Source organism: Rhodococcus sp. WB9, from assembly GCF_007558985.1.
GTDB classification, from domain to species: domain Bacteria; phylum Actinomycetota; class Actinomycetes; order Mycobacteriales; family Mycobacteriaceae; genus Rhodococcus_F; species Rhodococcus_F opacus.
Window position 1 is genome coordinate 1,406,873 of sequence record NZ_CP041769.1, and the last position, 55,621, is coordinate 1,462,493.

57 protein-coding genes and 2 pseudogenes (2 of these 59 cut by a window edge) are annotated in these 55,621 nt (G+C 68.4%); 39 read left to right on the top strand and 20 right to left on the bottom strand.

Translation table 11 applies throughout. From position 1 onward, the window contains the following. Nucleotides 1–915 carry the 3' portion of an FAD-dependent oxidoreductase gene (locus FND50_RS06700; RefSeq protein ID WP_144285216.1) on the top strand. The gene continues 435 nt to the left of window position 1, outside the view, so 915 of the gene's 1,350 nt are visible here — the last part of the coding sequence; its start codon lies beyond the left edge, outside the window; its stop codon occupies nt 913–915. 10 nt (nt 916–925) lie between these two features. Next, on the top strand, nt 926–2,179 hold the full coding sequence (gene purD, locus FND50_RS06705; RefSeq protein WP_005566389.1) for a phosphoribosylamine--glycine ligase: 1,254 nt from the start codon (nt 926–928) through the stop codon (nt 2,177–2,179). Between the two features lie 71 nt (nt 2,180–2,250). Here the strand turns inward: purD and FND50_RS06710 are convergent, their stop codons facing one another. Next, nucleotides 2,251–3,003 carry a 3-hydroxybutyrate dehydrogenase gene (locus FND50_RS06710; protein WP_144285217.1) on the bottom strand — a complete coding sequence of 251 codons (753 nt, stop codon included), beginning with the start codon at nt 3,001–3,003 and terminating at the stop codon, nt 2,251–2,253. After that, nucleotides 3,000–4,388 carry an MFS transporter gene (locus tag FND50_RS06715; RefSeq protein WP_144285218.1) on the bottom strand — a complete coding sequence of 463 codons (1,389 nt, stop codon included), beginning with the start codon at nt 4,386–4,388 and terminating at the stop codon, nt 3,000–3,002. The genes FND50_RS06710 and FND50_RS06715 overlap by 4 nt, the downstream gene beginning before the upstream one ends. 131 nt (nt 4,389–4,519) lie before the next feature. Between FND50_RS06715 and FND50_RS06720 the strand changes: the two genes are divergently transcribed. From FND50_RS06720 to FND50_RS06760, 9 genes are all read left to right on the top strand, one after another. Next, nucleotides 4,520–5,428: a LysR family transcriptional regulator gene (locus tag FND50_RS06720; RefSeq protein ID WP_144285219.1), complete on the top strand. Its 909-nt coding sequence runs from the start codon at nt 4,520–4,522 to the stop codon at nt 5,426–5,428. 23 nt (nt 5,429–5,451) lie between these two features. After that, on the top strand, nt 5,452–6,618 hold the full coding sequence (locus tag FND50_RS06725; protein ID WP_144285220.1) for a pyridoxal phosphate-dependent aminotransferase: 1,167 nt from the start codon (nt 5,452–5,454) through the stop codon (nt 6,616–6,618). 100 nt (nt 6,619–6,718) lie between these two features. Beyond that, a complete protein-coding gene (locus FND50_RS06730) occupies nt 6,719–7,006 on the top strand; it encodes a PLDc N-terminal domain-containing protein (protein ID WP_144285221.1) in 288 nt (95 codons plus the stop codon). A 56-nt stretch (nt 7,007–7,062) separates the two neighbouring features. Next, a complete protein-coding gene (locus tag FND50_RS06735; RefSeq protein ID WP_144285222.1) occupies nt 7,063–7,476 on the top strand; it encodes a DUF1707 domain-containing protein in 414 nt (137 codons plus the stop codon). 107 nt (nt 7,477–7,583) lie between these two features. Continuing rightward, nucleotides 7,584–8,180, top strand: coding sequence for a PepSY domain-containing protein (locus FND50_RS06740; protein WP_144285223.1), 597 nt, complete (start codon nt 7,584–7,586; stop codon nt 8,178–8,180). Between the two features lie 91 nt (nt 8,181–8,271). After that, nucleotides 8,272–8,949, top strand: a complete 678-nt coding sequence (locus tag FND50_RS06745; protein WP_144285224.1) for a DUF998 domain-containing protein — start codon at nt 8,272–8,274, stop codon at nt 8,947–8,949. 496 nt (nt 8,950–9,445) lie between these two features. Next, a complete protein-coding gene (locus FND50_RS06750; RefSeq protein ID WP_009477853.1) occupies nt 9,446–10,075 on the top strand; it encodes a TetR/AcrR family transcriptional regulator in 630 nt (209 codons plus the stop codon). Nucleotides 10,076–10,097: 22 nt separating this feature from the next. Continuing rightward, complete coding sequence (gene purB / locus FND50_RS06755; RefSeq protein ID WP_144285225.1) at nt 10,098–11,519, top strand: adenylosuccinate lyase; 1,422 nt, start codon at nt 10,098–10,100, stop codon at nt 11,517–11,519. A 77-nt stretch (nt 11,520–11,596) separates the two neighbouring features. After that, nucleotides 11,597–12,010 (top strand): HIT family protein, encoded by a 414-nt coding sequence (locus FND50_RS06760; protein WP_144285226.1) that lies wholly within the window; start codon nt 11,597–11,599, stop codon nt 12,008–12,010. A 33-nt stretch (nt 12,011–12,043) separates the two neighbouring features. Here FND50_RS06760 and FND50_RS06765 read toward each other — a convergent pair whose 3' ends face one another. Next, complete coding sequence (locus tag FND50_RS06765) at nt 12,044–12,808, bottom strand: NRDE family protein (protein ID WP_144285227.1); 765 nt, start codon at nt 12,806–12,808, stop codon at nt 12,044–12,046. A 98-nt stretch (nt 12,809–12,906) separates the two neighbouring features. Between FND50_RS06765 and FND50_RS06770 the strand changes: the two genes are divergently transcribed. From FND50_RS06770 to FND50_RS06780, 3 genes are read left to right on the top strand one after another with little or no spacing between them, the layout of a single operon-like run. Next, nucleotides 12,907–13,386 (top strand): MarR family winged helix-turn-helix transcriptional regulator, encoded by a 480-nt coding sequence (locus tag FND50_RS06770; protein WP_144285228.1) that lies wholly within the window; start codon nt 12,907–12,909, stop codon nt 13,384–13,386. Continuing rightward, nucleotides 13,383–14,228: an ABC transporter ATP-binding protein gene (locus FND50_RS06775; RefSeq protein WP_144285229.1), complete on the top strand. Its 846-nt coding sequence runs from the start codon at nt 13,383–13,385 to the stop codon at nt 14,226–14,228. Before FND50_RS06770 ends, FND50_RS06775 begins: the two co-directional genes overlap by 4 nt. Next, nucleotides 14,188–15,006: an ABC transporter permease gene (locus FND50_RS06780; RefSeq protein WP_144285230.1), complete on the top strand. Its 819-nt coding sequence runs from the start codon at nt 14,188–14,190 to the stop codon at nt 15,004–15,006. The genes FND50_RS06775 and FND50_RS06780 overlap by 41 nt, the downstream gene beginning before the upstream one ends. A gap of 10 nt (nt 15,007–15,016) precedes the next feature. On the opposite strand, the gene FND50_RS06785 is transcribed toward FND50_RS06780, so the two are convergent. Genes FND50_RS06785 through FND50_RS06795 form a run of 3 tightly spaced genes read right to left on the bottom strand, consistent with a single transcriptional unit; the run spans nt 15,017 to nt 18,615 of the window. Then, nucleotides 15,017–16,669, bottom strand: coding sequence for a (2,3-dihydroxybenzoyl)adenylate synthase (locus FND50_RS06785; RefSeq protein ID WP_144285231.1), 1,653 nt, complete (start codon nt 16,667–16,669; stop codon nt 15,017–15,019). A 36-nt stretch (nt 16,670–16,705) separates the two neighbouring features. Further along, complete coding sequence (locus tag FND50_RS06790) at nt 16,706–17,476, bottom strand: SDR family oxidoreductase (protein WP_144285232.1); 771 nt, start codon at nt 17,474–17,476, stop codon at nt 16,706–16,708. Beyond that, a complete protein-coding gene (locus tag FND50_RS06795; protein WP_144285233.1) occupies nt 17,473–18,615 on the bottom strand; it encodes an isochorismate synthase MenF in 1,143 nt (380 codons plus the stop codon). The genes FND50_RS06790 and FND50_RS06795 overlap by 4 nt, the downstream gene beginning before the upstream one ends. 260 nt (nt 18,616–18,875) lie before the next feature. On the opposite strand from FND50_RS06795, the gene FND50_RS06800 reads away from it, so the two are divergent. The 4 genes from FND50_RS06800 to FND50_RS06815 all read left to right on the top strand — a co-directional run bounded on the left by FND50_RS06800 (nt 18,876) and on the right by FND50_RS06815 (nt 23,152). Then, nucleotides 18,876–19,826 (top strand): Lrp/AsnC family transcriptional regulator, encoded by a 951-nt coding sequence (locus FND50_RS06800; protein ID WP_144285234.1) that lies wholly within the window; start codon nt 18,876–18,878, stop codon nt 19,824–19,826. 151 nt (nt 19,827–19,977) lie between these two features. Next, entirely contained in the window at nt 19,978–20,253 is a 276-nt protein-coding gene (locus FND50_RS06805; RefSeq protein ID WP_005566410.1) for a hypothetical protein, read from the top strand. After that, a complete protein-coding gene (locus tag FND50_RS06810; RefSeq protein WP_144285235.1) occupies nt 20,250–21,722 on the top strand; it encodes a sodium:solute symporter in 1,473 nt (490 codons plus the stop codon). The genes FND50_RS06805 and FND50_RS06810 overlap by 4 nt, the downstream gene beginning before the upstream one ends. After that, nucleotides 21,719–23,152: an amidase family protein gene (locus tag FND50_RS06815; protein ID WP_144285236.1), complete on the top strand. Its 1,434-nt coding sequence runs from the start codon at nt 21,719–21,721 to the stop codon at nt 23,150–23,152. The genes FND50_RS06810 and FND50_RS06815 overlap by 4 nt, the downstream gene beginning before the upstream one ends. Here FND50_RS06815 and FND50_RS06820 read toward each other — a convergent pair. Continuing rightward, nucleotides 23,142–23,966: pseudogene (locus tag FND50_RS06820) on the bottom strand (pyruvate kinase); the annotation flags it as partial. The gene FND50_RS06815 and the pseudogene FND50_RS06820 overlap by 11 nt on opposite strands. 8 nt (nt 23,967–23,974) lie before the next feature. On the opposite strand from FND50_RS06820, the gene FND50_RS06825 reads away from it, so the two are divergent. From FND50_RS06825 to FND50_RS06840, 4 genes and pseudogenes are all read left to right on the top strand, one after another. Then, the gene (locus FND50_RS06825; protein ID WP_260850926.1) at nt 23,975–24,181 is read left to right on the top strand and encodes a hypothetical protein; all 207 of its coding nucleotides are present in this window, start codon (nt 23,975–23,977) and stop codon (nt 24,179–24,181) included. Between the two features lie 73 nt (nt 24,182–24,254). Then, nucleotides 24,255–24,461: pseudogene (locus tag FND50_RS06830) on the top strand (LysR family transcriptional regulator); the annotation flags it as partial. 207 nt (nt 24,462–24,668) lie between these two features. Further along, entirely contained in the window at nt 24,669–24,995 is a 327-nt protein-coding gene (locus FND50_RS06835) for an amphi-Trp domain-containing protein (RefSeq protein WP_005254847.1), read from the top strand. 150 nt (nt 24,996–25,145) lie between these two features. Then, nucleotides 25,146–26,558 carry a DUF2252 domain-containing protein gene (locus FND50_RS06840; RefSeq protein WP_144285237.1) on the top strand — a complete coding sequence of 471 codons (1,413 nt, stop codon included), beginning with the start codon at nt 25,146–25,148 and terminating at the stop codon, nt 26,556–26,558. A 63-nt stretch (nt 26,559–26,621) separates the two neighbouring features. Here the strand turns inward: FND50_RS06840 and FND50_RS06845 are convergent, their stop codons facing one another. Genes FND50_RS06845 through FND50_RS06860 form a run of 4 tightly spaced genes read right to left on the bottom strand, consistent with a single transcriptional unit; the run spans nt 26,622 to nt 30,528 of the window. Further along, a complete protein-coding gene (locus FND50_RS06845) occupies nt 26,622–27,221 on the bottom strand; it encodes a hypothetical protein (protein WP_144285238.1) in 600 nt (199 codons plus the stop codon). A 22-nt stretch (nt 27,222–27,243) separates the two neighbouring features. After that, nucleotides 27,244–27,993, bottom strand: a complete 750-nt coding sequence (locus FND50_RS06850; protein ID WP_144285239.1) for a hypothetical protein — start codon at nt 27,991–27,993, stop codon at nt 27,244–27,246. Between the two features lie 40 nt (nt 27,994–28,033). Continuing rightward, nucleotides 28,034–29,074 (bottom strand): D-2-hydroxyacid dehydrogenase, encoded by a 1,041-nt coding sequence (locus FND50_RS06855; RefSeq protein WP_144285240.1) that lies wholly within the window; start codon nt 29,072–29,074, stop codon nt 28,034–28,036. Beyond that, a complete protein-coding gene (locus FND50_RS06860; RefSeq protein ID WP_144285241.1) occupies nt 29,071–30,528 on the bottom strand; it encodes an MDR family MFS transporter in 1,458 nt (485 codons plus the stop codon). Before FND50_RS06860 ends, FND50_RS06855 begins: the two co-directional genes overlap by 4 nt. Between FND50_RS06860 and FND50_RS36680 the strand changes: the two genes are divergently transcribed. The 3 genes from FND50_RS36680 to FND50_RS06875 are packed head-to-tail and all read left to right on the top strand — an operon-like array spanning nt 30,515 to nt 33,858. Beyond that, nucleotides 30,515–30,829, top strand: a complete 315-nt coding sequence (locus FND50_RS36680; protein WP_260850928.1) for a hypothetical protein — start codon at nt 30,515–30,517, stop codon at nt 30,827–30,829. The genes FND50_RS06860 and FND50_RS36680 overlap by 14 nt on opposite strands. An 11-nt stretch (nt 30,830–30,840) precedes the next feature. After that, nucleotides 30,841–31,725 carry a phosphoribosylaminoimidazolesuccinocarboxamide synthase gene (locus tag FND50_RS06870; RefSeq protein WP_007301033.1) on the top strand — a complete coding sequence of 295 codons (885 nt, stop codon included), beginning with the start codon at nt 30,841–30,843 and terminating at the stop codon, nt 31,723–31,725. A gap of 3 nt (nt 31,726–31,728) precedes the next feature. Continuing rightward, nucleotides 31,729–33,858 (top strand): S9 family peptidase, encoded by a 2,130-nt coding sequence (locus FND50_RS06875; protein ID WP_064080080.1) that lies wholly within the window; start codon nt 31,729–31,731, stop codon nt 33,856–33,858. A 103-nt stretch (nt 33,859–33,961) separates the two neighbouring features. Here FND50_RS06875 and FND50_RS06880 read toward each other — a convergent pair whose 3' ends face one another. The 4 genes from FND50_RS06880 to FND50_RS06895 all read right to left on the bottom strand — a co-directional run bounded on the left by FND50_RS06880 (nt 33,962) and on the right by FND50_RS06895 (nt 37,189). Beyond that, the gene (locus FND50_RS06880; RefSeq protein ID WP_005244417.1) at nt 33,962–34,141 is read right to left on the bottom strand and encodes a hypothetical protein; all 180 of its coding nucleotides are present in this window, start codon (nt 34,139–34,141) and stop codon (nt 33,962–33,964) included. A gap of 162 nt (nt 34,142–34,303) precedes the next feature. Beyond that, complete coding sequence (locus FND50_RS06885) at nt 34,304–34,855, bottom strand: LppP/LprE family lipoprotein (protein ID WP_144285242.1); 552 nt, start codon at nt 34,853–34,855, stop codon at nt 34,304–34,306. Nucleotides 34,856–34,937: 82 nt separating this feature from the next. After that, complete coding sequence (locus tag FND50_RS06890; protein WP_005254836.1) at nt 34,938–35,627, bottom strand: response regulator; 690 nt, start codon at nt 35,625–35,627, stop codon at nt 34,938–34,940. Further along, on the bottom strand, nt 35,624–37,189 hold the full coding sequence (locus FND50_RS06895; RefSeq protein ID WP_144285243.1) for a sensor histidine kinase: 1,566 nt from the start codon (nt 37,187–37,189) through the stop codon (nt 35,624–35,626). Before FND50_RS06895 ends, FND50_RS06890 begins: the two co-directional genes overlap by 4 nt. A 160-nt stretch (nt 37,190–37,349) precedes the next feature. On the opposite strand from FND50_RS06895, the gene FND50_RS06900 reads away from it, so the two are divergent. From FND50_RS06900 to FND50_RS06910, 3 genes are all read left to right on the top strand, one after another. Then, on the top strand, nt 37,350–38,735 hold the full coding sequence (locus FND50_RS06900; protein ID WP_005254834.1) for a C4-dicarboxylate transporter DctA: 1,386 nt from the start codon (nt 37,350–37,352) through the stop codon (nt 38,733–38,735). A gap of 87 nt (nt 38,736–38,822) precedes the next feature. Then, complete coding sequence (locus tag FND50_RS06905) at nt 38,823–39,317, top strand: glutathione peroxidase (RefSeq protein ID WP_005254833.1); 495 nt, start codon at nt 38,823–38,825, stop codon at nt 39,315–39,317. Nucleotides 39,318–39,412: 95 nt separating this feature from the next. Further along, nucleotides 39,413–40,117, top strand: coding sequence for a DUF2334 domain-containing protein (locus FND50_RS06910; protein WP_005254832.1), 705 nt, complete (start codon nt 39,413–39,415; stop codon nt 40,115–40,117). A 50-nt stretch (nt 40,118–40,167) separates the two neighbouring features. On the opposite strand, the gene FND50_RS06915 is transcribed toward FND50_RS06910, so the two are convergent. Then, on the bottom strand, nt 40,168–40,815 hold the full coding sequence (locus FND50_RS06915) for an MBL fold metallo-hydrolase (protein WP_005244410.1): 648 nt from the start codon (nt 40,813–40,815) through the stop codon (nt 40,168–40,170). Nucleotides 40,816–40,946: 131 nt separating this feature from the next. Between FND50_RS06915 and purS the strand changes: the two genes are divergently transcribed. Then, complete coding sequence (gene purS, locus FND50_RS06920; protein ID WP_005244409.1) at nt 40,947–41,186, top strand: phosphoribosylformylglycinamidine synthase subunit PurS; 240 nt, start codon at nt 40,947–40,949, stop codon at nt 41,184–41,186. Continuing rightward, a complete protein-coding gene (purQ, locus tag FND50_RS06925; RefSeq protein WP_005254831.1) occupies nt 41,183–41,860 on the top strand; it encodes a phosphoribosylformylglycinamidine synthase subunit PurQ in 678 nt (225 codons plus the stop codon). Before purS ends, purQ begins: the two co-directional genes overlap by 4 nt. Before the next feature lie 44 nt (nt 41,861–41,904). On the opposite strand, the gene FND50_RS06930 is transcribed toward purQ, so the two are convergent. Beyond that, nucleotides 41,905–42,198, bottom strand: a complete 294-nt coding sequence (locus FND50_RS06930) for a WhiB family transcriptional regulator (RefSeq protein WP_054245733.1) — start codon at nt 42,196–42,198, stop codon at nt 41,905–41,907. A gap of 58 nt (nt 42,199–42,256) precedes the next feature. Beyond that, entirely contained in the window at nt 42,257–42,904 is a 648-nt protein-coding gene (locus FND50_RS06935) for a HemK2/MTQ2 family protein methyltransferase (RefSeq protein WP_144285244.1), read from the bottom strand. 196 nt (nt 42,905–43,100) lie between these two features. Between FND50_RS06935 and malQ the strand changes: the two genes are divergently transcribed. Then, nucleotides 43,101–45,206 (top strand): 4-alpha-glucanotransferase, encoded by a 2,106-nt coding sequence (gene malQ / locus FND50_RS06940; RefSeq protein WP_144285245.1) that lies wholly within the window; start codon nt 43,101–43,103, stop codon nt 45,204–45,206. Nucleotides 45,207–45,215: 9 nt separating this feature from the next. Here the strand turns inward: malQ and FND50_RS06945 are convergent, their stop codons facing one another. Beyond that, complete coding sequence (locus FND50_RS06945; RefSeq protein ID WP_144285246.1) at nt 45,216–45,806, bottom strand: TetR/AcrR family transcriptional regulator; 591 nt, start codon at nt 45,804–45,806, stop codon at nt 45,216–45,218. A 92-nt stretch (nt 45,807–45,898) separates the two neighbouring features. On the opposite strand from FND50_RS06945, the gene FND50_RS06950 reads away from it, so the two are divergent. The 7 genes from FND50_RS06950 to FND50_RS06980 all read left to right on the top strand — a co-directional run bounded on the left by FND50_RS06950 (nt 45,899) and on the right by FND50_RS06980 (nt 54,077). Beyond that, on the top strand, nt 45,899–47,104 hold the full coding sequence (locus FND50_RS06950) for a macrolide family glycosyltransferase (RefSeq protein WP_144285247.1): 1,206 nt from the start codon (nt 45,899–45,901) through the stop codon (nt 47,102–47,104). 40 nt (nt 47,105–47,144) lie between these two features. Then, nucleotides 47,145–47,498: a VOC family protein gene (locus tag FND50_RS06955; protein ID WP_005244396.1), complete on the top strand. Its 354-nt coding sequence runs from the start codon at nt 47,145–47,147 to the stop codon at nt 47,496–47,498. Nucleotides 47,499–47,523: 25 nt separating this feature from the next. Then, entirely contained in the window at nt 47,524–48,807 is a 1,284-nt protein-coding gene (locus tag FND50_RS06960) for a M18 family aminopeptidase (RefSeq protein ID WP_005254824.1), read from the top strand. A 143-nt stretch (nt 48,808–48,950) separates the two neighbouring features. Next, nucleotides 48,951–51,272, top strand: coding sequence for a phosphoribosylformylglycinamidine synthase subunit PurL (purL, locus tag FND50_RS06965; RefSeq protein ID WP_144285248.1), 2,322 nt, complete (start codon nt 48,951–48,953; stop codon nt 51,270–51,272). A gap of 3 nt (nt 51,273–51,275) precedes the next feature. Next, complete coding sequence (locus FND50_RS06970; RefSeq protein ID WP_144285249.1) at nt 51,276–53,045, top strand: alpha/beta-hydrolase family protein; 1,770 nt, start codon at nt 51,276–51,278, stop codon at nt 53,043–53,045. Further along, entirely contained in the window at nt 53,042–53,686 is a 645-nt protein-coding gene (locus FND50_RS06975; RefSeq protein ID WP_005561131.1) for a CPBP family intramembrane glutamic endopeptidase, read from the top strand. The genes FND50_RS06970 and FND50_RS06975 overlap by 4 nt, the downstream gene beginning before the upstream one ends. A 4-nt stretch (nt 53,687–53,690) precedes the next feature. Continuing rightward, a complete protein-coding gene (locus FND50_RS06980; RefSeq protein ID WP_144285250.1) occupies nt 53,691–54,077 on the top strand; it encodes a sterol carrier family protein in 387 nt (128 codons plus the stop codon). On the opposite strand, the gene FND50_RS06985 is transcribed toward FND50_RS06980, so the two are convergent. Next, nucleotides 54,078–55,397 carry a class I SAM-dependent methyltransferase gene (locus FND50_RS06985; RefSeq protein ID WP_144285251.1) on the bottom strand — a complete coding sequence of 440 codons (1,320 nt, stop codon included), beginning with the start codon at nt 55,395–55,397 and terminating at the stop codon, nt 54,078–54,080. Between the two features lie 173 nt (nt 55,398–55,570). On the opposite strand from FND50_RS06985, the gene purF reads away from it, so the two are divergent. Continuing rightward, nucleotides 55,571–55,621 carry the start of an amidophosphoribosyltransferase gene (gene purF / locus FND50_RS06990; protein WP_144285252.1) on the top strand. The gene runs 1,533 nt beyond the window's last position, so only the first 51 of its 1,584 coding nucleotides appear in the window; its start codon is at nt 55,571–55,573; its stop codon lies off the right edge, out of view.

Below are 55,621 nucleotides of genomic sequence, written 5' to 3' on the forward strand. Positions count from 1 at the left end.
GCGCATGTGCGGCTCTCGGACGGTACGGAATGTGAAATACGATCCGGAGCAACCGTTCTCGCGACCGGTGGATTTCAGGCGAATACCGCACTGGCCGCCGCGCACATCCACCCCGCGGCATCCGAGATGCAACTGCGCTCCAATCCCGTCAGCGCGGGTGACGGACTACGCCTGGCCGAATCCGTCGGCGCAGCGACCGGAACGCATCGGTCCGGCTTCTACGGCCACCTCGTACCGGCCGGTGTGCGCTTTCGCGACCCGTCCGATTTCGTGGCGCTGTCGCTCTACTACAGCGAGCATGCGCTGCTGTTCAATCTCGACAACCGCCGGTTCACGGACGAGACGGTCGGGGACCATCTGACGACGATGGACCTGCTCGAACAGCCCGAGTCGCGAGGATTGCTCGTCGCCGACGCGCGGGTCTACCGCGACTGGATCACCGGCAGCTACGTGGAAGGCGCCGCCTCGCTCGACAAGTTCGACCTCGCGCAGCGCCGGGGCGGGCGGTGTGGCATCGCCGAGAACCTGGACGAGTTCGCCTACCTTCCCGAAGAGTGGGGCTACGACGGCGCCGCGATCGCGAATCAGATCCGCTCTCTCGATGCGGTCGGCACGGACGGGCAGCCTCCGCGGAGGTTCGACTCGTCCCCGCTCGACGAGGGTCCGTACTACCTCGTCGAGGCATGCCCGGCGCTGACCTTCCCGTTCCACGGCATCCGAATCGACGAGCACGGCCGAGTCCTCGATTCGGCGGGTGGCACGATCAGCGGCCTGTTCGCCGCCGGATCGGACACCGGCGGGCTCTACAACCGCGCGTACACGGGCGGCATCGCGCCTGCTCTGGTGTTCGGCCTGGCCGCGGCGGACCACGCCACACGGGGGCGTGCCCACATCACGTCCGGCGAGGGCCCGTAGGCTGACACCCGTGCGCGTACTCGTTATCGGCTCCGGAGCCCGTGAACATGCCCTCCTTCTCGCTCTTGCTCGCGATCCAGGGGTCAGTGCCCTGATGTGCGCGCCCGGCAACGCCGGGATCGGCAAGATCGCCGAGCAGCACCCCGTCGACATCGCGTCCGGGGAGGCCGTGGCGGCCCTCGCGAAGAAGCTCGACGCCGACCTCGTCGTGGTCGGCCCCGAGGTCCCGCTGGTGCTGGGTGTCGCGGACGCCGTCCGCGCGGCAGGCATCGCCTGCTTCGGACCGTCGGCAGACGCCGCGCGCATCGAGGGTTCCAAGGCGTTCGCCAAGGACGTCATGGCCGCCGCCGGTGTGAAGACCGCGCACAGCGAGATCGTCGACTCGCCCGCCAAGCTGGACGAGGCACTCGACCGCTTCGGTCCCAACTGGGTGGTCAAGGATGACGGCCTCGCGGCAGGCAAGGGCGTCGTGGTCACCACGGATCGTGACGCGGCCCGCGATCACGCGGCCGAACTGCTCGAGAACGGTCACCCCGTTCTCCTCGAATCCTTCCTCGACGGTCCCGAGGTGTCGCTGTTCTGCGTCGTCGACGGCGAGACCGTCGTGCCGCTGCTGCCGGCCCAGGACCACAAGCGCGTCGGCGACGGCGACACCGGACCCAACACCGGCGGCATGGGCGCGTACACGCCGCTGCCGTGGCTGCCCGAGCAGACGGTGACCCAGATCGTCGACGACGTCGTGAAGCCGGTCGCGGCCGAGCTCGTCGCCCGGGGCAGCGCGTTCAGTGGCCTGCTGTATGCCGGGCTGGCGATCGGCAAGGACGGCCCCGCCGTGGTCGAGTTCAACTGCCGCTTCGGCGACCCCGAGACGCAGGCGGTCCTCGCCCTGCTGAAGAGCCCGCTCGGCGAACTGCTGAACGCCGCGGCCACCGGAACGCTCGATCAGGTCGCGCCGCTCGAATGGCAGGACGGCTCGGCGGTGACCGTCGTGGTCGCGGCCGAGCACTACCCGGCGACCCCGCGCACCGGCGACGTGATCACCGGCGCCGACGGTGACGGCGTCCTGCACGCAGGCACCAAGCTCGTCGACGACCAGGTGGTCTCCGCCGGCGGGCGCGTGCTCAGCGTGGTCGGAGTCGGGGCCGACCTCGACGCGGCGCGCGCGGATGCGTACTCCAAGATCTCCGCGATCAAGCTGCCGGGAAGCCACTTCCGCAAGGACATCGGACTGGCCGCGGTCGAGGGACGTATCGCCCTTCCCTAGGTCGGAGCGCTCCAACGACTGCGAGGCGTGCACCCCCGGAACATTCGGGGGTGCACGCCTTTTTCGTCACGTCACCGGGCGGTCCATCCTCCGTCGATCGTGTAGGAGGCGCCGGTGACCATGCCTGCGTCGGCGGACGCGAGCCACGCGACGAGGGACGCCACCTCCGACGGTTCCACCAGTCGCTTGATCGCGCTCTCGGTGAGCATCACCTTCTCGATCACGTCGGCCTCGCTGATGCCGTGGACCTGTGCCTGATCCGCGATCTGCTTCTGCACCAACGGTGTCAGCACGTAACCGGGGTTGACGCAGTTGCTGGTCACGCCGTGCGGGCCGCCCTCGAGCGCCGTCACCTTCGACAGTCCCTCGAGTCCGTGCTTGGCGGTGACGTACGCGGACTTGAACGCCGATGCGCGGAGCCCGTGCACGGACGAGACGTTGATAATGCGCCCAAATCCCGTGGAGTACATGTGCGGCAAGGCGGCACGGATCAGCAGGAACGGTGCCTCGACCATCAGCGTCTGGATGCGCCGGAAGTCCTCGGGGCGGAATTCCTCGATGGGACTGATGGTTTGGATACCGGCGTTGTTGACGAGGATGTCGGTCTCCAGCCGCAGCTCGGTGAGCGGATCGGTGTCGAGGAGGTCGACGTGCCACGCGGTTCCGTCGATTTCGTCGGCGAGGCTCTTGGCGGCCACGTCGTCGAGGTCGGCGACCGTGACGTGGGCTCCGCGTGCGGCGAGCGTCCGGGCGCAGGCCGCCCCGATCCCGCTGGCGCCTCCGGTGACGAGCGCGGTGCGTCCGGCCAGGTTCTGCTCGGTCATGCGGGGACCCCGTCCTTCGCGCCGGCAGCCTTCTCGTCCGCCAGGATCTGGGCGTCCGCCGCGTCGATCGATTCGAGCGAGATGCCCTTGGTCTCCCGGGCGACGATCACGGCGACGACGGTGACGAGGCACGCGATCGCCAGGTAGATCGCAATCGGAACGGACGAGTCGTACTTGCTGAGCAGGCTGGCCGCGATGATCGGCGCCAGCGAACCGGCCACGATCGACGTCACCTGGTAGCCGAGGGAGACACCCGAGTACCGCATGCGCGTCGGGAACATCTCGGCCATGATCGCCGGCTGGCCGGCGTACATGAAGGCGTGGAAGACCAGGCCGATGATGATCGCTCCGAGGATGACGGCGTTGTGCCCGCTGTTCATCATCGGGAACGCGAAGAAGCCCCACGTGCCCGCGGTCACCGCGCCGATCATGTAGACGGGACGCCGGCCGATGGTGTCCGAGAGCCGCCCGACCAGCGGGATCACCGCGAAGTGCACGGCATGCGCGATCAGCATCCACCACAGGATCTGCGCGGTGTCCGTGTGGACCACGACCTTGAGGTAGGTGATCGAGAACGTGACCACCAGGTAGTACATGACGTTCTCACCGAAACGCAGGCCCATCGCCGTCAGCACGCCGCGGGGGTAGCGCTTGAGCACCTCGAAGACGCTGAACGACGTCTCCTTGATGTGCTCCGCTTCCTTCTGCGCCTGGATGAAGATCGGAGCGTCCGTGACCTTCGTGCGGATGTAGTAGCCGACGAGGACGATCACGGCCGACAGCCAGAACGCCACGCGCCAGCCCCAGCTGAGGAACGCCGCATCGGACAGCGTCGTCGTCAGGATCAGCAGGACGACGGTCGCGACGAGGTTTCCGGCAGGCACGCCGGCCTGCGGCCACGACGACCAGAAGCCGCGGGAGCGGTTCGGGCTGTGCTCGGCCACCAGCAGCACCGCACCACCCCACTCGCCGCCGACGGCGAATCCCTGGATGAAGCGGAGGGTGACGAGCAGGGCCGGGGCCCAGTACCCGATCTGGTTGTAGGTGGGCAGGCAGCCCATCAGGAACGTGGCGGCGCCGACGAGGAGGAGGCTGAACTGGAGCAGTTGCTTGCGGCCGAACTTGTCGCCGAAGTGACCGAAGACGATGCCGCCGAGGGGCCGGGCGACGAAGCCGACGGCGTACGTCACAAACGCCGCGATGATCGCGTCGAGTTCGTTGCCGCCGGCGGCGAAGAAGACCTTGCTGAACACGAGCGTCGCCGCGGTCCCGTAGAGGAAGAACTCGTACCATTCGACGACGGTGCCGGCCATGGACGCGCCGACCACCTTCTTCAGCCCCGACGGCGGGGCTTCCTTCGCGTGCGCTGTCTCGTCGACGCTCATCTGTCGCTCCTCGTTACACTCCGTACCCCGTTGTGACTGGGGACACACTTCGTTGGTCCTGCCGAGTATTGATGCATATTTGTGCGCACACAATGACGCAACCTGCAGTCGGCATGTGCAAATATGCAGAAATGACCTCCGGAACAGCCCTGCCCAGCGCCGACGACCTGCTCGTACTGCTGGCAGTGGGGCGAACCGGCCGCTTCAACACCGCCGCCGACGATCTGGGTGTCAACCACACAACCATCTCGCGCCGGATCGCGAGTCTGGAGAAAAGCCTCGGCGGCCGGGTCCTCGTGAAGGCCGCGGGCGGGTGGGAACTCACCGACCTCGGGCGGCAGGCGCTGACCGCGGCCGAGCGTGTGGAGGCCGCCGTCCACGGACTCGTCGCCGAACCCGGCCGCGCCGACCACCTGCAGGGCGTGGTCCGGGTGTCGGCGACCGACGGGTTCAGCGCCTACATCGCGGCACCCGCCGGCGCACTGATCCGAAGCAGGCACCCCGAGGTGTCCGTGGAGATCGTCGCGATCACCCGCCGGGCCTCACAGCATCGCTCGGGCCTCGACATCGAGATCGTCGTGGGCAAGCCGCAGGTGCACCGGGCGGAGGCGCTGTGGCTGGCCGACTACACCCTCGGCCTGTACGGCGCGAAGTCGTACCTGTCCGAACACGGCACCCCGAGGCAGGTGGGAGATCTGGCCGATCATTCACTCGTCTACTTCATCGACTCGATGCTGCAGGTCGACGAACTCGACCTCGCGCGCCGCCTTACCGTGTCCATGCGCGAATCGGTGACGTCGACCAACGTGTTCGTGCACGTCGAGGCCACCCGGGCGTCGGCGGGCATCGGATTGCTGCCGTGCTTCATGGCCGACCGCCACGACGACCTCGTGCGGGTGCTGCCCGGGCAGGTCGAGGCCACGCTGGCGTACTGGCTCGTCGCGCGACCCGAGTCGTTGCGCCGACCGGAGGTCGCGGCGGTGGTGGGGGCGATCCGGGAGACGGTGGAGTCGCAGCGGGACGCGTTGGCGGGGCAATGAGCGCGTCACGCTAGCGTCAAGGGGTGCGTCCAGAATCCCAGCGGTCCAACATCCAGACCTTCCACGTGATGGACGTGTGGAAGGCCGCCACCGAACGTCAGCGCACCCACGGTGACGTGCTGACGCTCGCGGCGGGACAGCCGTCCACTCCTGCGCCGCAGCCGGTGCTCCGCGCGACGCGGGAAGTGCTCGACGGACACCTGCTCGGCTACACCGAGACGTTCGGCATTCTGCCGCTGCGGGAGGCGATCGCCGGATACCACTCCGCCAAGTCCGGTATCGACGTCGACGCCGAGGACGTCGTCGTGACCACCGGATCCTCGGGCGCGTTCACGCTGCTGTTCCTCGCCGCGTTCGATGTTCGCGACACCGTCGTGGTGGCCCGCCCCGGCTACCCGGCCTACCGGAACACGCTCGCCGCGCTCGGCTGCAACGTCATCGAGATCGACTGCGGAGCAGACACCCGGTTCCAGCCGACGGTCGCGATGCTCGACGCCCTGCCCGAGCCGCCGGCCGGACTGATCGTCGCCAGCCCCGCCAACCCCACCGGCACCGTCATCGACCCCGGCGAACTGGCCGCCCTCGCCCGCTGGTGCGACGACCACGGGACGCTGCTGATCTCCGACGAGATCTACCACGGCATCGGATACGGCGAGCAGGCGATGACGAGCTCGTGGGAGACGTCGCGCGAATCCGTCGTCGTCGGATCGGTGTCCAAGTACTTCTCGATGACGGGCTGGCGGCTGGGTTGGATGCTGGTCCCCGAGGGGCTGCGCCGGCCGCTGCAGCGGCTCGCGTCGAACATGACGGTGTGCCCGCCGGCCATCTCCCAGTACGCGGCGATCGCCGCGTTCACCGAGGAGTCGAGGGCCGAGCTCGACGGCCACGTCCAGCGCTACGCCGTCAACCGGGAGCTGCTGCTCACCGGGCTTCCGGAACTGGGCATCACCGACCTGGCGCCCGCCGACGGCGCGTTCTACGTGTACGCCGACATCGGGCACCTGCTCGGCGGATCCCACGGCGGCACGTCGACGGAATGGTGCTCGCGACTGCTGCAGGACACCGGTCTGGCGCTGGCCCCGGGCATCGATTTCGACACCGTCCACGGCGACCGGACGGTCCGGCTGTCGTTCGCCGGATCCACCGCCGAGGTCCGGGAATCGCTGGTGCGACTGGGTCGCTGGCTGTAGCCGGAGTTTCCCGGCCACGCCTCTTGCGGCGCCGCCGCAGCAGTTGTTCGATGGACTTGGGCGCACTGCGTGTTCGGTGTGCCAGGCAAGGAGAACGGCGATGCTGTACATCGCGTTGTTCGCATTCATGTTGTGGGTCCTGTGCTTCGCCGACGCCATCACCACCGACGACGACCAGTTCCGGAACCTCTCGAAGGAGGGCTGGCTGGTGATCGTGCTGCTGCTTCCGCTCGTCGGCTCGGTGTTGTGGCTCGTCGTCGGACGGCCGCCGAAGGACCCGGGCGATCGGCTGCCCGCCGACCCCGAGGAAGCCGAGTTCGTGCGGCGGTGCCGGGAACGGGCAGAGGAGCAGCGCCGGGAAGGTTTCCACGGGCACGACCAGGAGTAGAAGGCCTACACTGTGGCTAGGATTACACTGTTACACACCGGCCCTGAGGCGACGACATGAGCGACATCAGTCATCCACAGCCACCCGTTCCCGGCGGAGTCCGCATCGGGACCGTGGAACGGGAGCACGCCGCGGCGGCACTCGCCGAACATTTCGCAGCCGGACGGCTCGAGACCGACGAGTTCGACGCGAGGGTCCGCCAGGCGTACCTCGCCAAGACCGCCGCCGACCTCACGCCGCTTTTCGCGGACCTCCCGGACGAAGAGCGCTTCGCGCCCGAACCCGATCGCGTGCGCCGCGATCCGGGACGGGAGGCCGCGGCGCTGCGGACGCTGGTGTTCGTGGTGGCCGTGCTCGCCGCGATCCTGTGGGTCGCCCTGGTCCGCGTCCCCCCGCTCGTCTTCCTGCCCATCGTCTGGCTCGTGCTGGCCCGTCGCGGTTTCGGCAGGCGGTCGTGCCGGGCGTGGTGACGCTCTGACCCGGACCGGCGAGAACTGCTGAAAACTACCGCAAGGTCGGTTGTCGCTCCCGTACTCTGACAGGCAGGTCCACGCCGTCGAGCGATCGAGGAGCCACGATGACCACCAGAATTGTGCGATGTGCGAGCCTGATCCCGGCTTTCGCGGTCTCCGCGCTGCTGCTGGGTGGCTGCGGTTCCGACAGTAGTGACACCTCGTCGTCATCTGCCAGTGCCACGGCGTCGGCCACGGCCACGACGGCGGCGCCGACAACCACGGGCACGGCGGTGGCGTCGGCGGTCACCAAGCAGCAGGCTGAGCAGATCGCTGTCGCGGCAGTCCCGGGCGGCACCGTCTCGAACTCCGAGGAACAGCAACGGGATGGAAAGTCGGTGTGGCATGTCCACATCCGCGACACACGGGGCTACGACTACGACGTCGACGTCGATGCGGCGACCGGCGCGGTGGTCCCCGAGAGCAGGGACGGGGAGACCACAGCTGCACCCGCACCCGCTCCTCCCGCCGGCGGAGCGGTGACCCAGCAGCAGGCTGAGCAGATCGCTGTCGCGACAGTCCCGGGCGGAACGGTCGCGAACGCCGAGGAGCAACAACGGGACGGTAAGACGGTGTGGCACATCCATATCCGCGACGCCAAGGGCTGGGACTACGACGTGAACGTCGACGCGTCGACCGGAGCCGTCGTTCCCGACAACTGACCGCAGTGGGTAGAACGACCCATGTTCCGCCCGGGCGGGATGGGTGAATCTGCCGATGCCCGGGCGATGACCTGGCTTTAGCGTCGAAGGCATGGTCACCACGTCAGTTCTCGTTCCGCGCTCCGACTTCCAGCGGTGGGCCGCCCGTGCGGGCGCAGCGGGACCGCTGCTGTTCACCGCGGGGTTCGTCGCCCAGGAGGTATTCCTCCGGGACGACTACAGCCCGATCGCCGACCCGATCAGCGCTCTCGAGGCGGACCCGAGTGGGTGGATTCAGCAGCTGAACTTCCTGGCGTTCGCCACGCTACTGTTGATCTTCGCGGCCGGACTGCACCGCGGCATCGCGGCGACGCGCTTCGGCTGGGCGGGACCGGCCCTGCTCGGCATGGCAGCGGTGGGGCTGACCCTAGCCGCCGTGTTCCCGTTGCGTGAGGATCAGGCCGGGGTGGCCTACGACCCGGGCCATCATGTGATCTCGGGGGTCACGTTCTTCTCCTGCAGTGCCCTGGCCCTGGTGGTGCTGTCGCGCCGGTTCGCCGCCGATCCGCGGTGGCGTGGCCTGGCGCGGTACACCGCGGTCGCCGGGGTGCTCGGATTGGGATGCTTCGTGATGCTGGGCCGGTTCGCGATGCCGGAAGGTGCCCCACTGCACGACGTCGCCGGACTTCTCCAGCGATTCACGCTTCTCGCCGTGACGTTCCCGGCCCTGGTGACGATCGCTCTGCGGCTCCATGCGGTAGCCGGATCGAGCAGGGCTCAGACCGTCTGAGCCATCTGGAACTCGTCGCTCTCCGGGCCACGACAGGAACGGGTCGGAGTGCATGGTGCCGCGCTGGGCGAGGACCAGGACGTCGCGGTCGCGGTTCAGCCCGAGCGGTGCGACCTGGGTGGCGCTCGCGAGCGCGGGCCCGCCCGAACCCCCCGTCTGGTAGACGAGCGCGGCGGTCCTCCGGCACGGTCAGGGTGCCGCAGCTGAAGCCGGGTCCGAGATCCAGTTGCGGCACCCCGGGGACGTTTGGGGACGGGCACGCCGCGGCGGTGTACGTGGCCGCGGACGAGGGGTCCGGATCCGGTGCGGAGCCACCCCGGGATCCGCACGCCGACACCAGGCCCATCGGCGCGATCACCGCGCATCCCAGGGCCGGCATCCGCACCGACACCCGCATGGTCCCGACGCTACGCGGGCGGCCTCCGCAGCCCACATACTTCGCGGTCTGTCGTCCAATTTGCCCTGGTGCGGCGCCCGCGGCTGGCAGGATGAATTGGTGTCATCTGCGGCAACTCCGAAGGGCGAACGGCGCCGACAGGCGCTGGTCGAGGCTGCCGCCGATCTGTTGCTCGAGGGCGGATTCGACGCGGTCCGGCACCGCTCGGTGGCCACCCGGGCCGACCTTCCGCTCGCGTCGACCACCTACTATTTCGAGTCGCTGGACGACCTGATCGCGAAGGCCGTCGAATGCAACGGCAACCGCGATCTCGCGGTCATGCGCAGCCGCGTCGACGACGTCACCCACCGGCGCCGCGGCCGCGAATCCACCGTCGACCTCCTCCTCGACCTACTCGTCGGACCGGCACTGATCAGTGAGGACTGCCGCGAGAGGCTGATCTCCCGATACGAGCGGTTCACGGCCTGCGCGCGTCGCCCCGAACTGCGCGAGGTGCAGTTGCGGTTGCGCGCGCAACTCGACGACATACTCACCGAGGCCCTGCGACGCTCCGACCGCGACGTCCGGCAGGAGCAACTCCGGCGGCTCGTCGCCGTCGTCGACGGAGCCCTGGTGACCGCGCTCGGCGAACACGACCCCGACCTGCGAGCCCTCGCCCGGGCCATGCTGCTCGACGTCGTCGACGTCGTCGCGCCCGCCCTGGACCGGCCGGACCACGTCGAGCTGTAGCACCGCCGTAAACTGAGGACTCGTGAGCCGCATCCCGAACGTCCTTGCCAACCGTTATGCCAGCCCCGAACTCGTCGAGTTGTGGTCGCCCGAGCACAAGATCGTCCTCGAGCGTCAGCTGTGGCTCGCCGTGCTGCGTGCCCAGGCGGAACTCGGGATCGACGTGCCGGCCGAGGCGCTCGCCGACTACGAGCGGGTGCTGGAGCAGGTCGACCTCGACTCCATCGCCGACCGCGAGCGCGTCACCCGTCACGACGTGAAGGCGCGCATCGAGGAGTTCAACGCCCTCGCCGGACACGAGCAGGTGCACAAGGGCCTCACCAGCCGCGACCTCACCGAGAACGTCGAGCAGCTGCAGATCCTGCGGTCGCTCGAACACGTGCACGCGCATGGTGTCGCCGTCGCGGCCCGGCTGGCCGAGCGCGCCGCCGAGTACGGCAGCCTCGTCATGGCGGGCCGGTCGCACAACGTCGCGGCGCAGGCCACCACGCTGGGCAAGCGGTTCGCGTCCGCCGCCGACGAACTCCTCGTCGCACTCACCCGGCTGCGCGAGCTGATCGACCGCTACCCGCTGCGCGGCATCAAGGGCCCGATGGGCACCGCGCAGGACATGCTCGACCTCCTCGACGGCGACGCGTCGAAGCTGGAGGCGCTCGAGCAGAAGGTTGCCGAGCACCTCGGCTTCTCCCACGTGTTCACGAGCGTCGGCCAGGTCTACCCGCGCTCGCTCGACCACGACGTGCTGTCCGCGCTGGTGCAGGTGGCGGCCGGGCCGTCGTCGTTCGCGCACACCATCCGCCTGATGGCCGGACACGAGCTGGTCACCGAGGGCTTTCAGCCCGGCCAGGTCGGATCGTCGGCGATGCCGCACAAGATGAACACCCGTTCCTGCGAGCGCGTCAACGGACTGCAGGTCGTGCTGCGCGGCTACGCGTCGATGGCCGCCGAGTTGGCGGGCGCGCAGTGGAACGAGGGTGACGTGTTCTGCTCGGTGGTGCGCCGCGTCGCACTGCCGGACGCCTTCTTCGCGATCGACGGACTGATCGAGACGTTCCTGACGGTGCTTGCCGAATTCGGCGCCTACCCCGCCGTCATCGAGAAGGAACTCACCCGGTACCTGCCGTTCCTCGCCACCACCAAGGTCCTGATGGCCCTGGTGCGCGCGGGAGTGGGCCGGGAGACGGCGCACGAGGTGATCAAGGAACACGCCGTCGCCGTCGCCCTCGCGATGCGCGAGGAGGGCAAGGAACCCGACCTCCTCGACCGACTCGCCGCCGACGACCGGCTGCCGCTCGACCGCGCCGCGCTCGACGAGGCCCTCGCCGACAAGAAGGCGTTCATCGGTGCCGCCGAGTCGCAGGTCGCGACGGTCGTGGCGCAGGTGCAGAAGCTCGTCGACGCCCACCCCGAGGCGGCCGCGTACCAGCCGTCCCCGATCCTGTAGGCGGCTCCGCCGCCCGTGCGCCATTCTGGTAGCGGGGACTACCAAAAAGGCGCACAAGCACCGGAGGTGCACACGCCGTGAACTGCATTTTCTGCGAGATCGTGTCGGGCCGATCCGACGCCAGCGTCGTGTACGAGGACGACGACGTGATGGCCTTCCTGGACATCCGGCCGTGGACGTCCGGGCACCTGCTGGTGGTCCCGCGACGGCACGCGAGCGGGCTCGCGGACCTCGACCCCGGGGACGGGGCGGCGGTGTTCGCGGCCGGACAGCGGATCGCGACTGCGCTGCGGCACGGTCCGATGCGGGCGCAGGGCGTGAACCTGTTTCTCGCCGACGGGATCGCCGCCGGGCAGGAGGTGTTCCACGTCCACCTGCACGTGGTTCCCCGCACCGCGGGTGACGGTTTCGGGTTGCGCGGAATGCCGAAGTCGCCGAGCCGGATCGCGCTCGATCAGACGGCGGGCGTCATCCGTTCCTCCCTCACCTGACGTGAGTGGCAAAGCGTGCGGGAGCACACTTTGTCACTCACGTGCGGGGTAGCGGACCTCGCCGGTGCGGCCGTTCTCGTCGAACCGTCGTTCGGTGATGTCGAAGGTGCCGTCCGGCCGGACCCGCAGCAGTGTCGACGCCCGCGTCCCGTAGTCGCCGTAGTGAATGAACCGGGACGACAGGGCGCGTTCGAGTTCGGGTTCGATGCCCGTGTCGGGCAGCGCCTCCCACGGTGCGGGGTCGCTGTCGGCGAGCACGTCGAAGTATGCCCCCGGATCCGCATAGGGGTTGCCGTCGTCGGCGTCTAACGCGGCGGCGAACGCCTGCTTGCCGCCGGTCACCTTCGGCCAGGGCGTGTCGAGTTCGGCGTTGGAGAGGCCGTGGACGCCGGGTTCCACCCGCTGCCGCCTGCCGTGGGGCCGGTTGGTGGCCCACCACAGTTCCGTGGGGTCGCCGACGAGCAGGTTGAAACTGCCGTACTCGGCGCCGGTCGCGGCCACCTGTTCGGCGTAGTCGGCGGGTGACAGTCGGCCGCGGAGGTAGTCGACGGGCAGGGCGCCGCGGGACCGTGCACCGGTCGAGGGGGCGCCGTTGCGGACGTTGGTGACGGCCGCGAATCGCAGGGAGTCGGCAATTCCCATCCAGGTGCCGCCTGCGAGCAGATCGCGGCCCGCGAGGAACCCGTCGTCCCACCTGCTCAGCGGTTCGGTGGGGCGGGCGTAGAACTCGTCGCGGTTGGCCGCGACGACGAGGGGGAGATCGGGGCGGGTATGCCAGGCGAACAGGACCAGGCACATGCAGACGTCTCCTCGTCACCTCGATCATCCGAATCGCTTTTGCATGCCCGAGCGTAGCCGCCCTCGTAATACCTCTGAAACAGAGCTATATTGAATCCATGGCACAGAACGAGTCGCCTGCCGAACAGCTCTTCGCCGCAATCGGATTGCTGCGCCGGCACACGCGCCGTCGGGTCGGGCGGCCGTGGCCGGAGACCCCGTTGACGGGGTCACAGGTGGAGTTGGTCCGTCTGCTCCGCCGCAGGCCCGGCACGTCCGTCGCGGAAGCCGCGGCGGCCCTGGGCCTCGCGGCGAACACCGTCTCCACCCTCGTGCGGCAACTGACCGACGCCGGGCTGGTCGAACGGGTGCGGGACGAGTCCGACCGCCGCGTCGCCCGCCTGGCGCTCACCGACGACGCTCGGGCCCAGGTCGAGCGTTGGCGCGACCGCCGCAACATCGAGGTCGCCGCCGCATTCGACGGGCTGAGTGCCGAGGACAGGAAGGCCATCGAATCCGCCGTACCCGCCATCACCCGCCTCGCCGGAGCGCTCCGCCCGGACCAGGCCGGGCCGAGCGATCAGGAGGTCGTCAGATGATGTTTCGCAGGGCGCAGACCGCCGCACGACAGCGGCCGGCACGCGACGCGCTGGAACTCCTCCACGTGACCTACTCATTCGGGGACTACACCGCGGTGAAGGACCTGAGCCTCGTGATCGAGGCGGGGGAGTGCTTCGGCCTTCTCGGCCCCAACGGGGCGGGGAAGACCACCACGATCCGACTGCTCAACACGCTGCTTCCGCTGCAGGACGGCGACGTGAGCATCTTCGGGTACGACGCGCGCACCCAGGCGATGGCCGTTCGACGGCTGCTCGGGTATGTGCCGCAACAGTTGTCGATCGAAGGCGCGCTCACCGCCCGTGAGAACGTGTCCTGGTTCGCCCGCCTCTACGACGTGCCCCGGTCCGAACGCCGGCGCCGGGTGGACGAGGTGCTGGAGATGGTCGACCTCGCCGACGTCGCCGACCGGGTGGCGTCGAGTTTCTCGGGCGGCATCGTCCGGCGACTCGAACTCGCGCAGGCGTTGGTCAACCGGCCGTCGTTGCTGGTGCTCGACGAACCGACGGTCGGGCTCGATCCGGTGGCGCGGGATTCGGTGTGGGCCCGCGTCACCGAGATGCAGAAGCAGTACGGGATGACGGTCCTGCTCACCACCCACTACATGGAAGAGGCCGAGGCACTGTGTGATCGGGTCGCGTTGATGCACCGCGGCGAACTGCGGGCGGTCGGTTCCCCGTCGGGGCTCGTCGCCGAACTGGGGCCCGACGCGACGCTCGACGACGTCTTCCGCCACTTCACCGGCGACAGTCTCACCGCCGACGAGAAGGGAGGGCTCCGGGATGTCCGTAGCGCCCGCCGCACTGCCCGCCGTCTGGGCTGAACCGCCGACCCGGGGTGTGCTCCGGTTGTTGTCGCGGATCGTCACGTTCTGTCTGGTCGAGCTGCAGAAACTCCGCCACGACCGCACCGAGTTGGTGACCCGGGCGATCCAGCCGATCCTGTGGCTGGTCATCTTCGGGGAGACGTTCAGCCGCATCCGCGCGATCCCGACCGGCGACGTCCCCTACCTGGACTACCTGGCACCGGGCATCATCGCCCAGTCGGCGCTCTTCGTCGCGATCTTCTACGGCATCCAGATCATCTGGGAACGCGACGCCGGGGTCCTGACCAAGCTGCTCGTGACACCCACGCCGCGGGCGGCTCTCGTGACGGGCAAGGCGTTCGCGGCCGGCGTCCGCGCGGTCACCCAGACCGTGGTCGTCGTGGTCGTGGCTGCGCTGCTCGGGGTCGGGATGACGTGGAATCCGGTTCGTCTTCTGGGTGTCGTCGCGGTCGTGGTGCTGGGAGCGGCGTTCTTCTCGTGCCTGTCGGTGGCCATCGCCGGGGTGGTGCTCAAACGTGACCGGCTGATGGGGATCGGCCAGGCGATCACGATGCCGCTGTTCTTCGCGTCGAACGCGCTGTACCCGGTGGAACTCATGCCGGGGTGGGTCCAGGCGATCAGCCACGTGAACCCCCTGAGTTACGAGGTGTCCGCACTCAGGGGGCTGCTGATCGGCCAGCCCACGAACTACTGGCTGGACTTCGGGGTGCTCGTGGCAGCCGCGGTGCTCGGGATCGCCGTCGCGTCCGCGCTGTTGGGGCGACTGTCCCGATAGCCGGGTCGGGTCACGAAGTCACGAACGTCTTCTCCAGTGCCCGCCGCAGATCGGACTTGCTGATCTTGCCGACCCCGGTGACCGGGAACTCGTCGACGAACACCACCTTGTCCGGCACCTTGTAGTCGGCGAGTCCGCGGTCGCGGACGAACTTCTTGAGTTCGACGGCCTTCGGTTGCCCACCTTGCACCACGACGAACGCGCAACTCCGTTCGCCGAGATACGGGTCGGGCATCGACACCACCGCGACATCGGCGACGGCGGGGTGTGCGAGCAGATGGTTCTCGACCTCTTCCGCGGCCACCTTCTCGCCGCCGCGGTTGATCTGATCCTTCGCGCGGCCCTCGACGACGAGGTAGCCGTCGTCCGTGAGCCGGACGATGTCGCCGGTGCGGTAGAAGCCGTCCTCGGTGAAGGCCGTCGAATTGTGTTCGGGAGCCCGGTAATACCCGCGAATGGTGTACGGACCGCGGGTGAGCAGATGACCGGACGTGCCGTTCGGGACGGGTTCGCCCCGGTCGTCGACGACCCGGATCTCGTCGTCGGGGCTGATCGGTCTGCCCTGGGTGGTGACGATCGTGTCTTCCGGGTCGTCGAGCCGGGTGTAGTTGACGAGTCCCTCCGCCATCCCGAAGACCTGCTGCAGCGTGCACCCGAGTTCGGGACGGACCCGCTTCGCGGCCTCGGCGCTGAACTTGGCACCGCCCACCTGCAGCACCTCGAGGCTCGAGAGGTCGCGTTCGGTGCGACCACTGGCGGCGAGCCACGCCAACGCGAGCGGCGGCACCAGAGACGCAATCGTGACGCCCTCCTTCTCGATGAGCGCGAACGCGGTGTCGGGGCTCGGATCCGGTGCGAGCACCACGCGACCGCCGGCGTGCAGCACGCCGAGGATGCCCGGTGAGCTCATCGGAAAATTGTGCGCCGCAGGCAGAACGACGAGCATGCGGGTGCTCTCGTCGACGCCGCAGATGCGGTCCGACTCGCGCACCGAGTACAGGTAGTCGGTGTGGGTGCGCGGGATCAGCTTCGACACCCCGGTGGTTCCGCCCGAGAGCTGCAGGAACGCCACGGATTCCGGACCCACCGCCGGCCCGTCCGAGATCGGTTCCGCCGCCCGCAGTTCGTCGAGTGATGTGAACTCCTCCGCGTCCCCGGCCACGATGATCCTGGGCGGATTCTCGGCCGAGGCCACCACGTCGCGGGCAAGTGTGCGGTAGTCGAATCCGGCGTGCGTATCGGTGACGACGTAGGCCGCGGCGTCGGTGAAGCTGCAGAAGTAGGAGATCTCCTGGACGCGGTGCGCGGGCAGCGCGAACACCGGCAGTGCGCCGAGCCGGAAGACCGCGAAGATCACCTCGACGTACTCGACGATGTTCGGCAACTGCACCACGACCCGGTCGCCGGGCTGCACCCCCGACGACTGCAGCCCGGCGGCGAGCCGGTTGGCGCGGTCGGACAGTTCCCGGTAGGTGAGGGCGCGGTCCGCCCCGGACGCGTCCGGTCCGGTCACGGCGATCGCGTCCCCGAATTGCTCGGCGCGGGCGCCCAGGAACTGCTGGAACGTCTCGTCCGTCCAGTATCCGGCGTCACGGTAGCGTGCGGCGAGGTCGGCGGGGTAGCCGACGGTGGTCTCCAGGGGAGCGCGAACGCTCGTGGTCATCGAAAGTCCTTTCACGGGCATGGCTGTCCGGGGTCGTCAGGCTCGGAGGGTAGCGCCGCCGTCGACGTAGAGCGCCTGCATGGTGATGTGACGCGCCCGATCCGACAGGAGGAACTCGACGGCGTCGGCGATGTCGGCGGCGTCGGCGATGCGGCCCAGCGGGATACCGACCTTGAACGAGCCCAGGTCTCCGTCGATCGCTCCGCGTGCTCCGGCGTCGTCGGCGGGATCCGACCACAGCGACCGCTGCATCGCGGTGTCCGTCGAGCCGGGGGCGACGATGTTGGCGCGGATCCCGTATTCGGCGAGTTCGAGGCCGAGTACCCGGACGATCATCGAGACGGCGGCCTTGGACGCGCCGTACGCGCCCATTCCGGTGCGGGGGACGCCCGCGGCGTTGGAACCGACCACGACGATGGAACCGGCTGCACGCTCGCGCATTCCGGTGCCGACCGCTCGCAGCACGTTGACGAGGCCGGTGACGTTGACGTCGAACACGCGCTGCCAGCTCTCGGGGTCGGCGTCGAGCACCGATCCGGTCTCGAGGACACCCGCCACGTGCGCGAGCGCGGTGATCGGTCCGTGCTCGTCCTCGATCCGGCGGACGGTGTCGGTGACGGCGGCGGTGTCGCGGATGTCGGTGACGGCGGTGCCGAGCGGCGGAGCGTCGAGCAGTGCCGCGGTGGCGGCGAGGCCGTCGGCATCACGATCGAGCAGCACCAGGCGGTGGCCGGACCGCGACAGCGTGACGGCCGTGGCCCGTCCGATGCCCCGGGCCGCCCCGACGACCAGTGTCGTGCCGCTCATCGGGGGAGTCCCAGTGCGGTGAGGACGGTGCCCAGTTTGGTTGTGGTCTCGGCGAGTTCGTCGTCCGGTGCGGAGGCGGCGACGATGCCGCCGCCGGCGTACGCCGTGACGGTGGTGCGGTCGGCGTCGATCTGCGCGCACCGGATGGTAACCATCCATTCGCCGTCACCGTCGGCGTCGGCCCAGCCCACGGCGCCGGCGTAGAAGCCGCGGTCGCCCTCGAGTTCGCCGATCAGCGCACGCGCGGCGTCGGTGGGGGTGCCGCACACGGCCGGGGTCGGGTGCGCGGCGACGGCGAGGTCCAGTGCGGTCACCGAGCGGTCCCGCAGTCGTCCCGACACGGGTGTGCCGAGATGCCACAGTTGCGGTGTGCTGGTGAGTGTGGGCCGGTCGGGGATGTCGAGCTCGGTGCAGAACGGTTCGAGGCTCGCGCGCAGAGCCTCGACGACGAGGGCGTGTTCGCGCAGATTCTTCTCCGACGACGCGAGGTTCTCCGCGGTCAGCCGGTCGATCTCGGGATCGGTGTGCCGGGGAGCGGATCCGGCGAGCGGATGGCAGGTCACGGTGTCGCCGCGGCGACGGATGAGCACCTCGGGACTCGAGCCGACGAGGTGCCGTCCCGACCAGCCGGTGCCCGCGGCGCTCAGATCGACGCTGAAGCCGTTGCCGCCGAGGTCGTTCGCGACGAGTTGCGCGAATAGTGCGTGCGGATGCAGCGGTTCGTCGGCGTGCAGGACGACCGATCGGGCGAGCACCACCTTGTGCAGTGCGGCCTCGGGCTCTCGCAGCAGGTGAATGGCGGCGGTGACCCGGGCGACGTGCTCGTCCTCCGAGGGAATCGACTCGCCGGCGCGTATGTGTGGAAGGGCCTGCCGACGAGGGGACCAGCTTCGCGGGTGATGGCGCAGCGTCTGTGGTGCGATCAGCGCGGCGGGATGTGACGGGTCGAAGGCGAGCGCGCCGACCACCGACGTCGCGGTGCCGCTCCGCAGGGCCGCAGCGGCGTCGCGGGCGGAGTCGTAACCGGTGCGGATGCCGTCGGCGATCACGGTGCCGTGCGGGCGGGAGAGAACGAACGGCGCGCCCGGCGGGAGGTCCACCGAAGTCTCTGCGGACTCGGCAACGGCCGTCGACTGCATATGCGATCACCTTTCGTAGCGGACAACTGCGGTGCGCGTGGCGATGCGCACCGTTACGTTCAGAACATATACGGTTAGCCTAACCTTTGGTGGTTCAGCGTGTCCGCCTGCGGTTCTGGTGCGAGGCGTATTCCGTTGCAGACCAGCAGTTTCGAGTCACGATGCGCGGGCCCGATATCACCTGCGAACAGGTCTGGATTCTCGCCACCATCGACTGGCCTAACATCGCATGCACACGTTATGGAGGGCAGGCGGCTTCAATGACCGAACGCAGGTTCTCGCTCGATCAGCGGATCGTCGCCGCCCTCCAGGTCGATGGGCGATGTTCCTGGAGCCGAATTGCCCAGGCGCTCGGCGAACCCGAGCGGAACGTGACCCGGCACGGCATCGCGCTCCTCGAGTCCGGGCGGGTGGCGGTCACCGCCGTCGCGAACAGCGGCGGCACCGCGATCGTGCGCCTCCAGTGCTCCCCGGGAACGGTGCGGTTGGCGGCGAGCGCCCTCGCTCAGCGCAGCGACTGCATCTTCGTGTACATCCTCACCGGCACCGCCGACTGTGTGGCCGAAATTCACGTGTCCCGGGATCGCCTCCCGAAGCTCGTCATGGACGAACTGCCCGCGACGATGGGCGTCGTCCGAAGCTGGACCGACCCGGTGCTGCGGTACTTCCGCACGGTCCGCGAATGGGAGGCCGGGGTGCTGACCCCCGCCGAGAAGGACGCGATCGGCGGGGTGTCGCCTCCGGCGACCTTCCTCACGGATCTGGAACGCGGCACCCGGGATCCCGTCGACCGGACGATCATCCGCGAGCTGATGCAGAACGGGCGGGTGGGCACCACGGCGCTCGCCCGGACCGCGGGTGTCTCCGAGGCGACGGCCCGGCGACGTGTCCAGGCGCTGCTCACCGAGGGTGCGATCAGCCTCCGGGTGGTGGTGGATCCGGCCCTGTTCGGGCTGCGTGCCGAGGCGATGCTGTTCATCAAGACCCAGCGCAACCGGATCGAACCGCTCGTGCGGAGGATGCTCGAGATGCCGTACGTGCGGTACGCCGCCGGCACGGCGGGCGAGTACCAGGTGGTCGCGAACATCGCCGCGCCGGACGAGTCGGTGCTCTACGACTACATCACGACCGCGCCGTGGGTGGCGGACGCGGCGGCCCTGGAAACCAACATGGTGGTACAGGCGGTCAAACGCAGCGGACGGACAATGTGACGGATTTCGACATCGGACGTCCCCTCCGGCGCGCCTGATTGCGATCTCCGACAGGCTGGTGGCCGATTTCGCCGAACCTCGTACAGCGGTTGAGTGCTGTGATCCGCACCACGCATGCTTCCTCTACTCCCCGGATGGAAGAAGGAACAGCATGCAACGAGACGCCATTCTCGGGGCGATCGAGGATTCGCCGCAGCGCCGCTGGCTGCTGCTCGTCCCGGTCGCCCCGGTGCTCGCACTCGTCACCGCCGTGTGGCTGCCGTTTGTGAACACGGCCGATCTGTGGCTGGGGATGCCCCGGCTGCTGGTCTGGTGCTCGGCCTGGGTGCTCCTGCTGCTGCCCGCGCTGGCGGCGGTGGAGTTCGGCCTCGTCCGGCCGCACGAGGAGCGGAGCGACGACCTCCAGCTCGAGGAGGCGACGCTATGACGAACTCAGCTCTGTGGATCACGCTGGCCGGCATGATCGGATTGGCCGTGATCGCGGTCGGTGGACGCCGGAAACGCGCTCAGAACCTGAGCGAGTGGACGGTCGGCAAACGGAACTTCGGTGTGGTCACCAGTTTCTTCCTGCAGGCCGGTGAATCGTTCACCACGTTCACGTTCCTCGGTGTCGCCGGTATCGCGTTCACCGCGGGCATCGGCGCCACCTACGCCATCCCGTACATCCCGCTCGGCTACGTGGCCCTGTATTTCATCGGACCGCGAATCTGGAAACTCAGCAAGGACCGCGGATACATCACCCAGGCCGACTTCTTCGCGGACCGGTACGGCAGCCCGCTCCTCGGCCGGCTGGTCGCCCTGTGCGGCATCATCTTCCTGCTGCCGTACCTGCAGTTGCAGATCACCGGCCTAGGCCTGATCGTCCGACTCGTCACGGGCAGCGCGAGTTCGGGCACTTTGAGCATGATCGTCGCGACCGTCCTCGTCGTCGGGTTCGTGCTGTGGGCCGGCATTCACGGCCTCGCGCGCACCGCCTATGTCAAAGACGTCCTGATCCTGCTCGCCGTCGTGGTGCTGTCCATCGTGATCCCGTTGCACTTCGCCGGTGGCATCGGCGACGTGTTCGGCCAGATCGCCCAGACCCACAGCGAGATGCTGACCGTGAACCCCGGTGACTACGACAAGGTCTGGTGGACCACGAGCCTGCTGATCTCCGCGATCGGCTGCGGGTTCCTCACCACCCCGCACCTCTGGCCGCCGCTCCTGGCCGCAAAAAACGGTCGAGTGATCCGCTCCAACAACACTTTTCTGCCGATGTACCAGGTGGTCATGATTCTTCCGATCATGCTGGGCTTCGTCGGGATCCTCGCACTGAATCCCAATACCAGCAGTAACGCCGTCCTGCTCACGCTGGCCGGGGGAGCGCTGCCGAACTGGGCGCTCGGACTGATCGCGATCGCCGCCGCCTCCGCCGCGATGCTGCCTGCCGGCGCCATCTGCATCGGCATCTCGACGCTGGCGTCGCACAACCTGGTGAAGATCGAAAGCGAGCGCACGAAGCTCCGGTTCAACCACCTGGTCGTGATCGCCGCTGCCACCATGGCCCTCGTGCTCGGCCTGACGCGCCCCGATCTGCTGGCCAACCTGTTGCTGCTCACCTTCGGTGGTCTCAGCCAGCTCGCCCCCGGTCTGGCGCTGGCCCTGCCCGAGAAGCCGTTGCTCGCCAAGCAATCCGTGTTCGCCGGTCTCGTCGTGGGAATGCTCACCGTCATCGTGATGACCGTCTTCGAACTGAACCTCGCCAACATCGACGCCGGCATCTGCGGCCTGGTCCTCAACCTCGCGGTGATCGCCGTCGTGGAGGCCGTCGTCCGCGCCACCCGTCCCCGCACCCCGGCCCCCGCGTCGTCGGAAGACCTTCCCGCCACCACCCCGATCCTGGAGACCTCGAAATGACCATCGACCACTACTCGACCGCGCGAGAGATGCTCGCCGCACTCCGTCGCAAGGACATCTCGGCCCGCGAGCTGCTCGACCTGCACACGGACCGGATCGCGCGGGTGAATCCGACGGTCAACGCGCTCATCAGCCTCGACCTGGACCGCGCGCACTCCACCGCTGCCGCCGCCGACGCACAGACGGCCGCCGGAACCCCGGTGGGGCCGCTGCACGGACTGCCGTTCGCATTCAAGGACACTCACGACGTCGCCGGTTTCCCCACCGTCGCCGGCTCGCCGCTCCTCGTCGACAACGTGCCCGAGACCAGTGAGCTGATCGCCGAACGCGTCATCGCGGCCGGCGCCGTCACGATCGGCAAGTCCAACGTCCCCGAATTCGCCGCCGGCTCGCACACGTTCAACCCCGTCTTCGGGACCACCACCAACCCGTACGACCCCACCAAGAGTGCGGGTGGCTCGAGCGGCGGCGCCGCGTCCGCGCTCGGTGCGGGACTCGTCGCGCTCGCCGACGGCAGCGACATGGGCGGTTCGCTGCGCAACCCGGCGTCGTTCTGCAACGTCGTCGGATTGCGCCCCACTCCGGGCCGTGTGCCGTGCTGGCCGAACAGCGCGCCCTGGGACGCACTCGTGACGCAGGGACCGATGGCCCGGAACGTCGACGACCTGGAACTGCTGCTGTCGGTGATCTCCGGACCCGACGCGCGCATCCGCAGTTCGCTCAGCGCCGATGCCCTCGCGCCGCGTCTCGGTGTCGCCGGCCTGCAGGGTCTGCGCGTCGCGGTGTCCGCGGATCTGAACGGCATCTTCCCCGTGGATGCGCCGGTCCGCGAGATCCACGACCGGCAGTCCTCGATCTTCGCCGCCGTGGGTGCGGTGGTGGCCGAGGACGCACCGTCGATTCCCGACGCCGAGTGGGTGTTCCGCACCCTGCGGGCGTGGCGGTTCAAGATCGACCTCGGTGACCGCGCCGACGCCACCCCCGAACTGCTGAAGCCGTCGCTGCTCGACAACATCCGGCAGGCAGACCGGCTCTCCGCCGACGACGTCGCGAAAGCCATGGTGGCGCAGGCGGAGATCCAGCATCGCGCCGTCGAATTCTTCACCCACCACGACATCCTGGTGATGCCCGTGTCGCAGGTGCTCCCGTTCGACGCCGAACTCGAGTACCCGGCAGCGGTCGATGGCCGTCGCTGCGACGACTACCTCGACTGGATGACGTCGGCGTTGACCGTGACGGTGCTGGGTTGCCCCGCGATCTCCGTTCCCGCCGGATTCAGCGCCGACGGTCTGCCGGTCGGCGTGCAGATCGTCGCGGCCCCGGGCAACGACCTGTTCCTGCTCGACGTGGCACGGGCCTACGAGAAGCTCAACTCCGTCGGAGCCACACGCCCGCACCTTCTCGAGAGGGCGGCAGCGTCTACTTCGTGAAGTCGTCCTCGCCGACCCGGTGGACGTGGATGAGGTTGGTGGATCCGACAGTGTGCGGGGGTGAGCCGGCGACGATGACGACGAGGTCGCCGCGCCGGTAGGCGCCCAGTCGGAGGAGGGCGGTGTCGACCTGCCGGATCATCTCGTCGGTCGATTCGACCGGGTCGACGAGGAAGGTTTCGGTGCCCCAGGTGAGGGCGAGTTCGTTGCGCACCTGGGGTACCGGGGTGAATGCCAGCAGGGGCAGCGGGGTGTGGAGCCGGGCGAGTCGTCACACGGTGTCCCCGGACTGGGTGAACGCGACCAGCGCTGCGGCGCCCAGGCGTTCGCCGATGTCGCGGGCGGCGAACGAGAGAACCCCGCCGTGGGTGCGGGGAGTGTGGGTTACCGCGTCGGCGCCGTCGAGGACCGCGTTGGCCACATCCGATGCCTCGGCTCGGGTGGGCCGGGAATTGTCGATCATCGACTCGGGCATCTGGGTGGCGACGATCACCGGTCGGGCATTCTCCCGGGCGATCTGCACGATCCGTTTCTGCACCAGCGACACCTGCTCGAGGGTGACCTCCACCCCGACGTCGCCGCGCGCGACCATGACCGCGTCGAAGGCCCGCACGATCGCCTCGATGTCGTCGACGGCTTCGGGTTTTTCGATCTTCGCGATCACCGGGACCCGGCGGCCGATCCGGTCCATCACCTCGTGGACGCGGTCGATGTCGGTGGGGGCGCGCACGAAGGACAGGGCGATCAGGTCGACCCCGAGGCGTAGGGCGAATTCGAGGTCGTCGATGTCCTTGTCGGACAGCGCGGGGACGGACCGACGTCGTGGTCGCGTTCGTCCCGGAGAACACCACCGTCGCCGCGAATCCGGCCTACGCGAATCTCGGTGCCATCGGGCGTGGAACCGCGGTCGCGCTGTCGGACACGAAGATCATCTCGGGACTCAGCCAGACCAGCGTTCTCGCGACACCGTGGGTTCTGGACAAGCTGACACCTCAGCTGAGCGAGGCCGCGAAGATAGCGGGTGCCTGAACTCCCGCCCGGGACGTTCTCCCATCCGACTGCGCCGAGGTAGATGGCGTCGAATGCCTTCAGGGTGTCGAGGCCGTCGTCGTGGGCGCCGTCGGCCCGGCAGTCCGGCGCCACCGTGCACCGCATCGTCCCCGAGTCCTACTTGCGCATCGCCGCCGTCTGCCGGCGAACCCATCTCACGCCACCCGCGCGGACGCTCATGGACGAGGCACGAAAGTACGCGGAACGCACACCGGCCGCCTGGGATGCCGCCGCAGCGGAGAGCCCGCACAACTCCTGAACGACAGTCGTACCCCTACTCCGTGATGGATCGAGGATCGAGACACTCCGCCGTTTTTCGATCGCCCCGGCGGATGCTTGTGCAATTGCCGATCCGGGGACGGAGCCCCGTATTTCGGCCACCGGATGGTTTGTTCTCGGTTCGATCCGGCAACCGGTCGCGCGGCAGTTACGGTGATGAGACACTGCCCCGAGGTCAGGAGTCGCCGTGCCCAAGCTGGAGATCAAGAGGAAGTCCGAGCTCTCCCGGAAAGAGGTGTCCGACCGGCTCATCGCGCTCGGACAGGCCCTCGCGAGTGGCTCCGAGGTGGAGCTGGGCTCGGGTGGCGACTCGATCGAAATCGTCGTCGCCGACCGGGTCCGGTGGGAGCTCGAGATAGAGGTCGACGGCGACGAGACCGAGATCGAAATCGAAATCAGTTGGCGGGACGATCCGTCCGAAGAGTCGACCGCCGACGCGGAACCGGAAACGGCGAGTCCGCCACCGGTCAAGACCGCGCGTCGTGGGCGGCCCCGCAAGAGCACCGCCAAGTGATCCGCACGTAGCGCGTCTGAATCGTCACCCGGCGGATCTGCGCTGCATTCGGACTCCACTGCCGAAACGCTGTGCTGCCAATACCCTCCGACCGGAGGAAAATTGGCGGTAACCAGGCCATATCGCGTCACTCGAGGAAGGCAGACAACCATGTCCGCGGAACACGACGAACCGGTGGCGCATCCGAGCCGGACCGAGCGCGCACAACGAGGGGCGGACGCCCGCCGAGACACCCCTCCGGCTGCGCTCGCGGAACACCGTGTAGCCGATCGGCGCGACCCTGTGGGCCTCCTCGAGAAGCAGGCGACGGAGAGAGTCGCGGAACTCGTTCCGATCCGGTACGGGCGCATGGCGGCGACGGCCTTCGCCTTCTACCGCGGCGGCGCCGCGATCATGGCCGACGATCTGTCCCACTCGCCTACCACGGGCCTGCGCACGCAGCTCTGCGGCGACGCGCACCTGAGTAACTTCGGAATCTTCGCCACCCCGGAACGTCGGCTGGCATTCGACATCAACGACTTCGACGAGACACATCCCGGTCCTTTCGAATGGGACGTCAAACGCCTGGTCGCGAGCCTCGCGATCGCGGCGCAGGAGAACGGCTTCAGCAGCAGAAAGACCAGGAAGATCACCCGCGCCTGCGCCGCCGAATACCGCGAAACCATGACCGGGCAGGCGCAACTGGGAAACCTGGGCGTCTGGTACTCCCACATCGAGCCCACAGCGGAACTCGTGGGGCTTCGAGACGAGCTGGACAAGTCGCAGAGGAAACGCGCCCGCACAGCTCTGGAGAAGGCGCGCCGCCGGGACAGCGTCCAAGCGCTCTCCAAGCTGACCGCCGTCGTCGACGGGGAGAGGCGGATCATCAGCAACCCGCCTCTGTTGGTGCCGGTCGAGGAGTTGTACGCGGGCGAAGATCTCGAATCGTTGTACCGGGACCTACGGCATCGTCTGGACGTGTATGTGCAGTCTCTGCGGTGGGACCATCGCGTCCTCTACGACCAGTTCCGGATAGTGCAGATTGCCCGCAAGGTGGTCGGGGTCGGCAGTGTGGGCACCCGCACCTGGATCATTCTGATGCTGGGCGCTGACGAAGACGATCCGCTGTTTCTGCAGGTGAAGGAGGCGGGTCCGTCCGTGCTGGCGAGTTACGTCGACGGCCCGTCCTTCGCTGCCGAGGGCGAGCGAGTGGTCAGCGGACAGCGGCTGATGCAGGCCGCGAGCGACATCTTCCTGGGCTGGGAACGTGGCGCGGGCCCCGACGGCGTCGAGCGGGACTTCTACGTGCGCCAACTGCGGGACGGCAAGGGTTCGGCGGTGGTCGAATCCCAGACACCCACCGTCATGATGCTGTACGGGCGATTGTGCGCACGGGTCCTCGCCTATGCGCACGCGCGGGCAGGCGACCGGATCGCGATCGCCGCCTACCTCGGGGACGACACCGAATTCGATCATGCGATAGCGGAATTCGCCGGAACGTACGCCGAGCAGAACACCCGAGACCATGCTGCCCTCCTCGAGGCCATCACGGGGGCCCGCATCGTCGCGGCTACCGGATTCTGAACAGCGACCTCCCGGGGCCGTCCGGTCGTACGCCCGCCCACAGGACCGGTGGACCGGCACGGTTCAGAAGATCTGGACGAAGCGGTACCAGTCGGATTCGATGTGCTGATATCCGATCTCACCGTCACGCTCGGGTGGGCCGATCTTGTCGGTGCCGCCCGGCAGATGAGCGACTCCGACAAGATTGACCAGGCCGCCTTCGAGGTAGAAGTGGCACCCGGTGTCGAGCGGCTCGACGCGCCAGGTGTCGTACAGGCCGATCCGCTGGTCCTCGGACGACGGTGTGCACGCCTGCGCGTATGCGGTCAGTTCGCCCACCGACAGCCGCCACCCGAGGTCGGAAGGCACACCGAAGAATACGAGGGTCGCGGTCAGAGCCACCATGGCCGGCGCAAGGCAGATGCGGCGATCCCACCGGTACCGCCCCAGCTGCACGCCGGCGAGGATCAACCACACTGCACCGAGAATGAGCAGGGCGAAACCGGCCAGCACGACGTACGGGAAGACCGGGTCGATCGGAATCGTGATCACCAGCGTCGCAGCGCAGGCGAACGCGACGAGGGCGGTGAGGACGATTCCGGTCGCCGACCGCCACCACCGCGGCGTGTCCGTCCGGCGGCGCGCAGTGCGTTGCCTCGACTGTGCGTCGCGGCCGTCCGTCATCTGCCCCGGCTCGCCGTCGTGCTCAGTCCCGCGCGGGCGGTGGACCGCCGAAGCCGCGGAGGTCACGGGCGGTGGTGCCGGGTTCGAAAGTGCTGCCGCCGGGCCCGAATCGTCCGATCACGGTGTGCCGGCTGTTCCAGAGCACCCCGCGGGTGGGGAGGGCCCACCAGCTGGAGAACGCGGACGCGTCGTCCTCGTCGTCCACGGATGGGTCGTGCGCCGAAGCGATGTGCGCGGCGTAGGCGCGCAGCGCGACCGCGAAGGCGTTGGGTTCGCGGCCGGCGTCGAGGAAATGCGCTCGGTCGCCGCACTGCGGGCAGTGCCACGACGCGCGGTCGCATCCGCCGGCGAGGCCGACGGCCGGTTCGTCTCCGGGCGGACCGGCGGTGCGATACGCGTCGAACGGGTCGGGCTGCTCGATCCGATCGGGCGCCTGCCGTGCCGCTGCAACCATGTCCCGCCAGGCGGCGTGCACGTCGAAACCCCCGAGCATCAGCACCTCTTCGGGCATCGGGCCGATGAACGGGGAACCCGCGCACAGCACCCGGCTGTGGTCGTGGGCGTGACTGTACTTCGGGTCGAGAGCCCGGGCGTGCCGCATCTGCTGCACGCGCTCGGTGATCGCGAGCCCGTGCCATTCGCGTCCGCAGTGCGGGCACGGGTCCTGGTTCACGTTCGTGTCGTGCCCGGATGGGTGGTCGTGGTTCGCGAGTTGGTCGTGTACGAGCCGGTCGATCCGGTCGATCCGGTCGACGAGGTCACGGTCGGTCATGGTGGATACCTACGGTAGCGGCTGCGGCAGCTCTGTGCGGTCAGTATCCCGCGTCGAAGTCGAACTCGTTGATCAGCGTGCCGTCACCCGACAGGTAGCGTCCGAGGTTCTCGACGAACAGATCGACGATCTTCGCGTTCTCGGACGGCACGTTGGCGGCGCTGTGCGGGCTGAGGATGACGTTGTCGGCCGTCCACAACGGCGAAGCGTCTCGGAGGGGTTCGGTGGCGGTGACGTCCAGGACCGCCCCGCCCAGCCGTCCCGTCGACAGTGCTTCTGCGAGAGCGTCTTCGTCGATGATCGGTCCCCGTCCGAGATTGACGACCAGTGCGCCGTCGGGGAGGGCGGCGAGTTCCCGGCGTCCGATCAGTCCGCGAGTGTCGTCGGTGAGGGCGCAGGAGATCACGAGGATGTCCGCGGCGGGCAGGTGCTCGGCGATCCGGTCCGTGGTGGTCATGCTGTCGAAAGGGGCGCCTGCAGGGCGCGGGGTGCGGGCCACCCCGCTTGCGGTGACGGAGAAGCACCGGAGGAGTTCCGCTGTGCGCGAGCCGATCTTGCCGGCGCCGACGATCAGCGCGTGGCGTCCCGCGAGCTCGGTCGTTTCCTGTTTGCGCCAGGTCCGGGTCTGCCGGTCGGCGATCAGCCGGGGGAGGCCGCGTGCGAAATGCAGAATGCCTGCGAGCGCGAACTCCGCCAGCGGTTCGGCGTGGACTCCCGCGGCGGTCGTCACCGTCAGCGGAGCGCGCGACAGCCCGAATTTCTCGATCAGTTGCCCGGCGCCCGCGGACGTCGCCTGAATCCATCGCAGATTCGGCGACTGTTCGAGGGTGCGTTCGGGGTGCCGCCAGTCGAAGTCGAACATCACGTCGGCGGTCCGCAACATCGACGACCACCGGTCGTGCTCGACGGCCGTCAGATCACGCGGCACCCCGACGTGATCGCTGTGCCATCGAGGCCGGGGGAGCAGGTCGGGTGCGTACGACACCCGTACCCGAGGGTCGCTGTCAGCGATCCTGTCGACCAGGTCCTGCTCGAGATACGACGCGACGAGCACGTCGACGCACGGGTCGGGCACGGTCACTCCTTCACCGCCGGCGGTTCGGACGTCGGTGCGCTCGGCTCGACCTCCGGCGCGGATGCAGACTTCGGCATCGCCGCCGCGGCGACGACGAGTACGACGGCCGCGCCGAGGGCGGCGACGAACACCAGCTGCAGGGCGCCGGCCAGGTCGGCGGGGGCGGGGTTGTCGGCGCCGCCCAGTCGCGCGTTGACGAGGGCGCCGAACAGGGCGACCCCCACGGCGCTGCCGATGGACCGGGCGAACATGTTGGTCGAGGTGACGACGCCGCGCTCCGACCAGTCGACGCTCGACTGCGCCGCGATGAGGGTGGGGCTCGCGACGAGACCCATGCCGCCGCCGATGACGAAGCAGCAGATCGCCACCTGCCACACCGCCGAGTCGATGGACAGGCTCAACGTGAGAGCGGTGCCCGCCACGACCAGCAGGCTGCCCGCGGTGGCCGTGACCCGGAAGCCGAAGCGCAGGTACACGCGCCCGGACTGCGACGCGGCGATCGGCCAGCCGATGGTCAGGGTGGCCAGCGCGAACCCGGCCACCAGTGCGCCCGTCCCGAGGACGCCCTGGGTGAAGGTGGGCACGTACGTGGTCAGGCCCAGGACGATGGCCCCGACCAGCAGTGAGACGAGACTGCTCGCCGCGAGAACCCTCCGGGTGAACACCCACAGCGGCAGCACCGGTTCGGCGGCGCGCCGTTCCACGAGGACGAAGACGATGAGGAACACGACACCCGCCGCGAAGATTCCGAGGCTGATCGGGGAACTCCACGCCCAGGCCTGCCCGCCTTCGAGGAGTCCGAGAATGAGCAGTGTCGCCCCGACTGCCAGGATTCCGGCGCCGGCGTAGTCGATGGACCGCTGGGTGCGCACCCGCTTCTCGTCGAAGTTGCGGATCAGCATCACCGCCGCGAGCAGGCAGAGAGGAATGTTGACGAAGAAGATCCACCGCCACGACAGGTACTCGGAGAACACCCCGCCGAGGGTCGGGCCGATCACCGCCGACATGCCCCACACGCTGGCCAGATAGCCCTGGGCCTTGGCGCGTTCGGCGAGGGTGTAGATGTCTCCGGCGATGGTCATGCTCATCGGCTGGACGGCCCCGGCGCCGAGACCCTGCACCGCGCGGAACGCGATGAGAGCGGGCATGCTCCACGCGATCCCGCACAGCACCGAGCCGACGCCGAACAATGCGATGCCCAGTAGCATCACCGGCCGCCGGCCGAAGATGTCGGCCAGCTTGCCGTAGATCGGCACGGACACGGCCTGGGTGAGCAGGTAGATCGAGAACAGCCACGGGAACTGGGAGAAGCCGCCGAGGTCCCCGACGATGGTGAAGACGGCGGTGGAGATGATGGTCGCATCGAGCGCGACGAGCGACGTCGTGAGCATCAGTGACACGAGAATCGGTCCGCGTTCCGAACGGAACCCGACGTCGACCGGGGTCGTGTCCGTCGCCATTACCCACCTTCTCCGGTTACCGCGCTCACAAGAGTTCCTGACCAACGGTAACGACAACGGGAGACGAAGTGTTCTGCGGCTGTGCGCGCGACGCCGCTACGCGGTCGCCGAGGAAGTCCCGCTCACCGACCCGGAGCTCGACGGGAACCGGCTCACCTGGTCGCAGTCCATCACCAAGCCGCTGCGCCTCCACTTGCAGTTCGATGTCCTCGTCGAGGGCGACGAGATGACGGGGAAGTCGACGGCGGGACGTCTCCCCAGCTCGAAGGTCAGCGGCCGAGGGTCGGTGCCCGACCGATAGGCTGGGTCACCGTGCGCCCCTCACTCGATTCATACGCCCATCTGGCCGGTGGCAAGGTCCGCGACCTCTACACGATCGACGACGAGCACCTTCTGTTGGTCGCGAGCGACCGGATCTCCGCCTACGACCACGTCCTCAGCACCCCGATCCCGGACAAGGGGCGGGTGCTCACCGCGATGAGCGTCTTCTTCTTCGGCGTCCTCGGTGGCAATAACCATCTGGCCGGTGAACCCGACGACAGCCGGATCCCCGAAGAGGTTCTCGGCCGCGCGCTGGTGGTCCGGAAGCTGGACATGGTCCCCGTCGAGTGCGTGGCCCGCGGCTACCTCACGGGGTCGGGGCTGATCGACTACAACGAGACCGGCGCGGTGTGCGGCGTCGCACTGCCCGAGGGGCTGGTGGAGGCGAGCCAGCTTCCCGACCCGATCTTCACGCCCGCCAGCAAGGCCGAGCTGGGCGAGCACGACGAGAACATCAGTTTCGAGGCCGTGGTCGAGAAGGTGGGCCAGGACCTGGCCGTGAAGCTGCGCGACGACACCCTCGACATCTACGGCCGGGCGTCCAACTTCGCCGCGGACCGGGGCATCATCCTCGCCGACACCAAGCTCGAGTTCGGACTGGACCCGCAGGGCAACCTGATTCTCGCCGACGAGGTCCTCACCCCCGACTCGTCCCGGTACTGGCCGGCCGACGGGTACGAGGCCGGGAAGGTGCAGCCGAGCTTTGACAAGCAGTTCGTCCGCAACTGGCTCACCGGCCCCGAATCCGGCTGGGACCGCGCGTCCGACACTCCGCCGCCGCCGCTGCCCGCGGAGATCGTGGAGGCGACCCGCGAGCGGTACATCGAAGCGTACGAGCGGATCTCGGGTCTGTCGTTCGCGGACTGGGTGGGCTGAGACATGACCTCCGAAGGCGCGAAACTCACCCCGCCGGTCGCGAAGAAGGTTCCCACCGAACGCGTCCACCACGGTCACACGTTCGTCGACGAGTACGAGTGGCTGCGCGACAAGGAAGACGCCGAAGTCGTCGCGTACCTCGAGGCCGAGAACGCGTACACCGAGCAGCAGACCGCGCATCTCGCGCCGCTGCGGGACCAGATCTTCCAGGAGATCAAGTCCCGTACGCAGGAAACCGATATGTCGGTTCCCACCCGCATGGGCGACTGGTGGTACTACGCCCGCACCATCGAGGGCAAGCAGTACGGCGTCCAGTGCCGGGCACCGATCGACGGCCCCGACGACTGGACCCCGCCGGAACTGGCTCCGGGTGTCGAACTCCCCGGTGAGCAGGTGTTACTCGACGGCAACGCCGAGGCCGAGGGTCACGACTTCTTCTCCATCGGCGCCTTCTCCCTCAGCCACGACGGCACGCTCCTCGCGTACTCGGTCGACGTGGTCGGCGACGAGCGGTACACGCTGCGCTTCAAGAACCTCGTGACCGGCGAACTGCTGCCCGACGAAATCCCCGAGACCGCGCCCGGCGCCACCTGGGCCATCGACCACAGTCACGTCTTCTATCTCACCGTCGACGACTCCTGGCGTCCCGACACGGTGTGGCGGCACAAGCTCGGCACCGACCGTGCGCAGGACGTCACCGTGTTCCACGAGCCGGACGAGCGGTTCTGGGTGTCGGTCGGGTCCACCCGGAGCGAGAAGTACCTCATGATCTGGGTGGGGTCGAAGATCACCAGCGAAGGCTGGGTGCTCGAATCGGAGAACCCCGAGGGCGAGTTCCGGGTGGTGCTGCCGCGACGCGAGGGCGTCGAGTACGGCGTCGAACACGCGGTCGTCGCGGGGGAAGACCGCTTCCTGATCATGCACAACGACGTCGTCGACGGTGAGAAGGCCGAGAACTTCGTGCTCGCCGACGCGCCGGTGTCCGACCCGACGTCGCAGACCATCCTCATTCCGCACCGCTCCGACGTGCGGTTGGAGGAGGTCGACGCGTTCGCCGACCACCTCGTGCTCGGCTACCGCCGCGAAGCGTTGACCCGGCTGGCCATCTGGCCGCTCGGTGAGGACGGCTACGGCGAGTTCACGGAGATCGAATTCGACGAGGAACTCTTCAGCGTCGGGCTCGGCGCCAACCCGGAATGGCGGCAGCCGACACTGCGGATGGCGTTCACGTCGTTCATCACGCCCGGCCAGGTCTACGACTACGTGCTGTCGACGGGTGAACTCGCCCTGCGCAAGTCGCAACCCGTGCTCGGCGAATTCGATGCCGGAAACTACGAGCAGCAACGCGACTGGGCCGTCGCCGAGGACGGGACGCGCATCCCGCTCTCGATCGTCCGGCGCAAGACGAACGGCGTCGACGACCCCGCCCCGACCCTCCTCTACGGGTACGGATCGTACGAGGCCAGCATGGATCCCGCGTTCTCCGTCGCGCGGCTGTCCCTGCTCGACCGCGGAGTGGTGTTCGTAGTCGCGCACGTGCGTGGTGGCGGCGAGATGGGCCGGCACTGGTACGAGACCGGCAAGACGCTTACGAAGAAGAACACCTTCACCGACTTCGTCTCGAGCGCACAGCATTTGATCGACACCGGACGCACCACGCCGCAGCAGATGATCGCCGACGGCGGCAGCGCAGGCGGCCTGCTGATGGGTGCGGTGGCCAACCTGGCACCCGAACTGTTCGCCGGAATCCTCGCCAACGTTCCCTTCGTGGACCCGCTGACGTCGATCCTCGACCCCTCGCTGCCGCTGACCGTCATCGAATGGGACGAGTGGGGCAACCCGCTCGAGAACCCCGAGGTCTACGAATACATGCGCTCGTACAGCCCGTACGAGAACGTCGAGGCCAAGGACTACCCGGCGATCCTCGCGATCACCAGCATCAACGACACCAGGGTGCTCTACGTCGAACCGGCGAAGTGGGTCGCCAAACTGCGCGCCACCAAGACCGGCGACTCGCCGCTCCTCCTCAAGACGGAGATGAGCGCCGGGCACGGCGGTGTCAGCGGACGCTACGAGAAGTGGAAAGAAGTAGCGTTCGAATTCGCCTGGGTGCTCGACACGATCGGCGAGTAGGTACGGCGGCACCCGCGCCGAGGATGCGATATCTCGGCGTGTGAAAAGCATCGGCGGGCGAGGCGGAAATCGGAGTGGGAGGGGGCTTTCCGCCTCTCACGGCTCAGATGCAGAAGCTGATGCTGGCCGACCCCAGTGGCAAGTTGAGGCAGACGGCGATCGAACCGACTGCCGGGGTCGGTGCGGGAGCGAGCGGTGCGGCGACAGCTGCGGGGGCGGCGAGAGCGCCGAGTGACAGGGTCATTGCGATTGCGGCGAGTGTGGTGGCAATTCTGCTAGACATGTGAAGGTCCTTGACTGAGTTACTGCGAGCCGGAGGTGACTCCTCTCCAATCGTCCACCGATGTGATGCAGGCCACAACCTCTGGCGGAGCTTTTCTCGACCCTCTCCGGTAGTCCCTCCCGTGCCATGTCAATACTGTTGCGCTGCAGTGATAGTCGTATTTCACTTGTACGAGTCGAGCATCTCCTGCGGTAACGGCTGCTCCATGACGACCCTGGACCCGTCCCAGGAGTAGGTGACGACCGCAGGTCCGCCCGACGGGCAGCAATTGGCGTCCTGCTCGCCGAGCCACCTGTACTGCACCGAGACGGAGTCGTCGGTGGATCCGACCACGTCGGTGTAGGCAAACGATTCGGCTGTCGCGGTGCCCAGATACGTGCCCTCGTGGAAGAACAGCACCTGGGTCGGCGAACTCACCGTTCCCATGGGTGTCTCCGCCGTGGCCCACAGCAGCGTGGGGCAGTCCTCGCCGGCGGCATCGGACGCGGTTCCGGGTACCCACGGATCGCCACCCGGTGCATTGCCGAGCGTCGCGAACGCGTCGCTGACCAGTGCGGAATCGAGGTCGAGACACGGCCCGCTGTGTACTTGTGCGGCAGAAGCGGCCTGTGGGACCGGGGAGGCGGCGGATTCTGCCGCGTTGTCGCTTCCAGTGCACCCAGTGAGTGCGGTCGCAGCCGCAACGGTCAGAAATGCCGCCACGTGAGCCTTCATGTGTTCTCCCTGCATCGTCCCCGACAGGAATTACTTCGCCCCACTCACTGTCTCGCGTGACGCCGCCGGTTCGTTACGGGGGTCAGCGCAGCGCGTACCGAATCTGCGGGCGCCCCGCCCGGCCGTACTCGGTGTGCCGGGTGAGCACCCCGTCGTCGGCGAGGCGTTCGAGATACCGCCAGGCCGTGACCCGGGAGACACCGATGTCGGCTGCCACCTCGGCCGCCGTCAGCGGTCCGGCAGCGTCACGGATGCACGCGGAGACGTGGTCGAGTGTCTGAGGTGCAACACCTTTCGGGGACGCCGCACGCTCGTCGGAGGTGCGCAGCGCGGACATCGCCCGATCGATGTCGTGCTGACTCAGCGCGTTGCTTCCGGCGGGCAGCGCGTCGCGGAATTCCCGGTACCGCTCGAGTTTGTCGCGGAACGCCGCGAACGTGAACGGCTTCAGCAGATACAACGCGATACCGCGGGCCACGGCGGTGCGGACCATCTCGAGGTCGCGGGCCGAGGTCACCGCGATCACGTCGGGACTCGGTCGCACGCCGCTCAGTGCCGCCGCCACGTCGAGTCCGCTGGCATCCGGCAGGCCGATGTCGAGGAGGACGAGGTCGATGGGGTCGTCGCTGCCGTTCGCGGCGGCGACCGCGCGCATGGCGCTGCTGCCGTCGTGAACGACGGTGTGGACCGAAAAGCCCGGAATGCGTTCCACGTACGCGCGATGCGCCTCGGCGATGAGTGGTTCGTCCTCGACGATCATCACGCGGATCACGAGGCGGCCCCCTCGATCGGGATCTCGACGACGATCATCGATCCGAGCGACGGCTCCGTGTGGATCGTCCCGCCGTGCCGCGCCACCACCTGGGCCACCAACGCCAGCCCGAGCCCGCGCTGACCCGACTTGGTGGAATAGCCGCGCGTGACCGCCTTGTCGAGTTCGTCGGCGGGAATACCGGGGCCGCTGTCGGCCACCCGCACCACCATCATCGAATTCTCCTGACGCACGGTCACTTCCACCCACGCATCCTCTCCGGGGGATTCCGTCGCACCGCGGGCGGCGTCGATCGCGTTGTCCACGAGATTACCCACCAGCGTGACGAGTTCACGCGCACTGAGCGGCGCGACGGGTCCGAGGGCGGTGTCTTCGGTGACGGTCAGGTCGACTCCCCGTTCGGCGGCCACACCCACCTTGCCGAGCAGCAGTGCGGCCAGGGCGGGTTCGTGCACCGCCGACATCAGGCGGTCGATCAGTTCCTGCGACAACCGTAGATCCTCGGTGGCGAACGCGATCGCGTCGTCGTAGCGGCTCAATTCGACCATCGTGATGATCGTGTGCAGACGGTTCGCCGATTCGTGGGCCTGCGACCGCAGCGATTCCGCGAATCCGCGCACGGAGTCGAGTTCGCCCATGACGCTTTGCAATTCGGTGCGATCGCGCAGGGTCAGCACCGTCCCGAGACGCCGTCCCTCCCACGTCACGGGCTCCCGGCTGACGAGCAGCACGCGGTCGGGGGTCACGTGCACCTCGTCCCGGGAATCGTCGTCCTGCGACTGCCGCAACGACTCCGGCAGCGCGGCCACCGGGACGGGGCCCTCCGGGAGATCGAGGAGGCGGCGCGCTTCGTCGTTCACCACTTCGGCCCTCGCGGTGTCACCGCTGTCGCGGCCGAGCACCACCAGGCCCTCGCCGATCGAGTGCAGGACGGCGTCGTGATGCTCGTACATCTGCCGCAGCTCGTCCGGTGCCATCCCCAGCGTCTGACGGCGCAGCCGCCGGCTCAGCAGGAACGATCCGGCCGCCGACACCGCCAGACCGATCGCGGCGACCGCGAAGATGGTCGGAAGGCTCGCGGCGAACTGGTCGCCGATCTTCTCGCGTGTGACGCCGACCGACACGAGACCCGCGATCCGGTCGCCGTCGTACACCGGGGCCACGGCCCGGATCGACGGTCCGAGCGAACCGGCATACGTCTCCGTGAACGTCTCCCCCCGGAGGGCGCGGTCGATGTTCCCGGAGAACACACCACCGATCAGCTCCGGGTTGGTGTGGGTGAAGCGGATACCGGCGGGCGTCATCACGACGATGAAATCGGTGCCGGTCGCGGCACGGATCTGCTCGGTCTGGGGCTGGAGAACCGCCGTCGGGTCGGGGGACCGCAATGCCTCGACGGTGCCGTCCGACATCGCGAGCGTGGTGGCGACGGCCGTGACGGCGCGTCGGGTGGTCTCGTCGCTGTCGCGACGCTGGTCGACGATGGCCAGCGCGGTCCCGGCCCCGATGACCAGCACCAACACGACGAGCTGCAGGAGGAAGAGCTGCCTCGCGACGCTCATGGGCCGTCTCGGCGGATGGTGCGGCAATGCATTTCTCCTGAACGTAATGAACACAAACTTCTCCAGCCAAGCGATCGCTTAGAAGATTCTTCCAAGACGTGATCGCGGTCACTAACCGGCCTCACCGATCAGCTTGCCACTCGAATTGGAGGACAATCCCATGAGTACTGCGACAGGGAAGACCAAGAAGCGCGACCGGACACACTGGTTGTACATGGGGGTCATCGTCGCCGTCGTCGCGGGCGTCCTCGTCGGATGGCTGGCTCCGGGAGTCGGCAAGTCGCTCGGCGTGCTCGGCACGATGTTCGTCGACCTCATCAAGATGATGATCAGCCCGGTCATCTTCTGCACGATCGTCCTCGGCATCGGATCGGTGAAGGCCGCCGCCAAGGTCGGCAAGGTCGGCGGACTCGCCCTCACCTACTTCATCGGCATGTCGACGGTCGCGCTCGGCATCGGCCTGCTGGTGGGCAACCTGCTCAACCCGGGCTCCGGCCTGAACATCAGCGCCGACACCGCGGGAACCGGAGCGGCGCTCGCCGAGAAGGCCCACGGCGCCGGCGGCACCATGGACTTCCTCCAGTCGATCATCCCCACGTCGCTGATGTCGGCGTTGACCGAGGGAAGCGTGCTGCAGACCCTGTTCGTCGCGCTGCTCGTCGGCTTCGGACTGCAGGCCCTGGGCAAGCAGGGTGAGCCGATCCTGCGCGCTGTCGGCTCCGTGCAGAAGCTCGTCTTCAAGATCCTGTCGATGATCCTGTGGCTCGCACCGATCGGTGCCTTCGGTGCCATCGCGAACGTCGTCGGCCAGACCGGCCTCGGCGCCGTCGTCCAGCTCGCCACGCTCATGCTCGGCTTCTACCTGACCTGCCTGATCTTCGTGTTCGGTGTCCTTGGATCCGTGCTCCGCGTCGTCGCAGGCGTCTCCATCTTCAAGCTGGTCCGGTACCTGGCCCGTGAGTACCTGCTGATCTTCGCCACGTCCTCGTCCGAGTCCGCACTGCCCCGCCTGATCGCGAAGATGGAACACGTCGGCGTCGAGCGCACCACCGTCGGTGTCGTCGTCCCCACCGGCTACTCGTTCAACCTCGACGGCACTGCCATCTACCTGACCATGGCGTCGATCTTCATCGCCGACGCAATGGGCCAGCCGCTGTCCTTCCCCGAGCAGCTGTCGCTGCTGGTGTTCATGATCATCGCGTCCAAGGGTGCTGCCGGAGTCAGCGGCGCCGGGCTCGCCACCCTCGCGGGCGGCCTGCAGAGTCACCGTCCCGAACTGCTCGACGGCGTCGGCCTCATCGTCGGTATCGACCGGTTCATGTCCGAGGCTCGCGCGGTCACGAACTTCTCCGGCAACGCTGTCGCCACCCTGCTCGTCGGTTCCTGGACCAACACGATCGACAACGATCGCGTCCGCACCGTCCTCGACGGCAAGCTCCCGTTCGACGAGTCGACGATGGTCGACGACGGCCACGGCGAGGTCGTCGAAGAGCAGGTCACCGAGACCCCTGCCGCCGACGAGCCGCGGGTTCTCGTGAAGAGCTGACACCCACTCCGAAGTAAAAAAAACCTCTGTGCGCCCGGGCGATTCGAAGCCTGGGCGCACAGAGGTTTGTTGGCTACGTTGGTTCGCATGACGACACCTGTTCAGAACATCGGCATCAACACACTCGGCGGCACGCCGACCTCACTCGGCGAATACGACGGTCGCGCCGTCCTCGTGGTGAACGTCGCCTCGAAGTGTGGACTGACCCCGCAGTACAAGGGCCTCGAGAAGCTCGCCACCGACTACGCCGACCGCGGACTGACCGTGATCGGCGTCCCGTGCAACCAGTTCATGGGGCAAGAGCCCGGCACCGCCGAAGAGATCGAGACCTTCTGCTCCACCACCTACGGCGTCACGTTCCCGTTGCTGGAGAAGATCGAGGTGAACGGTGAGAACCGGCACCCGCTCTACGAAGAACTGACCAAGGCCGCCGACGCCGAGGGCACCGCGGGCGACATCCAGTGGAACTTCGAGAAGTTCCTCGTCGCACCCGACGGCACCGTCGTGAACCGGTTCCGCCCCCGCACCGAACCCGACGCCCCCGAGGTCGTCGAGGCCATCGAGGCAGCCCTGCCCAAGTAGGCGCTCCGCGCTCGTGCGCCTTTTCGGTAGCTCCCACTACCGGAAAGGCGCACGAGCTTTGCTCGCTGTTCACGTTCACCTGTCACGCTGGGGCCATGACCGGACAGCTGATCGTGTCGGTGTCAGGAATCAAGGACGAGACGCGCGACTTCGCGGCCGCGTTCGCCGAGGAGATGGATGCGCGCGGCGTACCGCTGTCGCTGCTCGTCGCCCCGCGCCTGAAAGACAAGTATCGACTGGTCAACGACCCCGCGACGCAGGACTGGGTCCGTGCGCGCCGATCCCGCGGCGACGCCGTCGTCCTGCACGGATACGACCAGGCCGCGACCAAGCGTCGCCGGGCCGAGTTCGCCTCGCTTCCCGAGCACGAGGCGCGGTTGCGGCTGCTCGCGGCGGACCGGGTGATGGAGCAGACCGGATTGCGCACCAGATTGTTCGCTCCTCCCCGCTGGCTGGCGTCGCAGGGTGCCGTCGCGGCTCTGCCGTCCGCCGGCTTCCGGCTGCTGGCCGTGATGACCGCCGTCCACGACCTCGAACGCGAGACGTCGGTGCGGTCGCGGGTGCTGGGGATCGGTGAGGGTTTCCGTGCCGAACCGTGGTGGTGCCGGGCGCTCGTCCTCGGCTCCGGACGGACCGCCAGGCGCGGGGGCGTGGTGCGCCTCGCCGTCACCGCGAAGCAGTTGGGCACGTCGGGACCGCGGCAGGCGATGCTCGACGCCGTCGACCTCGCGCTCTACCACCACGCGCGGCCGCAGGTGTACCGCTGGGAGCCGCGGATCCCGCAGATCGGTGCCGCCTGACCCGTGAGTACTTGTCAACCGCGGGCGGTTGACAAGTACTCACGGGGCCGTCAGGCCACCTCGACGCTCGACTCGCTCGGCATCGTGCGGAACTCGGTGCCCTCGGGAGCCATGTCCGAGTAGCGGCCGTAGAAGATGCCGGTGGCCTCGTTCGCGATGATCGCCTGGTGGATCGGCACCGCGACCCGCGGTGCGACTGCTCGCAGGTAGTCGATGGCCTCGGAGATCTTCAGCCACGGCGCCGCGGCGGGCAGCGCCAGCACGTCGACCTTCTGCTCCGGAACGAACAATGAGTCGCCCGGGTGCATCAGCCGGGCGGGGTTGCCGGCATCGCCGAGCAGGAACGCCGTGTTGTCGATCACCGGGATGTCGGGGTGGATCACCGCGTGCCTGCCGCCGGTGCCGGTGACGTGCACGTCGCCGATGTCGAATTCGTCGCCGGCGTGCACCCCCGTCCACGCGCCGCCGAGCTGGGCCGCGGTCTGCGGGTCCGAGTACAGGGCCGCGCCGGGGTTCGCCTCGACGAGGGCGGGCAGTCGTTGCTGGTCGACGTGGTCGGGGTGCTGATGGGTCACCAGGATCGCGTCCAGTCCGGTGATGCCCTCGAATCCGTGGGAGAAGTTGCCCGGATCGAAGAGGATGGTGGAACCGTTCAACTCGACGAGGACGCAGCTGTGGCCGAAGTGAGTCAGTCGCATGAATTCGAGTATGCGCCTGCACGCATGGCTCGTCCCGTTCGTCCGATGCGAACCGCAGGCAGGTAGCCCGGTAAACTTCCGGGTGCCCGGTGTTCCACTCTGGGCTCGCGCACTACTACAAGGAGCAGCACGTGGCCCGTGTCGTCGTCGAAGTCATGCCCAAGGCCGAGATTCTCGACCCCCAGGGGCAGGCCATTGTCGGAGCGCTGCCGCGGCTCGGCTTCGCTGGAGTTTCCGATGTCCGTCAGGGCAAGCGGTTCGAGCTCGAGGTCGACGGCAGTGTCGACGACGCTCAGCTCGAGAAGATCGCCGAGGCCCTGCTGGCCAACACGGTGATCGAGGACTGGACCGTGCGGCGCGTCGAAGCATGAGCGCCCGCGTCGGAGTCATCACTTTCCCCGGCACCCTCGACGACGTCGACGCCGCCCGCGCGGTGACCCTCGCCGGCGGCGAGGCCGTGAGCCTGTGGCACGGCGACGCCGACCTCAAGGGTGTCGACGCCGTCATCGTCCCCGGTGGCTTCTCCTACGGCGACTACCTGCGGTGCGGCGCCATCGCACGGTTCGCGCCCGTCATGGGCAAGGTCGTGCAGGCCGCGCAGGGTGGCATGCCCGTCCTCGGTATCTGCAACGGCTTCCAGGTTCTGTGTGAAGCGGGGCTCCTGCCCGGCGCGCTCACCCGGAACGAGGGCCTGCACTTCATCTGCCGCGACGAGTGGCTGAAGGTCGAGGCCACGTCGACGGCGTGGACGTCGCGCTACGAGTCGGGCGCCGAGATCCTCGTCCCGCTCAAGTCCGGCGAGGGCCGCTACCAGGCGTCGCAGAACGTCCTCGACGAACTCGAGGGTGAGGGCCGCGTCGTGTTCCGCTACGTCGGCGACAACCCGAACGGTTCGCAGCGCGGCATCGCAGGCATCTCCTCGGCCAACGGCCGCGTCGTGGGCCTCATGCCGCACCCCGAGCACGCCACCGAGGCCCTCACCGGCCCCAGCGACGACGGACTCGGCATGTTCTACTCCGTCCTCGACAGCGTCATCTCCGCCTGAGCCGGTCGGCACCGTGTGTGGCCGAGGGCCTGCACGGTGCCGGGTCAGACGGCGACGGTTCCCTCGCCGTGTTGCGCGATGCCGCGGCGTTCGGACGCGGTGAGCCCGCCCCAGATTCCGAACGGTTCGGTCACGCTCAGGGCGTGGTCCCGGCATTCGACGAGAACGGGGCAGCGCCGGCAGATCGCTTTCGCGCGACGTTCGCGGTTGCTGCGGGCGTTACCCCGTTCGCCGTCGGGATGAAAGAACACGGACGATTCGATGCCCCGGCACAGGGCGTGGATCTGCCAGTCCCAGGCTTCGGTATTGGGGCTGGGAAGGCGAGTAGATGACGGCATGTCGGCTCCCTGGGAGTGTCGTCGGCACTGAAAAGTGTTGTGGCACAGAACTCGATGTTTACTTGACGGCGCGGACCACCACGATCTCTTCGTGGGTCTGACCGACCTCGATGAGCCCTCTCCGCTCGAGCATGCCTCTGCGTTCGACGAGGACCGGTCCGAAGGGGATCTCGGCGGTCGCGGCGATGTCGACCCGCATGTTCTGTTCCTCGAGCGTCGTCAGTGTCTTCTCGACTCCGCTCAGGCTGGACTGCGCCAGCAGCAGAACCCCACCGGCGACGAGAACGTCGGGGGCCTGGCAGCAGATCCGATCGAGAAGCGCGCGACCGTTCTTCCCCGCGTCCCAGGCCCGCGCCGGACCGCGGTCGGGTACGGCGTCGACCGGTGCCGGAACGTACGGCGGGTTGGATACGACGACGTCGAACCGTTCCTCGCGAACCTGCTCGATGAGATCCCCGTGGATGACCCGGATCTGGTGCCCTCCGACAAGGGCATTGAGTCTGACGCTGATTGCCGCTCGCCTCGACACGTCCACCGCGGTCACCCGGCCTGCACCTGCGGCGGCGGCGCGCATGCTCAGCGCGCCGGTCCCCGCACAGAGATCGAGCACCCGGGATTCGGGACCGAGGTGCTCCGCCGCCAAGACGTCGGCCAGCAACTGCGTATCATGTTGCGGGCGATAGACTCCGGGAAGACGTAGCAGCATCGAAGACTCCTCGGTCGCCGGTCGCATCGTGGTGCGTCCACGGCATTCCCTCGCGAGCTCACCCTGGACGCCGTGCGTCTGATTACTCCACAGTTACCCAGCCGGGCGCAGGGCCAATCACGCCGTGACGCACCGACCGCCGTGGCACCGGCCGTTAGCCGCGCAGATTCCGAGGTGACCTGGCACGATCGGTGGGGTGACGTACACCGAGCAGTTGCGTGACCTCGCGGCCCGGCACGGGGTCGCGACGTCGTACCGGGGTTGGGATCAGCAGCGCCACGACGTGCGTGACGACACGCTCCGCAGCGTCCTCTCGGCCCTGGACATTCCCGCTGGAACTGGGGACGAGGTGCGACACGCCCTCTCCGAATGCGACGTAGCACCGTGGCGACGAATGCTGCCGCCCGTCGTCGTCGGCAGGGAAGGGTTCGAGACCCGTTTCGCGGTCCACGTTCCACACGGTGAGGCGGTGGACGTCACGATCGACACGGAGTCGGGCGGAACGGTTCCGGCACGCCAGCTCCAGGTGTGGGTCGATCCGCGGCAGGTCGACGGCGCCCTGGTCGGCCGGGCGACGTTCGTCGTCCCCGCCGACGTCCCCTGCGGGTGGCACACGGTGCGGGCGTCCACCTCGCACACGTCCTCGTCGTGCACGCTCGTCGTGACACCGGCACGATTGTCGACGTCCGACGCGCTGCGCGACCGCCGGCGCTGGGGTGTGCTCACGCAGTTGTACTCGATCCGGTCACGTCGTTCCTGGGGTGTCGGGGACTTCGGCGACCTCGCGGATCTCGCATCGATCTTCGGTTCCGTCCACGGCGCCGACTACGTGCTGGTCAACCCACTGCACGCCGCGCAGCCCCGCCCACCGATCGAGGCGTCGCCGTACCTGCCGACCACCCGCCGCTACGTCAACCCGATGTACATCCGTGTCGAGAACATCCCGGAGACGGCGTACCTCTCGGCGCGACGTCATGCGCGGATGCGCGACGCCGCAGCGCGATTCGAGCGGGCGAACGACCGGTCCGACCGGATCGACCGCAACCCGTCGTACCGCGCCAAACTCCGAGTGCTCGAACGGGTCTTCCGGATCGAGCGCAGCCCGAGCAGGCAGCACGCGTTCGAGCAGTTCTGCCGCGACGAGGGGGACGGACTGCGGGACTTCGCGACCTGGTGTGCGCTCACCGAGAAACTGTCGCCGGACGACCCGCGATGGACGACGAAGGCCGGTGCGCCCGACAGCGACTGGGTGCAGGCGCAGCGGCGCAAGCTCGCGCCGCGAATCGAGTTCTACTCGTGGCTGCAATGGGTATGCGACGAGCAGCTTTCCGACGCACAGGACGCGGCGCGCGCGGCAGGCATGGACATCGGGATCGTGCACGATCTCGCGGTCGGGGTCCAGCGCGGGGGTGCGGACGCGTGGTCGCTGGGAACGGCTCTGGCTGAGGGCATTACCGTCGGCGCTCCTCCCGACGACTTCAATCAGCAGGGTCAGCAATGGAATCAGCCGCCGTGGCGTCCTGATCGGCTGGCCGAACTGGGGTACGCCCCGTACCGCGACATGCTGCGCACCGTGCTGAAGCACGCGGGTGGGCTGCGGGTCGATCACATCCTGGGGCTGTTCCGGCTGTGGTGGATCCCCGCCGACGCGGAGTCGCCTGCGGACGGAACGTACGTCTCCTACGACCACGAGGCTCTCGTCGGGATCCTCGCGCTCGAGGCCGAGCGGGCAGGTGCGGTGGTGATCGGCGAGGACCTCGGGGTTTTCGAACCCGCGGTCCAGGACTACCTCGCCGAGCGCGGGATCCTGGGGACGTCGATCCTGTGGTTCGAGCACGACGGCGAGCGGCCGACACCACCGGAGCAGTACCGGACTCTGTGCCTGACATCCGTTACCACGCACGATCTTCCGCCGACCGCGGGATACCTGGCCGGCGAACACATCGAATTGCGCTCGCGGCTCGGGCTCCTCGAACGCGACCTCGAACTCGAGAAGGAACACGACGCCCGGCAGCGCGAGGCCGTGCTGCAATTGGCGCGCGACCGCGGACTGCTGGCGGCCGACGCGTCGATACCCGACACCGTGAAGGCATTGTACCGGCTGATCGACCGGAGCCCGTCGTTGCTGACGGGTGTCGCGCTCGCCGACCTGGTGGGGGAGTACCGCGTGCAGAATCAGCCGGGCACCGACGAGACCCAGTACTCGAACTGGAAGATTCCCCTCGCCGACGCGTCGGGGCGTGCCGTCCACGTCGAAGACCTGGCGGACGGCGATTTCGGATTCGTCGACGACGGCCGCTGATCCCGGCCGTCAGGGTGCGAGGGCGCGCATCGCCAGGTCTACGACGGCGTCCGCGTGGTCGTGGGTGAGGGGATGCGCTCCGCTCTGCCAGCGGTAGAACAACGGCGCCATGAACAACTCGAACGCGAGGGCGAGGTCGACGTCGGGCCGCACCTGCCCCGCTTCCTGCGCGGAACGGAACCGCGCCGCGACGAACTCGAACTGCGGCCGGTAGATCCGCTCGACGATCTGTTCCTGCAGTGCGGGATCCTGCAGGGATTCGATGGCCAGCGCCCGGAACAGCGGTTCGAAATCGGGTGAGGTGAACTCGTCGACCGTGGCCCGCAGGACCAGCCGCATGTCGGCGGCGAGGTCGCCGGTGTCCGGCAGTGCCATGGTCTGCTGGGCGCCGGCCGCGTTCTGTTCGTGCAGGGCGTCCACGACGAGCGCGCCCTTCGATCGCCACCATCGGTAGATGGTCTGTTTCCCGACCTTGGCGTGCGCGGCGATGCCTTCGATGCTGATCTTCGCGTAGGGCTGTTCGCGGATCAGTTCCTGCGTGGCCTGCAATATCGCGGCGCGGGACCGTTCGGAACGGCGGGGATTGTCGGCGGACGGCATGAATGGATCGTAGACCAGACGAGACGTATCGTCTTGACTCGGCTGTTTGCACGTGTCACTCTGGATCGAGACGGACCGTTCCGTATCGGAGGATGAATATGACCCGCTCACACATCGCCATGGTCAGCATTCCGGCACCCGGGCATGTCAACCCGAGCCTGGAGATTCTCCGCGAACTCGTCACGCGCGGGCACCGCGTGACGTACGCCAACGACGCCGCCGTGAAGGACGTCGTCGAGAGCACCGGAGCGGAATTCAAGGAATACGCCTCGACGTTGCCGCGCGTGAACACCGCAGGTGCGACGGAGGAGTCCGAGAAGTCCTGGGAGGGCGACACCATCGATCAGCTCACGCTGTTCCAGGCCGAGTACGAGTCGATGCTGCCCCAACTGCGGGCGCTGTACGAGGACGACCGCCCCGACCTGTTCCTCTACGACATCGCGGGAGGTCCCGCACGCGTCCTCGCCGAGGAATGGGGCGTCCCGATCGTGCAGTTGTCGCCGACGTACGTGGCGTGGGAAGGCTACGAAGACGACATGAAGTCGCTCGTGGACACGATGCGGGCGGACCCGCGCGGCGCCGCGCTGTACGAGCGGCAAGGGAAGCTGCTGCGGGACAACGGTGTCGAGACGGACCCGGACGAGTTCTACGGGCGCCCGGCCCGGGCGGTCGTGCTGATCGCGAAATCGATGCAGCCCAACGCCGACCGCGTCGACGAGGACGTCTACACGTTCGTCGGACCGGCACTGCCCACCCGGCGGCCCGCCGACGGCCGGTGGCAGCGTCCGGCAGACGCGGGAAAGGTGCTGCTCATCTCGCTCGGCACCGCGTTCACCGATCACGCCGACTTCTACCGGCGCTGCATCGACGCATTCGGCGACCTCGACGGCTGGCACGTCGTTTTGCAGATCGGTCAGCACGTCGATGTCGCCGAACTCGGAACCGTGCCCGGCAACGTCGAGGTCCACCGGTGGGTGCCCCAGTACGACATCCTCGGGCAGGCCGACGCGTTCCTTACCCACGCCGGCATGGGCGGGTCCAGTGAAGGAATGTTCACGGGAACGCCGATGATCGCCGCGCCGCAGGCCACCGACCAGTTCGAGAACGCCGACGCGCTCGTCGCCGCGGGAGTCGCGGTGCGAGTGGGCGGTTCGGAGGGATCGGCAGCCGAGTTGCGGGACGCGCTCGCGCACGTCGACGCCGAGCCGGTCCGGCGCCGCAGCGCGGAGCTCGCCGCCGAGTTACGTTCTGCGGGTGGAGTGGACGCCGCAGTCCGGGTGATCGAGGAGTTCCTGTGACGCCGCGAAACGTGTCGGTGGTCACGTCTACTCTGCGGGCATGGCACTCACACTCGGCATGATCACGTTCGACACCACGGACCCGGGGCCCCTCGCCAAATGGTGGGCGAAGCAGACGGCGGGCACGATCGAGCAGGAGAACGACGGCTGGTTCTACGTCGTCGCCCTCCCGGATTCCGCGCAGAAGCTGGCGTTCCAGAAGGTCGGCGACCCCACTCCGGGGAAGAACCGCATCCACCTCGACCTGGCGTCCGACGACCTCGACGGCGAGGTGGGCAGGCTCAGTGCCGAGGGCGCCACGGAGGTCGCGCAGCACGAGATGGGCGACTTCCGGTGGGTCACGCTCGCCGATCCCGACGGCAACCAGTTCTGCGTCTCGGGTCCCCACACCTGACAATGGGTCCTGCATGATTGACCCCATGCCTTCCACTACGTGGGCCGACGCCCAGGGACTCTGCACCTTCGTCGATGCATCACCGTCGCCGTTCCATGTGTGCGCGACGGTGTCGATGTTGCTGACCGGCAACGGTTTCACCGAGTTGCACGAGGCCGACTCGTGGCCCGGCGAGCCCGGCCGGTACTTCCTGGTGCGCGGCGGATCCCTCATCGCGTGGAGTACCGAAGGGCTGGGCCGGACGGCGCCGTTCCGCATCGTCGGCGGGCACACCGACAGCCCGAACCTGCGCGTCAAACAGCACCCCGACCTGTCGTCGGCAGGGTGGCAGCTGGTGGGTCTCGAACCGTACGGCGGTGCGTGGCTCAACTCGTGGCTCGACCGCGACCTGGGCATCTCCGGGCGGCTGAGTGTAAGGGCCGGCAACACGGTCGAGGAGAGGCTCGTCCGCGTCGACGAGCCGATCCTGCGCGTCCCGCAGCTGGCGATCCACCTGTCCGAGGACCGCAAGGGCGTCCACCTCGATCCGCAGCGCCACCTCAACGGGGTGTGGGGTGTGGGGTCCGAACGCCGCTCGTTCATCGACTTCGTGGCCGACCGGGCGGAGGTGCCTGCCGACGCCGTGCTCGGATGGGAACTGATGACCCACGATCTCGCGCCCAGCGCCCTCGTCGGAACCGAACAGGACCTCGTCAGTGCGCCGCGGCTCGACAACCAGGGCACCTGCTACGCGGGCACCCAGGCGTTGCTGGCGGCGGCCGAGAACCCCGGGGACCGGGTGCCGGTGCTCGCGCTGTTCGACCACGAGGAGGTGGGGAGCATGTCCGATCGGGGCGCGTTCTCCGATCTCCTGAGCACCGTGCTCGAGCGCATCGTCCTCGGCCGCGGCGGCGGTCGAGAAGAATTCCTGCAGACGATGGCCGGATCGATCTGCGCGTCCGGAGACATGGCGCACGCGACGCACCCCAACTACCCGGAGCGGCACGAGCCCGCCCATCACATCGCCGTCAACGGGGGACCGGTGCTCAAGGTCAACCAGAACCTGCGCTACGCCACCGACGCGGCCGGAGCCGGGGCGTTCGCCCTCGCCTGCGACCAGGCCGGCGTGCCGCTGCAGCGGTACGTGCACCGGGCCGATCTGCCGTGCGGTTCGACCATCGGCCCGATCACCGCGTCCAGGACCGGGCTGAGCACCGTCGACGTGGGCGCCGCGCAGCTCGGAATGCATTCGTCGCGGGAGCTGATGGGCGCCCGTGACGTGCGGGCCTACTCCGACGCCCTTGCGGCCTTCCTCACACCGACCGCGTGAGGAAGCGGGGCGAGGAGCGCCAGGTCGGTACCGGAAGGAGCCGCCGGATAGACTGACGTACGGCTCGTCGCCACCCGGCTTGCGCCGGCCGTGACTCCCGGCTTGCCTCTCTTGACTCCCGTAGGGAAGGGACCCCACCTCCAGTGTCAGCACACCCGGTCGACACCGTCACCGCCGCCACCGCGACCCCCGACGTCGCACAGCCCTTCAAGGAACTGGGGCTGAAGGACGACGAGTACGCCCGCATCAAGGAGATCCTGGGCCGCCGCCCCACCGAGGCCGAGCTCGCGATGTACTCGGTGATGTGGAGCGAGCACTGCTCCTACAAGTCGTCCAAGGTGCACCTGAAGTACTTCGGTGAGACCACGACCGACGAGATGCGTTCCTCGATGCTCGCGGGCATCGGCGAGAACGCCGGCGTCGTCGACATCGGCGACGGCTGGGCCGTCACGTTCAAGGTCGAGAGCCACAACCATCCCTCCTACGTCGAGCCCTACCAGGGCGCGGCCACCGGCGTCGGCGGCATCGTCCGCGACATCATGGCCATGGGTGCACGGCCCATCGCGGTCATGGACCAGCTGCGCTTCGGTGCGGCGGACGCCCCCGACACCCGACGCGTCGTCGACGGTGTGGTGCGCGGAGTCGGCGGCTACGGCAACTCGCTCGGCCTTCCCAACGTCGGCGGCGAGACCGTGTTCGACGCGTCGTACGCCGGTAACCCCCTGGTCAACGCCCTGTGCGCCGGCGCGATGCGCGTCGAGGACCTGCACCTCGCGTTCGCCTCCGGTGCCGGCAACAAGATCATCCTGTTCGGTGCGCGCACCGGCCTCGACGGCATCGGCGGCGTGTCCGTGCTCGCGTCGGAGACGTTCGACGGCGACGAGAGCGGGGACGAACACGAAGCCGAAGGTGGAGCTGGAGCATCGAAAAGCCGGAAGAAGCTCCCGGCGGTGCAGGTGGGCGACCCGTTCACCGAGAAGGTGCTCATCGAGTGCTGTCTCGAGCTGTACTCCGCGAAGCTCGTGGTCGGTATCCAGGACCTCGGCGGCGCCGGCCTGTCCTGCGCCACGTCCGAGCTCGCCGCGGCCGGCGACGGCGGCATGCACATCAACCTCGAGCAGGTCCCGATGCGGGCCACCGGCATGACCGCGGCCGAGGTGCTGTCCAGCGAGTCCCAGGAACGCATGTGCGCCGTCGTCACCCCCGACAACGTCGACGCGTTCATGGAGGTCTGCAAGAAGTGGGACGTCCTCGCCACCGTCATCGGTGAGGTCACCGACGGCGAGCGGCTCACCATCTCCTGGCACGGCGAGACCGTCGTCGACGTGCCGCCGCGCACCGTCGCCCACGAGGGCCCGGTGTACGAGCGCCCCGTGCAGCGTCCCGCGAGCCAGGACGCCCTCGTCGCGAACACCACCGCCGGACTGAAGCGTCCCGAGTCGGCCGACGAACTGAAGGCCACCCTGCTGAAGATGCTCGCGTCCCCGGCGCTGTGCAGTCGCAAGTGGATCACCGAGCAGTACGACCGCTACGTGCGCGGCAACACGGTCCTGGCCGAGAACGCCGACTCGGGCGTGATCCGCGTCGACGAGAAGACGGGCCGCGGCATCGCGCTCGCCACCGACGCGTCCGGCCGCTACACCGCGCTCGACCCGTACGCCGGCGCGCAGCTCGCGCTCGCCGAGGCCTTCCGCAACGTCGCCGTCACCGGCGCCACCCCCAAGGCCGTCAGCAACTGCCTGAACTTCGGTTCCCCCGAGGATCCCGGCGTCATGTGGCAGTTCCAGCAGGCCGTCCGCGGCCTGGCGGACGGCTGCGCGAAGCTCGGCATCCCCGTCACCGGCGGCAACGTCAGCTTCTACAACCAGACCGGCTCGACCCCGATCCTGCCCACCCCGGTGGTGGCCGTGCTCGGCGTCATCGACGACGTGCACCGTCGCATCCCCACCGGTCTCGGACTGGAACCGGGCGAAACGCTGATCCTGCTCGGCGACACCCGCGACGAGTTCGACGGGTCCATCTGGTCGCAGGTCGAACACGGTCACCTCGGCGGTGTGCCGCCGCAGGTCGACCTCGAACGGGAGCAGTTGCTCGCCGACATCCTCCTCGCGGCGTCCCGCGACGGACTGGTGTCCGCGGCGCACGACCTGTCCGAAGGTGGTCTCGCGCAGACCGTCGTCGAGGCCGCGCTGGCCGGCGAGACGGGCTGCCGCATCCTGCTTCCCGACGACGCCGACCCGTTCGTCACCCTGTTCTCCGAGTCGTCGGGCCGCGTGCTCGTCGCGGTCCCGCGCACCGAGGAAACTCGCTTCACCGGTATGTGCACGGCCCGTAATCTCCCGTGGGTGCGCATCGGTGTGGTGGACGAGGGGTCCGATTCCGTCGAGGTCCAGGGCCAGTTCTCGGTCTCGCTGGCCGAGCTGCGCACGACGTTCGAGGGAACTCTGCCGGCATTGTTCGGGTGATGAATGGTCGAATCGGGGGCATTGGAGAGGGTTGACAGGGGGCCGCGGGAACTCTCGCGGCTGGTTGATCCTGCACTCCTCCACGGTCCCCGACTCGACCGGACCTGGCGTTTCCTTCGGCTCGACTTCACCGGCATCGCGTTCGCGACGCTGTTCTTCTGCTGGTCGCTGACGCCGTCGCTGCTGCCCCGCGACTGGTTGTTCCAGGGGCTGATCGGCGGCATCAACGCCGCGATCGGTTACACGATGGGAACGGCGATCGGCTGGCTGGTGCGTCGCTACTTCCTGCGGCACCGGTCGTGGTGGCCGTTGCCGGAACCCTGGTCCACCGGCCTGCGCGTCGTCGTGACGGTGACGTGCGTGGTCGTGAGCCTCGTGATGCTCGCGTACTCCGCGGCTTGGCAGCGTGAGCTCGCCGCGCTGATGGGGGCGGAGGGCACCACCACCACCGGCTACATCCGCACGGGCGGTCTGAGTCTGCTCGTGGGCGCCGCGATCATCTCGGTGTGGCGGCTGCTGCGCGAACTGGTGCGGTGGATCGCGGGACGACTCATCCGGCGGTGGCACCTCGCGATCCCGACCGCCACCACCGTCGGCATCCTCATCGTGACGGTGCTGTTCTTCCTGCTCGTCGACGGTGTTCTGATGCGCGGCGTCTACGCCGCCACGAATGCGGCGTTCAGCCTGCAGAATTCGACCACCCGCGACAGCGTCGAGCAACCACTCGACCCGGAGAAGTCGGGCAGCCCCGAGTCGCTGGCACCCTGGGACACCCTCGGGTACGAGGGCCGGAACTTCGTGTCCCGAGGGCTCGACGCCGACGAACTCACGGCGGCCAACGGCACACCGGCCAAGGACCCCATCCGGGTCTACGCCGGACTCGAGACCGCCGAGGACCCGGACGCGCGCATGGACGTCGTCATCGACGAACTCGAGCGGACCGGCGCGTTCCAGCGAAAGGTCCTCGTCGTCATCCCCACCACCGGCACCGGTTGGGTCAATCCGACTGCGGCGCAAGCGATCGAGTTGGTCCACAACGGTGACACGGCGTTGGTCGCCAGCCAGTACTCGTTCCTGCCGAGTTGGATATCGTTCCTCGCCGACCGTGAGAAGGCCGCGGAGGCGGGGAAGAAACTGATCGACCGCGTGCACGAGCGGTGGTTGCAGGAACCCGAGGCGACGCGCCCCAAGCTGCTCGTCTACGGCGAAAGTCTCGGCACCCAGGCGGGGGAGGGTGCCTTCGACACGCTGAGCGACATCCGGCAGACCGTCGACGGCGTGTTGTGGGTCGGACCGCCCAACTCGAACCGCCTGTGGGGGCAGCTGATCCAGCGTCGCGATCCCGGCACTCCCGAGGTCGACCCCGAGTACTCGGCAGGTCTGGTGGTGCGGTTCGCCGACGACTCCGCCGACATGGTCGACGACACCGGCGAGTGGTTGTCGCCGCGCATCCTGTACGTCCAGCACCCGTCGGATCCCGTCGTGTGGTGGTCGCCCGACCTCGCGTTCACCCGGCCCGACTGGTTGAAGGAACCACCGGGCGAGGATCGTTCGCCGTCCATGAAGTGGTTCCCGTTCGTGACGTTCTGGCAGGTGTCCGCCGACCTCACCAACGCCGCAGGCGTGCCGGACGGGCACGGCCACAATTACGGGACACTCGTCCTCGACGGCTGGATCACGGTCGCCCAGCCCGAGGGGTGGACGCCCGTCGACACCGAACGCGTCCGGTCCACTCTCGAATCCCTTGCCGGGACAGAGGGTCCGGAGAAGTGAGCAGGCTCGCCTCCGTTGCCGGTGCGGCGGCGGCCGTGCTGTGGAACAACGTGGTGTTGCCCGGTTCGGGGCTCGGCCCGTACGGGCGGGCCGTCGCGGGAGGTGCGCTCGGACTGTCGGTCGTGGGAGCAGCGCGCGCCGCGGGGTACGGCGTCGACGAACTCGGCCTGTCCGCCTCGAAGGCCCGGTCCGGGCTGCGATACGGCGCCTTGGCGTCGGTCGTCCCGCTCGCCGGATACACGATCACGCTGAGCGTGCCCGCACTGCGCAGGCGTGTGCCGGCGGGCGACGGCGTCACCGATTTCGCCGGCTGGGTGGGGTTCCGGATCCCGGTGGGGACCGTGGCGCACGAGGAACTGCTGTTCCGCAGCGTCCTGTCCGCGATGCTGCGACGGGCCTGGCCGCCCCCGACGGCCTACGTTCTGCACGCCGCCACGTTCGGGCTGTGGCACGTGCGCGCGGCCCGGATCGCCGGCGACGGCGTCACCGCAAGCGTGCTGCTCACCGGGTCCGCCGCGTGGCTGTTCGAGTGGTTGCGTCGACGCAGCGGCAGCGTCGTAGCCCCTGCACTGCTGCACCTTTCGGTCAATGTCGGTGGGGCGGTGGCCGCCGAGGTCGCGCGGGCCCGCACAGTAGATTGAGCGTATGCCGTCGCGCCGAGCCGTAAATCCCGCCGAACTGAGGGCCGCCGTACTCGAGGTCGGTCCGTGGCTGCGCGGCGATTCGGAGGAGAAACCGTCCCGCACCCAGCTGGCCGCGGCGGTCCGGCTCAGCGCGCGGACGCTCGAGCAGGTCGCGCCCGGTTCGAGCGTGGAGGTGCGGGTTCCGCCGTTCGTCGCGGTCCAGTGCATCGAGGGTCCGCGGCATACCCGCGGCACCCCGCCCAACGTCGTGGAGACCGACCCCCGGACGTGGCTGCTGCTGGTGACGGGACTACTGGAGTTCGACAGCGCGACCGCCGACGGCGGAGTGTCGGTGTCGGGAAGTCGCGCCGGCGAGATCGCCCATTGGCTGCCGCTGCTGCGTGTATAGCTAGCCCAGCCACAACGAGCGGGTGCGCGGCAGGCCGCTCGACCCGTCGTCGGACGGGCGCACGGCCAGAACCTGATGGATCGTCAGCCGGCCCTTCTCCTCGAACCCCAGGGCGCTGGCCGCGAGGTACAGCAACCAGGTGCGGGTCCGCTCCGCGCCGGCGAGCCGGATCGCGTCGTCCCAGGAGTCGCGCAGTCTGCCCACCCACGCCCGCAGCGTGAGTGCGTAGTGCTCCCGGAGGGCCTCGAGGTCGCGCAACTCGAGTCCGGCGCGCTCGAACGCGTCGATCGTTCTGCTCAGCGGCAGCACCTCGCCGTCCGGGAAGATGTAGTTCTCGATCAACCCCGACGAGTTGCCGGTGCCGGTCAGCGACCGGACCGAGGCGATGGCGTGGTTGAGCAGCCGCCCTTCGGGACGCAGTAGGTCGAGCAGATGCTGCGCGTACCCGGGCAGCGCGGAGTCGCCGACGTGTTCGGACGTGCCGATGCTGGAGATCGCGTCGAACGGACCGTCGACGACGTCGCGGTAGTCCTGCACCCGGATCTCGATCAGCTCCGACAGCCCGGCCTCGGAGACCCTCGCCCGCGCCAGCTCGGCCTGTTCGTGGCTGAGGGTGACGCCGACGACGGACACGTCGTACTTCTCGGCGGCGTGGATCGCCATCGAACCCCAGCCGCAGCCCACGTCCAGCAGTCGCATGCCCGACTGGAGTCCGAGTTTGCGGCAGACCAGGTCCAGCTTGTCGTTCTGCGCTTCTTCGAGCGTCCCGATCGCCCCGGGGTCGCCGGATCGCTGGTCCCAGTACCCGCAGGAGTAGACCATCGTCGGCCCGAGGAACAGGCGGTAGAAATCGTTGACGACGTCGTAATGATGTGAGACCGAGGACGCGTCGCGTGCCTTGCTGTGCTTGGGACCGCGGCGTCGGGCCACCTCCACCGTGGGCGGTGCCGGACGGAGACCGAGGCCCCCGAGCCGGACGAACGTCGACAGCGACTTCAGGATGGTGCCGCGGTCGGATCCGCGGACGCCGAGTGACCCCAGCCGGTCGACGAGATCCGGAAGCGTCAGCAGCCGGAAGACGTCGCCCTCGATCTCGAGGTCACCGGACACGTAGGCGCGGACGAGACCGAGTTCGTTCGGCGACCACAGCACCCGCCGGATGGCCCGGCGGTTGCGGAAGACGATGGTGACGTCCGAGTCGGGGCCGGCCTCCGAGCCGTCCCAGCAGCGAACGTGCACGGGAATGGGGAGGCCCATCGCACCTTCGAACGCGCTCAGCAGGCGTTCTGCGGCGGTCGGGGCCGTGCTGCGGACGTCCATCGGAAAAGCCCCCGCTCTGTGGTTCGAGGATGCTGATCGATACCGAAACCAACCTATTTCCGGCTGTCAGTCCGGGAGTCGGGCCGGTTCGATCGGCACCGTGGGGGAAGCGACGGCGCAGGGCACGTAGACTGACCTTGCCCCTCACACGCCCATCCCCAGGGAGCACCCCGGTGACCAGAGCCGATCTGTCGGTCCACAGTCCTAATCTTCTCTCTTCGAAC

What these genes read in the sequence shown, in the direction of transcription:
- FND50_RS06765 (WP_144285227.1), bottom strand. Translation starts at nt 12,808, where the DNA reads ATGTGCCTGGTCCTGTTCGCCTGGCATACCCGCCCCGATCTCCCCCTC.
- FND50_RS06935 (WP_144285244.1), bottom strand. Translation starts at nt 42,904, where the DNA reads ATGCTGCTACGTCTTCCCGGAGTCTATCGCCCGCAACATGATACGCAG.
- FND50_RS06885 (WP_144285242.1), bottom strand. Translation starts at nt 34,855, where the DNA reads ATGAAGGCTCACGTGGCGGCATTTCTGACCGTTGCGGCTGCGACCGCA.
- FND50_RS06745 (WP_144285224.1), top strand. Translation starts at nt 8,272, where the DNA reads ATGGTCACCACGTCAGTTCTCGTTCCGCGCTCCGACTTCCAGCGGTGG.
- FND50_RS06955 (WP_005244396.1), top strand. Translation starts at nt 47,145, where the DNA reads ATGGCACTCACACTCGGCATGATCACGTTCGACACCACGGACCCGGGG.
- FND50_RS06970 (WP_144285249.1), top strand. Translation starts at nt 51,276, where the DNA reads ATGGTCGAATCGGGGGCATTGGAGAGGGTTGACAGGGGGCCGCGGGAA.
- FND50_RS06790 (WP_144285232.1), bottom strand. Translation starts at nt 17,476, where the DNA reads ATGAGCGGCACGACACTGGTCGTCGGGGCGGCCCGGGGCATCGGACGG.
- FND50_RS06915 (WP_005244410.1), bottom strand. Translation starts at nt 40,815, where the DNA reads ATGCGACTGACTCACTTCGGCCACAGCTGCGTCCTCGTCGAGTTGAAC.
- FND50_RS06710 (WP_144285217.1), bottom strand. Translation starts at nt 3,003, where the DNA reads ATGACCGAGCAGAACCTGGCCGGACGCACCGCGCTCGTCACCGGAGGC.
- FND50_RS06735 (WP_144285222.1), top strand. Translation starts at nt 7,063, where the DNA reads ATGAGCGACATCAGTCATCCACAGCCACCCGTTCCCGGCGGAGTCCGC.
- FND50_RS06905 (WP_005254833.1), top strand. Translation starts at nt 38,823, where the DNA reads ATGACGACACCTGTTCAGAACATCGGCATCAACACACTCGGCGGCACG.
- FND50_RS06730 (WP_144285221.1), top strand. Translation starts at nt 6,719, where the DNA reads ATGCTGTACATCGCGTTGTTCGCATTCATGTTGTGGGTCCTGTGCTTC.
- FND50_RS06895 (WP_144285243.1), bottom strand. Translation starts at nt 37,189, where the DNA reads ATGAGCGTCGCGAGGCAGCTCTTCCTCCTGCAGCTCGTCGTGTTGGTG.
- FND50_RS06950 (WP_144285247.1), top strand. Translation starts at nt 45,899, where the DNA reads ATGAATATGACCCGCTCACACATCGCCATGGTCAGCATTCCGGCACCC.
- FND50_RS06845 (WP_144285238.1), bottom strand. Translation starts at nt 27,221, where the DNA reads ATGACGGACGGCCGCGACGCACAGTCGAGGCAACGCACTGCGCGCCGC.
- FND50_RS06910 (WP_005254832.1), top strand. Translation starts at nt 39,413, where the DNA reads ATGACCGGACAGCTGATCGTGTCGGTGTCAGGAATCAAGGACGAGACG.
- FND50_RS06775 (WP_144285229.1), top strand. Translation starts at nt 13,383, where the DNA reads ATGATGTTTCGCAGGGCGCAGACCGCCGCACGACAGCGGCCGGCACGC.
- FND50_RS06960 (WP_005254824.1), top strand. Translation starts at nt 47,524, where the DNA reads ATGCCTTCCACTACGTGGGCCGACGCCCAGGGACTCTGCACCTTCGTC.
- FND50_RS06810 (WP_144285235.1), top strand. Translation starts at nt 20,250, where the DNA reads ATGACGAACTCAGCTCTGTGGATCACGCTGGCCGGCATGATCGGATTG.
- FND50_RS06815 (WP_144285236.1), top strand. Translation starts at nt 21,719, where the DNA reads ATGACCATCGACCACTACTCGACCGCGCGAGAGATGCTCGCCGCACTC.
- FND50_RS06880 (WP_005244417.1), bottom strand. Translation starts at nt 34,141, where the DNA reads ATGTCTAGCAGAATTGCCACCACACTCGCCGCAATCGCAATGACCCTG.
- FND50_RS06715 (WP_144285218.1), bottom strand. Translation starts at nt 4,388, where the DNA reads ATGAGCGTCGACGAGACAGCGCACGCGAAGGAAGCCCCGCCGTCGGGG.
- FND50_RS06850 (WP_144285239.1), bottom strand. Translation starts at nt 27,993, where the DNA reads ATGACCGACCGTGACCTCGTCGACCGGATCGACCGGATCGACCGGCTC.
- purQ (WP_005254831.1), top strand. Translation starts at nt 41,183, where the DNA reads ATGAGCGCCCGCGTCGGAGTCATCACTTTCCCCGGCACCCTCGACGAC.
- FND50_RS06900 (WP_005254834.1), top strand. Translation starts at nt 37,350, where the DNA reads ATGAGTACTGCGACAGGGAAGACCAAGAAGCGCGACCGGACACACTGG.
- FND50_RS06740 (WP_144285223.1), top strand. Translation starts at nt 7,584, where the DNA reads ATGACCACCAGAATTGTGCGATGTGCGAGCCTGATCCCGGCTTTCGCG.
- FND50_RS06785 (WP_144285231.1), bottom strand. Translation starts at nt 16,669, where the DNA reads ATGACCACGAGCGTTCGCGCTCCCCTGGAGACCACCGTCGGCTACCCC.
- FND50_RS06795 (WP_144285233.1), bottom strand. Translation starts at nt 18,615, where the DNA reads ATGCAGTCGACGGCCGTTGCCGAGTCCGCAGAGACTTCGGTGGACCTC.
- FND50_RS06840 (WP_144285237.1), top strand. Translation starts at nt 25,146, where the DNA reads ATGTCCGCGGAACACGACGAACCGGTGGCGCATCCGAGCCGGACCGAG.
- FND50_RS06770 (WP_144285228.1), top strand. Translation starts at nt 12,907, where the DNA reads ATGGCACAGAACGAGTCGCCTGCCGAACAGCTCTTCGCCGCAATCGGA.
- FND50_RS06930 (WP_054245733.1), bottom strand. Translation starts at nt 42,198, where the DNA reads ATGCCGTCATCTACTCGCCTTCCCAGCCCCAATACCGAAGCCTGGGAC.
- FND50_RS06720 (WP_144285219.1), top strand. Translation starts at nt 4,520, where the DNA reads ATGACCTCCGGAACAGCCCTGCCCAGCGCCGACGACCTGCTCGTACTG.
- FND50_RS06805 (WP_005566410.1), top strand. Translation starts at nt 19,978, where the DNA reads ATGCAACGAGACGCCATTCTCGGGGCGATCGAGGATTCGCCGCAGCGC.
- FND50_RS06860 (WP_144285241.1), bottom strand. Translation starts at nt 30,528, where the DNA reads ATGGCGACGGACACGACCCCGGTCGACGTCGGGTTCCGTTCGGAACGC.
- FND50_RS06875 (WP_064080080.1), top strand. Translation starts at nt 31,729, where the DNA reads ATGACCTCCGAAGGCGCGAAACTCACCCCGCCGGTCGCGAAGAAGGTT.
- FND50_RS06980 (WP_144285250.1), top strand. Translation starts at nt 53,691, where the DNA reads ATGCCGTCGCGCCGAGCCGTAAATCCCGCCGAACTGAGGGCCGCCGTA.
- FND50_RS06780 (WP_144285230.1), top strand. Translation starts at nt 14,188, where the DNA reads ATGTCCGTAGCGCCCGCCGCACTGCCCGCCGTCTGGGCTGAACCGCCG.
- FND50_RS06985 (WP_144285251.1), bottom strand. Translation starts at nt 55,397, where the DNA reads ATGGACGTCCGCAGCACGGCCCCGACCGCCGCAGAACGCCTGCTGAGC.
- FND50_RS06945 (WP_144285246.1), bottom strand. Translation starts at nt 45,806, where the DNA reads ATGCCGTCCGCCGACAATCCCCGCCGTTCCGAACGGTCCCGCGCCGCG.
- FND50_RS06800 (WP_144285234.1), top strand. Translation starts at nt 18,876, where the DNA reads ATGACCGAACGCAGGTTCTCGCTCGATCAGCGGATCGTCGCCGCCCTC.